Source organism: Celeribacter halophilus (assembly GCF_018860305.1).
Taxonomy (GTDB): Bacteria; Pseudomonadota; Alphaproteobacteria; order Rhodobacterales; family Rhodobacteraceae; genus Celeribacter; species Celeribacter halophilus_A.
The window spans coordinates 54715-110029 of the sequence record NZ_JAHKPE010000028.1; the positions used below are offsets into that span (position 1 = coordinate 54715).

At 60.0% G+C, this 55315-nt stretch carries 57 protein-coding genes (2 of these 57 running past the window's edge); 27 read left to right on the plus strand and 30 right to left on the minus strand.

All coding sequences use genetic code 11. The annotated features are described in order from the left end of the window. A protein-coding gene (locus KO492_RS09855) for a DMT family transporter (protein WP_216044793.1) crosses the window boundary here: on the plus strand, positions 1-386 show its final stretch. Its footprint begins 490 nt before the window's first position; only the last 386 of its 876 coding nucleotides appear in the window; its start codon lies beyond the left edge, outside the window; the stop codon is at positions 384-386. 20 nt (positions 387-406) lie between these two features. Here the strand turns inward: KO492_RS09855 and KO492_RS09860 are convergent, their stop codons facing one another. Then, on the minus strand, positions 407-2344 hold the full coding sequence (locus KO492_RS09860; protein ID WP_216044794.1) for a lytic transglycosylase domain-containing protein: 1938 nt from the start codon (positions 2342-2344) through the stop codon (positions 407-409). Between the two features lie 186 nt (positions 2345-2530). Between KO492_RS09860 and dapA the strand changes: the two genes are divergently transcribed. The 4 genes from dapA (at position 2531) to KO492_RS09880 (ending at position 6164) form a co-directional block, all read left to right on the plus strand. Continuing rightward, positions 2531-3403: a 4-hydroxy-tetrahydrodipicolinate synthase gene (gene dapA, locus KO492_RS09865; protein WP_216044795.1), complete on the plus strand. Its 873-nt coding sequence runs from the start codon at positions 2531-2533 to the stop codon at positions 3401-3403. Between the two features lie 120 nt (positions 3404-3523). Then, entirely contained in the window at positions 3524-4006 is a 483-nt protein-coding gene (smpB, locus tag KO492_RS09870; RefSeq protein WP_216044796.1) for an SsrA-binding protein SmpB, read from the plus strand. A 119-nt stretch (positions 4007-4125) separates the two neighbouring features. Further along, the gene (sseA, locus tag KO492_RS09875; RefSeq protein WP_216044797.1) at positions 4126-4980 is read left to right on the plus strand and encodes a 3-mercaptopyruvate sulfurtransferase; all 855 of its coding nucleotides are present in this window, start codon (positions 4126-4128) and stop codon (positions 4978-4980) included. Next, positions 4980-6164 carry an aromatic amino acid transaminase gene (locus KO492_RS09880; protein WP_216044798.1) on the plus strand — a complete coding sequence of 395 codons (1185 nt, stop codon included), beginning with the start codon at positions 4980-4982 and terminating at the stop codon, positions 6162-6164. The genes sseA and KO492_RS09880 overlap by 1 nt, the downstream gene beginning before the upstream one ends. 51 nt (positions 6165-6215) lie before the next feature. On the opposite strand, the gene KO492_RS09885 is transcribed toward KO492_RS09880, so the two are convergent. The 3 genes from KO492_RS09885 to KO492_RS09895 all read right to left on the minus strand — a co-directional run bounded on the left by KO492_RS09885 (position 6216) and on the right by KO492_RS09895 (position 8813). Beyond that, complete coding sequence (locus tag KO492_RS09885) at positions 6216-6998, minus strand: hypothetical protein (RefSeq protein ID WP_252735472.1); 783 nt, start codon at positions 6996-6998, stop codon at positions 6216-6218. Between the two features lie 104 nt (positions 6999-7102). After that, positions 7103-8440 (minus strand): ammonium transporter, encoded by a 1338-nt coding sequence (locus KO492_RS09890; protein WP_216044799.1) that lies wholly within the window; start codon positions 8438-8440, stop codon positions 7103-7105. 34 nt (positions 8441-8474) lie between these two features. Next, positions 8475-8813 carry a P-II family nitrogen regulator gene (locus tag KO492_RS09895; protein WP_066604500.1) on the minus strand — a complete coding sequence of 113 codons (339 nt, stop codon included), beginning with the start codon at positions 8811-8813 and terminating at the stop codon, positions 8475-8477. A 272-nt stretch (positions 8814-9085) separates the two neighbouring features. Here KO492_RS09895 and KO492_RS09900 point away from each other — a divergent pair, with 272 nt between their 5' ends. Then, entirely contained in the window at positions 9086-11263 is a 2178-nt protein-coding gene (locus tag KO492_RS09900; RefSeq protein ID WP_216044800.1) for a transglycosylase domain-containing protein, read from the plus strand. 151 nt (positions 11264-11414) lie between these two features. On the opposite strand, the gene KO492_RS09905 is transcribed toward KO492_RS09900, so the two are convergent. Both KO492_RS09905 and KO492_RS09910 read right to left on the minus strand, forming a co-directional pair. Further along, positions 11415-11999 (minus strand): MlaC/ttg2D family ABC transporter substrate-binding protein, encoded by a 585-nt coding sequence (locus KO492_RS09905; RefSeq protein WP_216044801.1) that lies wholly within the window; start codon positions 11997-11999, stop codon positions 11415-11417. Beyond that, positions 11992-12765 carry an MlaA family lipoprotein gene (locus KO492_RS09910; protein ID WP_216044802.1) on the minus strand — a complete coding sequence of 258 codons (774 nt, stop codon included), beginning with the start codon at positions 12763-12765 and terminating at the stop codon, positions 11992-11994. The genes KO492_RS09905 and KO492_RS09910 overlap by 8 nt, the downstream gene beginning before the upstream one ends. A gap of 220 nt (positions 12766-12985) precedes the next feature. Between KO492_RS09910 and KO492_RS09915 the strand changes: the two genes are divergently transcribed. From KO492_RS09915 to KO492_RS09945, 7 genes are read left to right on the plus strand one after another with little or no spacing between them, the layout of a single operon-like run. Beyond that, positions 12986-14725, plus strand: coding sequence for a type I secretion system permease/ATPase (locus KO492_RS09915; protein ID WP_216044803.1), 1740 nt, complete (start codon positions 12986-12988; stop codon positions 14723-14725). Beyond that, on the plus strand, positions 14722-16038 hold the full coding sequence (locus KO492_RS09920) for an HlyD family type I secretion periplasmic adaptor subunit (RefSeq protein WP_216044804.1): 1317 nt from the start codon (positions 14722-14724) through the stop codon (positions 16036-16038). Before KO492_RS09915 ends, KO492_RS09920 begins: the two co-directional genes overlap by 4 nt. Positions 16039-16066: 28 nt before the next feature. Next, on the plus strand, positions 16067-16525 hold the full coding sequence (locus KO492_RS09925) for a RidA family protein (protein ID WP_216044805.1): 459 nt from the start codon (positions 16067-16069) through the stop codon (positions 16523-16525). After that, positions 16525-17283 (plus strand): glycerophosphodiester phosphodiesterase family protein, encoded by a 759-nt coding sequence (locus KO492_RS09930; RefSeq protein ID WP_216044806.1) that lies wholly within the window; start codon positions 16525-16527, stop codon positions 17281-17283. The genes KO492_RS09925 and KO492_RS09930 overlap by 1 nt, the downstream gene beginning before the upstream one ends. Before the next feature lie 48 nt (positions 17284-17331). Beyond that, complete coding sequence (locus KO492_RS09935) at positions 17332-18510, plus strand: GNAT family N-acetyltransferase (RefSeq protein ID WP_216044807.1); 1179 nt, start codon at positions 17332-17334, stop codon at positions 18508-18510. Next, the gene (locus KO492_RS09940) at positions 18503-18805 is read left to right on the plus strand and encodes a 4a-hydroxytetrahydrobiopterin dehydratase (protein WP_216044808.1); all 303 of its coding nucleotides are present in this window, start codon (positions 18503-18505) and stop codon (positions 18803-18805) included. The genes KO492_RS09935 and KO492_RS09940 overlap by 8 nt, the downstream gene beginning before the upstream one ends. Next, positions 18798-19646: a mechanosensitive ion channel family protein gene (locus KO492_RS09945; protein WP_216044809.1), complete on the plus strand. Its 849-nt coding sequence runs from the start codon at positions 18798-18800 to the stop codon at positions 19644-19646. Before KO492_RS09940 ends, KO492_RS09945 begins: the two co-directional genes overlap by 8 nt. A 136-nt stretch (positions 19647-19782) precedes the next feature. Here KO492_RS09945 and KO492_RS09950 read toward each other — a convergent pair whose 3' ends face one another. Beyond that, on the minus strand, positions 19783-20271 hold the full coding sequence (locus KO492_RS09950; protein WP_216044810.1) for a peroxiredoxin: 489 nt from the start codon (positions 20269-20271) through the stop codon (positions 19783-19785). A gap of 78 nt (positions 20272-20349) precedes the next feature. Between KO492_RS09950 and KO492_RS09955 the strand changes: the two genes are divergently transcribed. Genes KO492_RS09955 through KO492_RS09965 form a run of 3 tightly spaced genes read left to right on the plus strand, consistent with a single transcriptional unit; the run spans position 20350 to position 22759 of the window. Next, complete coding sequence (locus tag KO492_RS09955; RefSeq protein ID WP_216044811.1) at positions 20350-21555, plus strand: NAD(P)/FAD-dependent oxidoreductase; 1206 nt, start codon at positions 20350-20352, stop codon at positions 21553-21555. Beyond that, positions 21555-22115: a 16S rRNA (guanine(966)-N(2))-methyltransferase RsmD gene (gene rsmD, locus KO492_RS09960; RefSeq protein WP_216044812.1), complete on the plus strand. Its 561-nt coding sequence runs from the start codon at positions 21555-21557 to the stop codon at positions 22113-22115. Before KO492_RS09955 ends, rsmD begins: the two co-directional genes overlap by 1 nt. Next, the gene (locus KO492_RS09965; RefSeq protein ID WP_216044813.1) at positions 22112-22759 is read left to right on the plus strand and encodes an HAD family hydrolase; all 648 of its coding nucleotides are present in this window, start codon (positions 22112-22114) and stop codon (positions 22757-22759) included. The genes rsmD and KO492_RS09965 overlap by 4 nt, the downstream gene beginning before the upstream one ends. A gap of 108 nt (positions 22760-22867) precedes the next feature. On the opposite strand, the gene KO492_RS09970 is transcribed toward KO492_RS09965, so the two are convergent. The 3 genes from KO492_RS09970 to sfsA all read right to left on the minus strand — a co-directional run bounded on the left by KO492_RS09970 (position 22868) and on the right by sfsA (position 25729). Then, positions 22868-23965: a TRAP transporter substrate-binding protein gene (locus tag KO492_RS09970; RefSeq protein WP_216044814.1), complete on the minus strand. Its 1098-nt coding sequence runs from the start codon at positions 23963-23965 to the stop codon at positions 22868-22870. 156 nt (positions 23966-24121) lie between these two features. Then, complete coding sequence (map, locus tag KO492_RS09975; RefSeq protein WP_216044921.1) at positions 24122-24961, minus strand: type I methionyl aminopeptidase; 840 nt, start codon at positions 24959-24961, stop codon at positions 24122-24124. Positions 24962-25036: 75 nt separating this feature from the next. Beyond that, a complete protein-coding gene (sfsA, locus tag KO492_RS09980; RefSeq protein WP_216044815.1) occupies positions 25037-25729 on the minus strand; it encodes a DNA/RNA nuclease SfsA in 693 nt (230 codons plus the stop codon). A gap of 161 nt (positions 25730-25890) precedes the next feature. On the opposite strand from sfsA, the gene KO492_RS09985 reads away from it, so the two are divergent. From KO492_RS09985 to KO492_RS09995, 3 genes are read left to right on the plus strand one after another with little or no spacing between them, the layout of a single operon-like run. Then, a complete protein-coding gene (locus tag KO492_RS09985) occupies positions 25891-26631 on the plus strand; it encodes a competence/damage-inducible protein A (protein WP_216044816.1) in 741 nt (246 codons plus the stop codon). Further along, a complete protein-coding gene (locus tag KO492_RS09990) occupies positions 26618-27325 on the plus strand; it encodes a GNAT family N-acetyltransferase (protein WP_216044817.1) in 708 nt (235 codons plus the stop codon). Before KO492_RS09985 ends, KO492_RS09990 begins: the two co-directional genes overlap by 14 nt. A gap of 11 nt (positions 27326-27336) precedes the next feature. Continuing rightward, positions 27337-28296, plus strand: a complete 960-nt coding sequence (locus tag KO492_RS09995) for an OmpA family protein (protein WP_216044818.1) — start codon at positions 27337-27339, stop codon at positions 28294-28296. 41 nt (positions 28297-28337) lie between these two features. Here KO492_RS09995 and KO492_RS10000 read toward each other — a convergent pair whose 3' ends face one another. The 5 genes from KO492_RS10000 to KO492_RS10020 all read right to left on the minus strand — a co-directional run bounded on the left by KO492_RS10000 (position 28338) and on the right by KO492_RS10020 (position 33516). Then, entirely contained in the window at positions 28338-29243 is a 906-nt protein-coding gene (locus tag KO492_RS10000; RefSeq protein ID WP_066604438.1) for a LysR family transcriptional regulator, read from the minus strand. Positions 29244-29456: 213 nt separating this feature from the next. Beyond that, positions 29457-31475, minus strand: coding sequence for an FAD-dependent oxidoreductase (locus KO492_RS10005; protein WP_216044819.1), 2019 nt, complete (start codon positions 31473-31475; stop codon positions 29457-29459). Between the two features lie 101 nt (positions 31476-31576). Then, on the minus strand, positions 31577-31963 hold the full coding sequence (locus KO492_RS10010; protein ID WP_216044820.1) for a hypothetical protein: 387 nt from the start codon (positions 31961-31963) through the stop codon (positions 31577-31579). Between the two features lie 14 nt (positions 31964-31977). Then, positions 31978-32751: a DUF6478 family protein gene (locus KO492_RS10015; protein ID WP_216044821.1), complete on the minus strand. Its 774-nt coding sequence runs from the start codon at positions 32749-32751 to the stop codon at positions 31978-31980. A gap of 108 nt (positions 32752-32859) precedes the next feature. Beyond that, positions 32860-33516, minus strand: a complete 657-nt coding sequence (locus KO492_RS10020) for a hypothetical protein (RefSeq protein ID WP_216044822.1) — start codon at positions 33514-33516, stop codon at positions 32860-32862. A gap of 190 nt (positions 33517-33706) precedes the next feature. Between KO492_RS10020 and KO492_RS10025 the strand changes: the two genes are divergently transcribed. The 3 genes from KO492_RS10025 (at position 33707) to KO492_RS10035 (ending at position 36945) form a co-directional block, all read left to right on the plus strand. Next, positions 33707-34618, plus strand: a complete 912-nt coding sequence (locus KO492_RS10025; RefSeq protein WP_216044823.1) for a CPBP family intramembrane glutamic endopeptidase — start codon at positions 33707-33709, stop codon at positions 34616-34618. Between the two features lie 78 nt (positions 34619-34696). Further along, entirely contained in the window at positions 34697-35674 is a 978-nt protein-coding gene (gene accD / locus KO492_RS10030) for an acetyl-CoA carboxylase, carboxyltransferase subunit beta (RefSeq protein ID WP_216044824.1), read from the plus strand. 35 nt (positions 35675-35709) lie between these two features. Further along, on the plus strand, positions 35710-36945 hold the full coding sequence (locus KO492_RS10035) for a bifunctional folylpolyglutamate synthase/dihydrofolate synthase (RefSeq protein WP_216044922.1): 1236 nt from the start codon (positions 35710-35712) through the stop codon (positions 36943-36945). Between the two features lie 47 nt (positions 36946-36992). Here KO492_RS10035 and zapE read toward each other — a convergent pair whose 3' ends face one another. From zapE to mbfA, 4 genes are all read right to left on the minus strand, one after another. Next, positions 36993-38078 (minus strand): cell division protein ZapE, encoded by a 1086-nt coding sequence (gene zapE, locus KO492_RS10040; RefSeq protein WP_216044825.1) that lies wholly within the window; start codon positions 38076-38078, stop codon positions 36993-36995. A 104-nt stretch (positions 38079-38182) separates the two neighbouring features. Continuing rightward, complete coding sequence (locus tag KO492_RS10045) at positions 38183-38803, minus strand: HAD family hydrolase (protein WP_216044826.1); 621 nt, start codon at positions 38801-38803, stop codon at positions 38183-38185. Further along, positions 38800-39258 (minus strand): YaiI/YqxD family protein, encoded by a 459-nt coding sequence (locus tag KO492_RS10050; RefSeq protein ID WP_066604400.1) that lies wholly within the window; start codon positions 39256-39258, stop codon positions 38800-38802. The genes KO492_RS10045 and KO492_RS10050 overlap by 4 nt, the downstream gene beginning before the upstream one ends. A 33-nt stretch (positions 39259-39291) precedes the next feature. Next, positions 39292-40269, minus strand: coding sequence for an iron exporter MbfA (gene mbfA / locus KO492_RS10055; protein ID WP_216044827.1), 978 nt, complete (start codon positions 40267-40269; stop codon positions 39292-39294). A 245-nt stretch (positions 40270-40514) separates the two neighbouring features. Here mbfA and KO492_RS10060 point away from each other — a divergent pair, with 245 nt between their 5' ends. Both KO492_RS10060 and KO492_RS10065 read left to right on the plus strand, forming a co-directional pair. Then, positions 40515-41138 carry a TetR/AcrR family transcriptional regulator gene (locus KO492_RS10060; protein WP_216044828.1) on the plus strand — a complete coding sequence of 208 codons (624 nt, stop codon included), beginning with the start codon at positions 40515-40517 and terminating at the stop codon, positions 41136-41138. Between the two features lie 309 nt (positions 41139-41447). Continuing rightward, positions 41448-41801, plus strand: a complete 354-nt coding sequence (locus KO492_RS10065) for a DUF2794 domain-containing protein (protein ID WP_216044829.1) — start codon at positions 41448-41450, stop codon at positions 41799-41801. Between the two features lie 31 nt (positions 41802-41832). Here the strand turns inward: KO492_RS10065 and KO492_RS10070 are convergent, their stop codons facing one another. The 3 genes from KO492_RS10070 to KO492_RS10080 form a co-directional block, all read right to left on the minus strand. Continuing rightward, positions 41833-42660 carry a C40 family peptidase gene (locus tag KO492_RS10070; protein ID WP_216044830.1) on the minus strand — a complete coding sequence of 276 codons (828 nt, stop codon included), beginning with the start codon at positions 42658-42660 and terminating at the stop codon, positions 41833-41835. Next, positions 42657-44039, minus strand: a complete 1383-nt coding sequence (locus KO492_RS10075; protein WP_216044831.1) for a leucyl aminopeptidase family protein — start codon at positions 44037-44039, stop codon at positions 42657-42659. Before KO492_RS10075 ends, KO492_RS10070 begins: the two co-directional genes overlap by 4 nt. A gap of 129 nt (positions 44040-44168) precedes the next feature. Continuing rightward, entirely contained in the window at positions 44169-44546 is a 378-nt protein-coding gene (locus KO492_RS10080; protein WP_252735473.1) for a hypothetical protein, read from the minus strand. A 166-nt stretch (positions 44547-44712) separates the two neighbouring features. Here KO492_RS10080 and KO492_RS10085 point away from each other — a divergent pair, with 166 nt between their 5' ends. After that, entirely contained in the window at positions 44713-45360 is a 648-nt protein-coding gene (locus tag KO492_RS10085) for a carbonic anhydrase (RefSeq protein WP_216044832.1), read from the plus strand. A 2-nt stretch (positions 45361-45362) separates the two neighbouring features. Here KO492_RS10085 and KO492_RS10090 read toward each other — a convergent pair whose 3' ends face one another. The 8 genes from KO492_RS10090 to pncA all read right to left on the minus strand — a co-directional run bounded on the left by KO492_RS10090 (position 45363) and on the right by pncA (position 54302). Beyond that, positions 45363-45638 carry a hypothetical protein gene (locus KO492_RS10090; protein WP_216044833.1) on the minus strand — a complete coding sequence of 92 codons (276 nt, stop codon included), beginning with the start codon at positions 45636-45638 and terminating at the stop codon, positions 45363-45365. A gap of 35 nt (positions 45639-45673) precedes the next feature. Then, positions 45674-45898, minus strand: a complete 225-nt coding sequence (locus tag KO492_RS10095) for a hypothetical protein (protein ID WP_216044834.1) — start codon at positions 45896-45898, stop codon at positions 45674-45676. A gap of 363 nt (positions 45899-46261) precedes the next feature. Beyond that, positions 46262-47914, minus strand: coding sequence for a DUF4139 domain-containing protein (locus tag KO492_RS10100; protein WP_216044835.1), 1653 nt, complete (start codon positions 47912-47914; stop codon positions 46262-46264). 711 nt (positions 47915-48625) lie between these two features. Beyond that, positions 48626-49648 (minus strand): aspartate-semialdehyde dehydrogenase, encoded by a 1023-nt coding sequence (locus KO492_RS10105; protein WP_216044836.1) that lies wholly within the window; start codon positions 49646-49648, stop codon positions 48626-48628. Between the two features lie 69 nt (positions 49649-49717). After that, positions 49718-50812 carry a capsular polysaccharide export protein, LipB/KpsS family gene (locus tag KO492_RS10110; protein WP_252735474.1) on the minus strand — a complete coding sequence of 365 codons (1095 nt, stop codon included), beginning with the start codon at positions 50810-50812 and terminating at the stop codon, positions 49718-49720. A gap of 231 nt (positions 50813-51043) precedes the next feature. Further along, a complete protein-coding gene (gene pncB, locus KO492_RS10115; RefSeq protein ID WP_216044838.1) occupies positions 51044-52336 on the minus strand; it encodes a nicotinate phosphoribosyltransferase in 1293 nt (430 codons plus the stop codon). A 102-nt stretch (positions 52337-52438) separates the two neighbouring features. Further along, on the minus strand, positions 52439-53698 hold the full coding sequence (locus tag KO492_RS10120; RefSeq protein ID WP_216044839.1) for a SulP family inorganic anion transporter: 1260 nt from the start codon (positions 53696-53698) through the stop codon (positions 52439-52441). Between the two features lie 4 nt (positions 53699-53702). Continuing rightward, positions 53703-54302: a bifunctional nicotinamidase/pyrazinamidase gene (gene pncA, locus KO492_RS10125; RefSeq protein WP_216044840.1), complete on the minus strand. Its 600-nt coding sequence runs from the start codon at positions 54300-54302 to the stop codon at positions 53703-53705. 203 nt (positions 54303-54505) lie between these two features. Here pncA and KO492_RS10130 point away from each other — a divergent pair, with 203 nt between their 5' ends. Next, complete coding sequence (locus KO492_RS10130) at positions 54506-55030, plus strand: hypothetical protein (RefSeq protein ID WP_216044841.1); 525 nt, start codon at positions 54506-54508, stop codon at positions 55028-55030. A 219-nt stretch (positions 55031-55249) separates the two neighbouring features. Further along, on the plus strand, positions 55250-55315 hold the beginning of the coding sequence (locus KO492_RS10135; RefSeq protein ID WP_216044842.1) for a DUF2126 domain-containing protein. Its footprint extends 3369 nt past the window's final position; 66 of the gene's 3435 nt are visible here — the first part of the coding sequence; the start codon lies at positions 55250-55252; its stop codon lies beyond the right edge, outside the window.

Consider the following 55315-nt stretch of genomic DNA (forward strand, 5'->3'; position numbering starts at 1 on the left):
TCTACGGATTGCTGAATCGCTACGTCTCCCGCTTCGACCCGTCGCATGTGACCTTTTTCTACACAGGGATCGCAGGCATGATCCTCACCACTCTGGCCGGTGTGTGGTATTGGGAAGCCATGCTGCCCTCGGACTGGCTCTGGATGGGGCTTTTGTGCCTGACCTCCGTGAGCGGCCACTACCTGCTGATCAAGGCCTATGAGGCCGCTGAAGCCTCCGCGATCCAGCCCTTTGCCTATCTGCAACTGCCGGTTTCCGCCGTGATTGGCGTTTTGGTGTTTGGCGATGTAATCCGTGCGAATGTGCTGATCGGGGCGGTGATCGTGGTGGGGGCCGGTGTCTTTACCTTTTTGCGGGCGCGTCAGGTCGCGCAACGCACAGGGTAATGTGCAGGGTGCGGAGCGCCTTAGCGCCCCGTCAACAATTCCATCAGATGCACCGATCCGGCCTCACCTTGCAAACGCGCGCGATAGACCGGAAGGCTTTCGGCGACACGCATCACATAGTTGCGGGTCTCGCGAAACGGCAGGTGTTCGATCCAGTCCACGGGATCAACCTCTCCCGTGCGCGGATCACCATAGCGTTCAATCCAGTCCCGCGCCCGTGACGGTCCGGCGTTATAGCCCACCGCGACAAGCGGAATGTTATAGCCGAACTCTTCGATCAGTTGCGCCAGATAGGCCGAGCCGAGCCGCGCGTTGAGCACCGGATCTTCGAGCTGACGTTCTTCAAACCCCTCGACACCCAGCTTTTCAGCCATAGCCGCCCCTGTGCGCGGCATCAACTGCATCAGCCCCCGCGCCCCGACATGAGAGCGTGCCTTGTCGTAAAACTCGCTTTCACGGCGGGCAATCGCAAGTGCGAGCTCCGGTTTGACCGGCAGATCGGCCTGTGCCAGTTCGTGCAGCGGGTAGTAGGCGCGGTTCAGGACAATCCCCTGATCCGCCGCAAATTTCGCCACAAGCACCGCGAGGTAAGGATCAAGATCAAGTGCCAGATCCCCCAGTTGCCCAAGCTCCTGCGGATTGAGACTTTCGCCCAAATGCCGCAGGAAACGTGCGGCCAAAGGCTTGTCTCCGGCCTCTTCCAAAAGCAGCGCAGCTTTCAAAACCGACGAGTTCATGAACCCCGCCTCTTTGTAATCCGCAAACCGCATCTCTCCCGTCAAAGCGGGATCAAGCGAGCGCCCGATTTTCTCCGCCGACAAAAGCCCGTAGAAAGATGTCTGGAACTGCGCTCCGAACGCATAGGCCGCAGCGGCATCGTCACGCGCCCCCATAGCCTCCAGCGCCCGTCCTTCCCAATAACCCGCACGGCCCAGAGAAATCGGCGTGCCAACAGCCATGCGGAACCGGTTGAAATGATCAAGCGCCAGCCCCGCGTCATCGAGATAGCGCAAGGCAATATAGCCCGCGAGCCATTCGAGATCGGCGTAGTGATCCTCATCGGGAGCCAGCCCGTGACGCGCGGCCACAGCGTAGGCGATCTTGGCCTTGCCATCGCGCATCATCTGACGTGCCAGCGTGCGGCGACGATTGCCCCATGCCTCGGCTTCTCCCAACCCTTCCGCAGTCGAATGTTGCAGCAAAAGCGTGGTCGCATCTTCGTTCCGTCCGCGCTTCACCCGCCATTCAAACCGCGCATGAGCCAGAACAGGATGGTCCGCCAAAGTGGCCGGTACGGCAGAAATCGCGTCATCCACACCCGCCTCGTCGCGCACGAGTTTGCGCGTGGCGGTGATGAGCTTGTCCCACCCCGTGGGTAGGTTGGGCAGCATCCGCTCGGCATCATCAAACCGGCCTGCCCAAAGCAACATCTCCGCACGCGCCACATGATGCCGTTTCAGGATCGACCCGTAACGGCCAAGCAAAATGGCTTCTTCCTCCGCCTTCATCGGCAGGGTGTTCCATATCAGAACCGCTTGCGCCTGTGCATCCGCCGTCTTGCCCAGATCCTCATAGGCCCCGATCAGGCGCAGCGCCCCCTGTCCGGTCTGCGGCGGGTAGGCTGTGAGATAGTCGAGCACCGCCTGCGCACTTGCGTCAGCAGGAATCGACGCCTCGCCTTTTTCGGCCAGAAGCGGCAGGCCCGGCCAATCCGCATTGCGGTTGAGAAAATCGCGATAGGCCTCGAATGTGCCACGTCCGGCGCGCAGGTAATGCCACTCGATAATATCGCGCCCGACGCCCTGCGCCTCGTTGAGCGCCTGCGACCAATCCCCCTGCGCGCGCGCCTCATAGGCCCGCCTGAGCGCATCCGATTCGGAAGACGCCGCGAGAGAAAACGGTAAAAGAAGAACGAAAACAAAAGCATAAACTGCCTTTGTCGAAAACGTGAGGGGCATGATCGATTCTTGGTCTTTTTGGAGCTGCTCTGGTATTTCAGAGCAAACTAACGGGTTCTCGCATTCCGGCAACACAGTTTCTTGTGAACAGACGCGAAGGCGGCTAGTTTCCGCCGGAACTTTTACGGGCGACTCAGGGCACGGATGACCCGGGCGCCTAATCGACAAAGCGAAAAGGAGCGTACAATGTTCAAAGGATCCATTCCTGCACTGGTAACGCCGTTCAAGAACGGCGCTGTGGATGTCGATACGCTCAAACGCTTGGTCGAGTGGCATATCGAACAAGGCTCTTCGGGCATTGTTCCTGTCGGCACCACGGGGGAAAGCCCGACCCTGTCGCACGCCGAGCACCAACAGGTGATCGAAATCGTGGTCGAAGCCGCCGCAGGGCGCGTGCCTGTAATCGCGGGGGCTGGCTCGAACAACACCGCCGAGGGCATCGGCCTCATCCAACACGCCGCCAAAGTCGGCGCGGATGCGGCGCTGGTTGTGACCCCCTATTACAACAAACCGACGCAAAAGGGGCTGATCGCCCATTTCACGGCTATGCACGACGCAGCTGACCTACTGATCGTGATCTATAACATTCCGGGCCGTTCCGTGATCGACATGACCCCCGACACGATGGCGCAGCTTGCAAAACTGCCGCGGATCGTCGGCGTCAAGGATGCCACGGGCGATCTCTCCCGCGTGCCGAAAACCCGCATCGCTTGCGGGCCGGAATTTTGCCAACTCTCCGGCGAAGATGCCACTGCGCTCGGGTTCAACGCCCATGGCGGGGTTGGCTGCATCTCCGTCACCGCCAACGTTGCGCCCAAGCTCTGCGCCGAGATGCAGGCGGCTTGCGCGGCGGGGGACTATGCGAAAGCGCTGGAGATCACCGACAAGCTGATGCCTTTGCACATCGCAATCTTTCTGGAGCCGGGCGTGAGCGGCGCGAAATATGCCATGTCGCTTCTGGACCTGTGCTCGAACGAAGTACGCCTGCCGCTGACCGAGCTGTCTTCTGACACCAAAGCCGAGATCAAATCGGCAATGGAATACGCAGGCCTTCTTTGAGCCGGCACACAGCATAAGACGGAAAAGGGGCCACGCGCCCCTTTTTCTTTGTCTTTTTCTGCGTCTCAACCAGCGCCACCTGTAGACACAGCCGCAGCAAGCCCTTATCTCCACTCCACCATGGCCAAGAAAAAACAGACCCCGGAAGACAAGAACTACAAGGTCATCGCCGAGAACCGGCGGGCCCGTTACGACTATGCCATCGAGGATGACATAGAATGCGGGATCGTGCTCACCGGTTCGGAGGTCAAATCCCTGCGCACCGGCCAGTCCAACATCGCGGAAAGCTACGCGTCGGTGGACAATGGCGAGTTGTGGCTGACGAACTCCTATATCGCGCCCTATGAGCAGGCGATGTTCCCCCATGAAGAGCGGCGCAAGCGCAAACTTCTGGTGTCAAAACGGCAGTTGGCCAAGCTCTGGCAAGCGACCGGACGCGAGGGGATGACCCTTGTGCCGCTGGTGATGTATTTCAACCATAAGGGCCGCGTCAAAATCAAAATCGGCATCGCCAAGGGTAAGAAAACCGTCGACAAACGCCAGACCGAGGCAAAGCGCGACTGGGGCCGCCAGAAACAAAGACTCCTGCGCCACGGCGGCTGATCCGCCCTCCCCGCGCGTTTTCTTGCCCCGCAAACCGCATGTGCGGCTTGCTTTGCTTGCACGCGCCCAGAGAGAACGCTAAGGCAGGGGCCGAAAGCCTTGTCAGCAAAGGTCTCATCATGCCCTATAGCGACCCCAAAACGCTCGTTTCGACCGACTGGCTCGCCGAGCATCTCAAAGCGCCGGAGCTTCGCCTCATCGACGCCAGTTGGTATATGCCGACAGATGAGCGCGATTGTCTGGCCGAATACGAGCGCGAACATATTCCCGGCGCACGTTTTGTCGACATTGACGAAGTGGCCGATCTGCGCTCCGACCTGCCGCATATGTTGCCGCCCGTAGAGAAATTCATGTCCCGCATGCGTGCGCTCGGCATTGGGGACGGGCATCAGGTGGTTGTCTATGACAGCGCCGGTATCTTCTCTGCGCCGCGCGTGTGGTGGATGTTCAAATATTTCGGGCAGGACAATGTCGCCGTTCTAGATGGCGGCTTGCCAAAGTGGAAAGCCGAAGGGCATCCGGTCACGGACCAGCCGCCCACCATTCGCGACCGCCACATGATCACTGACATCCGCCCCGAGCTTGTCCGCGATGTGACACAAGTCGCAGCCTCCGCAAAACTTGGCGATTACACCATCATAGACGCCCGCTCTGCCGCGCGGTTCAAAGGCGAAGTGCCGGAACCCCGTCCCGGCCTCGCGTCCGGCCATATCCCGAATTCCCGCAACGTGCCCTTCACCGAAGTTCTGACTCCCGAAGGCACGCTGAAATCCAATGACGAATTGCACACGGTTTTCGAAAATGCGGGCGTTGATCTGAACAAGCCGGCGATCACCACCTGCGGGTCGGGAGCGACGGCTGCAATTCTGGGCCTCGCGCTCACCCGTCTTGGCGTTCCTTTCTCGCTTTACGACGGATCATGGGCGGAATGGGGCATGTATGGCGATTTGAAGGTCGCAACTGGAGAGGCGTAATGCTGAGCACACTGAAACCGCAACCGGCGGATAAAATCCTCGAACTTATGGCGCTGTATCGTGATGATCCGCGCGACACAAAAATCGATCTGGGCGTCGGCATTTACAAGAATGCCGATGGCGAGACCCCCGTGATGCGCGCGGTCAAGGCCGCTGAAAAGCAGTTGTGGGAGGTCGAGACGACCAAGAAATACACCGCGCTCTCCGGTGATCCGGCCTATGGCGATGCGATGAAGTCTCTGGTTCTGGCCGACAGTGTCGATCATGCCCGCGTGGGCGCGATTGCCACTCCGGGCGGCACGGGCGCGATCCGTCAGGCGTTTGAACTGGCCAAGCTCGCCAATCCCGATGTCACGGTCTGGACCTCCAACCCGACATGGCCGAACCATGTGTCGATCATCAAGTTCATGGGGCTGAAAAACGAGTCTTATGCCTATTTCGACGAAGCCTCCTGCACCGTCGATTTCGATGCGATGATGGAAAGCCTCAAGGGCGTGAAAGCGGGCGATCTGGTGTTGCTGCACGGCTGCTGTCACAACCCGACCGGCGCGAACCTGACGCTGGAGCAATACGGACTTGTCGCGGATCTGATCATCGAGAAAGGCGCAACCGCGCTGGTCGACATTGCCTATCAGGGCTTTGGGGACGGTCTCGAAGAAGACGCCGCCGCCACGCGCCTTCTGGCCTCGAAACTGCCGGAGCTTCTGGTGGCTGCCTCCTGCTCCAAGAATTTCGGGATTTATCGCGAGCGCACCGGTTGCCTCATGGCGATGTCCGAAACCGCAGAGCAAACGCCTGTGACCCAAGGCACGCTGAACTTCCTGAACCGTCAGAACTACTCCTTCCCGCCGGATCACGGCGCGCGTCTGGTGACGATGATCCTGAATGACGACGCTCTGAAAGCGGACTGGATGGCGGAGCTTGAAGACGTGCGTCTCGGCATGTTGGGGCTGCGCCAGCAACTGGCCGACGAGTTGAAACGCCTCACAAATTCGGACCGTTTCGACTTCATCGCCGGTCACCGCGGCATGTTCTCCCGTATCGGGGCAACGCCGGAGGAAGTGATGAAAATCCGTGAGGAGTTCGGCATCTACATGGTGGGCGATTCTCGGATGAACATCGCAGGGCTGAACAGCACGACCGTGCCGCTTCTGGCCGAAGCCGTGGCGAAGACCTGCAAATAAGCCTGACCCATCTGATCTGATGCAATGCGCGCCCTTCGGGGCGCGCTTTTGTTAGCTCGGAAAGGCCCGTGCCATTTCCCGATCAAACTCTGCCCATGTCACAGTGGCCTTATTGCCCGCATAGCCGTGGTAATGGGATTTGCCCGACGAGGTCGGCAGCCCCGCCCAGATCTTTGCCAGATTGTTCATAAACTGATGCCGCGTGATCTGCCCTGCACGCAGCTCGAAAATCCCAGCATCCGCCAAGAGAATATTGGCCAGATCATCCTGCACGGCGGGCGTAAAGATCACCTCCGGCCCGAGATCCAGCTCGGTGACCAACCGCGCCAGTGTCGAAGGGATAAACTGATAGAAACCGATGGCATGTGGCTGCCCCGGGGTGGCGTCGATCCATGCGAATATCTCACCCAATGTCATCTGCGTCGGCCTCTTGTGCGGCCTGCGCTTCGCCCCGTGTTGCACCGCGTCATAGCCGTCACGCGGGCTTTCCGCCCTTCCGATCATCGCGCGGACCAAGGCAATGTCGACGGGCACCCGAGCCATCCCGCGAATTTTCGCGCGCGCCTCGGGGCGTGGGGGCAAAGGCTCGAAAAAGCTGCCTTCGGCACGGCCCGCAAAAAGGCTCGGGCCAAACGCGGAACCGGCAACCGGTGCCTTCCCCACAAGCGGTTGCGGCAGGCTGATGACCAAAGGCTGTCGCTCCAGATCCCAACCCTGCCCGCTGGGACGCAACAGGGACAGAGGGTCCGCCCAAAGCCCCACAGGCCAGAGCAGAACGGCAATCCAGAGCACCCAAATCCGACGCAGCATCCCGACCTCAAGCGTTTCTCGCATCTCATGGACAGGGATAGAGCAACTTGGTTGAGAAAGGGTTTCCGGCAAAAGAAAGACCCGGGCATTTGCATGCCCGGGTCAGGATTTTCAGACTGAGGAAGGGATCAGCCTTTGTAGAACTCCGGATAGGCTTCCATGCCAAGCTCGGCTTTGTCGAGGCCCATCATCTCTTCTTCTTCGGAGACGCGGATGCCCATGACAGCTTTCAGGATGAACCAGACGATACCGGAAGCGATCACAGTTGCGGCGCCGATCACGACGATACCATAGAGCTGTGCACCGAGGGTTGCGTCAGAGTTGGTGAAGACAACCGCGATGGTGCCCCAGATGCCGCAGATCAGGTGGACCGGGATCGCACCGACAACGTCATCGATTTTCAGCTTGTCGAGGAACGGGACAGCGAAGACCACGATCACGCCGCCGACCATACCGATGAGCGTTGCAGCACCCAAAGTCGGGGTGAGCGGCTCAGCAGTGATGGACACGAGGCCAGCCAGAGCACCGTTGAGCACCATGGTGAGGTCGACCTTGCCGTAGACCAGTTGGGTCACAACCAGAGCGGCAATCGCGCCACCGGCAGCAGCGGTGTTGGTGTTGGCGAAGATGCGGGACACGTCCGCCACGTCACCCACAGAACCCATAGCGAGCTGGGATGCGCCGTTGAAGCCGAACCAACCGAGCCACAGGATGAACGTACCCAGAGTAGCAAGCGTCAGGTTGGAACCCGGGAATGCCGTCACTTTGCCGTCTTTGTATTTGCCAAGGCGCGGTCCAAGGATGATCGCACCGGTCAGAGCGGCCCAGCCACCTACGGAGTGCACGATTGTGGAACCCGCAAAGTCGGAGAAGCCAGCTTCGCCCACAAAGCCACCGCCCCAGGTCCAGGAGGCTGTGATCGGGTAGATGATGGCAGTCAGAACGATCGTGAAGATCAGGAACGGCCACAGTTTGATGCGCTCAGCAAGCGTACCGGAGACGATGGACGCGGTTGCGCCACAGAACATCAACTGGAAGAAGAAGTCGGAACCGGTGGACGCATAACCGTAATCGTCAGCAGTTTCCGCCGTGATGCCAACAGCTTCGAGCACACCCGGACCGAAGACGCCGGAAAGCACACCGTCAACCGCCCAAGTTCCCAGCGGATACATCAGGTTGTAGCCGATCAGGTAGTAAAAGATCGACGCGAGACCGAACAGCGCGACGTTCTTGGTGAGCTGCATCGCCACGTTCTTAGAGCGCACGAGACCGGCTTCGAGCATGGCAAAACCAGCGGCCATGAAGAAGACGAGGAAGCCGCCGATCAGGAAGAGCAAGGTGTTGAGGATAAAGACAGTGTCGGTCGGCACAGCAACGGCGACAACCTCTTCAGCGTCTTGAGCAAAGGCCATAAGCGGCATCGCAGTTGCGAGCGCTGTGGCCGGAATAAACTTGGTGAGTTTCATAGGTTTCAGTCCCTTTCGTCTCGGGTAAGCGCGATTAGATCGCGTCGTCGTTGGTCTCGCCGGTACGGACGCGGGTTGCGCCTTCCACGTCGAGGACAAAAATCTTGCCGTCGCCGATCTTGTCGGTCTTGGCGGTGGTTGCGATGGTTTCGACAACTTGCTCGGCCATGGCATCGGCCACGACGATCTCAAGTTTCACCTTCGGCACGAAGTTCACGGCATATTCCGCGCCGCGGTAGATCTCGGTGTGACCGGACTGAGAGCCAAAGCCCTTGATCTCCGTCACCATCATGCCCCGAACGCCGATCCCTGTCAGCGCTTCGCGGACTTCTTCAAGCTTGAATGGCTTGATTGCAGCAATAATAAGTTTCACGTTTTTCCCCTTCCGTTTGAGCGGGTGGTGCACTTTGCAATGCTTGCCACGGCCTCAGCAAAACGATGTTAAGAGTTTCTTCACAAGCGATGGCGCTGATCGTTGTGAGACTTTTTCAAGCACACCTGCACAAAAATTATACATTTTGTGCGCTGAGATTAAAAAATGGGCGAAAAATAAAGATGTGAAGGCGACTCGTTTCCCCTCAACATTCAGACACCAGTTCATTACAGTCTGTCGCAATCAAACCTGGCAGATATCGAGCAAAAGACATGACAGGACCGAACGGGGGCAAGCGCAAGCTGGTGGCCGAGCGCCGCTATCCCAATGCTTCGAAACCGGTGAAAAAGCCGAAAAAGAAGGCCAAAACGCCGACACCGCGGAAGAAACCCGTGCGGCGCAAACCGACGCGCAAGTCGCCGTCGAACCCTGTGGTGCGGCTGGTCAGCGGGCTTTTCCGCTGGATCGGGCGGCTGATCTGGCTCACCGTGTCACGCGGCGCATTGGCGCTTGCGGTGGTGATCGGCATTGCGGTCTTCTATATCTATTCGACCTTGCCGCCCTATTCCGAGCTTCTGGACGGGCGCGCGCGCGGCTCTGTTACGCTTCTGGACCGCAACAGTTCGGTCTTTGCATGGCGTGGTGAACAGTTTGGCGGGCAAATTACGGCAGACACGGTCTCGCCCCACCTCAAGCACGCGATCATCGCAACGGAAGACAAACGGTTCTACCGCCACTTCGGCGTCTCTCCGCGCGGCATCGCCTCCGCCATCCGCATCAACCTGTCGGAGGGTCGCGGCCCTCTTTCCGGGCACGGCGGCTCGACGCTGACCCAGCAAACGGCCAAACTGTTGTGCCTTGGTGTGCCCTATGATCCGAACACCTGGAAAAACCAAACGGAATACGAGGCCGACTGTCGCGAGACGACAATGGCGCGCAAAATCAAGGAAATGGTCTTCGCCATGGCCATGGAAGCGCGCTATTCCAAGGACGAAATCCTGTCGATCTACATGAACCGCGCCTATCTCGGCGCAGGGGCAAACGGATTTGAAGCCGCCGCACAGCGCTATTTCGGCAAATCCGCCGCAGAGGTCAACATTGCCGAAAGCGCCATGCTGGCAGGGCTTTTGCAAGCCCCGACGCGATACGCCCCCACCAACAACCTGCAACGCTCGCAGGAACGCGCGGGGATTGTGTTACTGTTGATGAGCCAGCAGGGCTACATCACCGAAGAAGAACGCGCCTATGCCAAGGCACATCCGGCCGAACTGTCTGAAACCGCAGAAAAACGTGCAGGCGGGTATTTTGCAGACTGGGTTATGGGTTCGGGCCCTGACTTTCTCACCCGCGACACGACCGAAGATGTGGTGATCGAAACCACCTTTGACCAGCGCATCCAGTCTGCCGCAGAAGAGGCGCTGACATGGATCTTCGAGAACAAGGTGCGCGCAGGATCCGAGGCGCAGGCGGCGATTGTGGTGATGTCGGCGGACGGGGCAGTGCGGGCTATGGTCGGCGGGCGCAAGCTCAAGGTCTCCGGCGCTTTCAACCGTGCGACACAGGCCAAACGCCAGCCCGGCTCTTCCTTCAAACCCTTTGTCTACGCCACCGCGCTCGACATGGGCTGGTCCTATGACGATGTCATCATGGACGAACCGATCACGCTGGACATTCCCGGCTCCGGCCCGTGGTCGCCGCAAAACTATGACCGCAAGTTCCACGGCCCCGTCACCGTCACCGACGCGCTCAAACACAGCTACAACATCCCCGCCGTGAAACTGGCGATGGATGCGGGCCTTGAAAACGTGCGCACGGTGGCCGAGATGTTCGGCATCGAAAGCGATCTGGCGCAGGGTCCGGCACTGGCACTCGGGGCCTCGGAAACGACGCTTCTGGAGATGACCGGCGCCTATGCGGGCATTCTCAACGGCGGGTCATCCGTCACCCCTTACGGGCTGAAATCCCTGCGTTTGAAAGGGGATAGCACGCCCCTGATGGGTCAGGAAGGCGGGCTTGGCGAGCGGGTTATCACGCCGGACAGCGCCCAGCAGCTCATCTATATGATGTATAATGCCGTGCAGTCCGGCACGGGGGCGCGCGCACAAATCCCCGGTGTCGAAGTGGCGGGCAAGACCGGCACGACACAGGCCGCGCGGGACGCATGGTTCATGGGTTTCACCGCCGATTACGTCGCAGGCGTCTGGATGGGATATGACGACAACTCGCCGCTCACAGGCGTCACAGGCGGCGGGCTTCCGGCGGAAATCTGGCAACGCACGATGGCGCAGGTCCAGGAGGGGCTTGAGCCCAAACCGCTGCCCATGATCCGCCCTGCCACACCTCCCACGGTCAATGCGGTCGAGCGCAACACCAACACCGGTCGCGGCGGGGACAAGGCCGACAATGTGCTGCTCGACCTCTTGGGGACGATCTTCGGCGGGGGGAATTGAGGCGTCTGCAAACGGTCGGATAGATGTCGGACATGTGTCGGGCATTTTGAAAGGCACCCTGCTCCGTCCCCTAGACAACACGCATCAAAAAAACACATCAAAAAACGCGCCTCACAGGGCGCGTTTTTCACATTCACAGAGATGTCTTCGTTCAGCTCAACGCAGCGGCCAGCTTATCGATATTGCCGCCAGCCTTGTCGAGCATCGCACCGATCTCGGAGCGTTCGGATTTCAGAAGCGAAATCCCCTCGATCTGAAGGTCGATAAATTTTCCCGCCTTGTCATGCACGATGAACGAGATCGCAAAGGGCGGCTCCCCTTTGAGCACCGCCGTGCAACGCACATCATAGATCGAATTGATCTTCTGCGTGCTGTTGACCTCGACCCTGCCGCCAATGAACTCGCGGAAACGCGAGCCGTATTTGCGCGCGACATAAGTCTGGAACGCCTTGGTGAAACTCCGCAACTGCGCCGCAGACGCGCTACGCGCAGGCGGGCCAAGCACCGAACGCGCGATGTTGGGCATATCGGCGTAGCGCACCAGCACCTTCTCGAAATCCACATACATGGCCGATTCGGATTTACCCGAGTTGATGATGGCGTTGATGTCCGCCACAGCCTTGTCGATCAGGGCTTCGGCCTGAGCCGAAGAAAACGCCAAGGCCGATTGGGGCAGGATCAGAGCCGCCCCCAAAGCGCCCAGAACCGTCCGGCGTGTAAACGCGAAATCACTCATAGAAGTCCTCATATATGTCAAAAGCCGCTGCCTCCTGATCCGCTGCTCCGGCACCGGCCACGATCGGGGTTCCCAATTCGTAGCGGCGGTTGTCGAGATAGGTCAGGCGCATCTGGGCATAGCTGTCCGCGCTGTCATAAATCACGGATTCATAGAGATCGGAATAACGATAGCGTGTGTCCGCCAAATCGGCGACTTTCAGCCCTGTCTTGTAACCTTTTTCGGGATTGCCAAGCAGGTTGCCCACAGGATCAAGCGCGATATCGACCAGAAGACCCAAAGAGTCGCGCTCCGTCGACGGGCCATAGAGCGGCAGGACAACATAAGCCCCCTCGCCCATGCCCCAAGTATAAAGCGTCTCGCCGAAATCCGCGTCGCGCTCCTCAAGCCCCATGCCGGTCGCCGGATCGAACAACCCGCCGATCCCGATGGTGGCATTCACGGCAAACCGCGCGGTGTTGTGCAGCGCGTCACCGAAACGCAACTGCAAGACATCATTGACCACACTGCCCGGAATACCCAGCGTGTCGGAGACATTCGACAGCCCCTTGCGCAACGGATCAGGCACCACTGTGCCATAGGCCGTGGACACGGGTTTGATCACCGCCTTGTCCAGCGCGATGTTGGTGTCATGCCAGCCGCGGTTCACCTCTTCGTAAGGGTCGGCGATCCCGTCGGGACCGGGTGTCGCACAGCCGGCCAACACAATGACCCCGGCAAAAAGCGAAGTCTTGGCGAGTAACGGCCTTAGGGGAGATCGGGTCATTATGGCGAACCTTCGGACTAACAGATTGGACAAGACACGGGCGTCACAACACAGCCCGTCCCAGTGGGTATAAGCCACATAGTATTCCTGAAACAGAAGCCCAATATTAACACACCTCCTGTTAGAAATCCTGTGACATTGTTTCAACAGATCACCTCCGGCCAGTGCCGGACCACAGGCAGCGATGCCATATCAGACAAGACCGCGCTAAGACACCGCCATGACACAGGAAGAGATCCGCCTCGGCCAAGAAGAACTCGCCACTGTCCGGCGCAGCTCTCGCGGGCTGTTTTGGGCCTGTGGCGTATTTTCCATATGTATCAATCTGTTGATGCTTACCGGCCCGTTGTTCATGCTTCAGGTCTATGACCGTGTTCTGGGCTCCGGCTCGGAGGCGACTCTGGTGGCGCTGTTTTCCATCGTCGCCTTTCTCTATATGATGATGGGGCTGCTCGACGGCACGCGGGCGCGGATTTTGTCGCGAATCTCTGCGCGTTTCCAGACGCGGCTCGAAAACCGCGTGTTCCATGCGGCGATGGCGCAAGCCGCCCGAAACCCGCGCGACATCCGCAAAATTCGCGGCATGGACGATCTGACCGCCATTCGCCGGTTTCTCGCCTCTCCGGCCCTGTCGGCACTCTATGACCTGCCGTTCACCCCCGTTTTTCTCTGTGGCATTGCGCTGTTCCACCCCTATCTCGGCCTTCTGGCGGTGGGCGGCGGGGGGATGCTTGTGGCGGTTGCGCTGTTGCACCGTGCGGCGGCGAAACCGAAGCAGGACGCACTCATCCGCGCCGAAAACGAGGCGCAGCAGACCGCGAGTCGCATGACCACGGCGGCGGAGGCGCTGGCCGCGCTCGGTATGAAAGAGGCCGCATTCCGGCGCTGGCTCAAGGCCCGCGAGACCGCTTTGCGTCAAGGGGTGTCCAGCGAGGACACGACCCACGGCTTTACCGCCGCCTCCAGAGCGCTGCGCCTGTTCCTGCAATCCGCCATGCTGGCGCTTGGTGCGTGGCTGGTGCTTGAGCGCCAGTTGAGCGCAGGGGCGATGGTGGCCAGTTCGATCCTCTTGGGGCGTGCCTTGCAGCCGGTTGATATGCTGATCGGACAGTGGGGGCTGGTGCAACATGGTCTGCGCGGCTGGCGTGATCTGGCCGAATTGCTCGGACGCACCCCTGCCGAGACCCCGCGCACGGCCCTGCCCCGCCCGAAAGCCGCGCTGTCGGTTCAGCAACTCACCGTCACGCCGCCGGGACAAGTGCAGGCCGCTCTGCGGATGGTGGGATTCGATCTTGCCCCCGGCGAGGCTCTGGGCGTCATCGGGCCATCGGGGGCCGGAAAATCCACGCTGGCGCGGGCGCTGACGGGGGTTTGGTCGCCTGCGGGTGGCACAATCCGCCTCGATGGTGCGAAACTCTCGCATTATGACAGCGAGACGCTTGGCCGTTACATCGGCTACCTGCCGCAGCAGGTGCAGCTTTTCGACGGCACGATTGCCGAAAACATCGCCAAGCTCGCGCTCGCCCCTCAGGCCGAGGCCGTGATTGCCGCAGCGAAGAAAGCCGATGCCCATGACCTGATCCTGTCGCTGCCGGAGGGCTACGACACGCCGGTCTCTGCGGCGGGCGGGCTGTTGTCCGGCGGGCAGTTGCAGCGGATCGGTCTCGCGCGGGCGTTTTACGGCGATCCGGTGATCGTTATTCTCGACGAGCCCAATTCCAACCTCGACAATGCCGGCTCCCTCGCGCTCAACGCCGCGATTCGCCGCCATAAGGACGAAGGTGGAGCCGTGCTGATTATGGCGCACCGGCCCTCAGCAATTCAGGAATGTGAAAAGCTTCTGGTGCTGGAAGGCGGTTTGCGCCGTGCGTTCGGGCCGCGCGATCAGGTGCTGGGCGAGATGGTCAGGAACTCCAAAGACATTCTGCGCACCGCCACGGCGCAAGGAGGCATCCGATGAGCGCGCCGCCCCCCGCACAACAGGACTGGTCCGCACGCAGCCTCGTCTGGTTCGGGCTGGCCTGTCTACTGATCCTGCTTGTCGGCTTTGGCGGCTGGGCGATCTTTGCGCGAATCGACGGGGCCGTTGTTGCCCACGGGCAGGTGCAGGTCGAACAGAACCGGCAGGCCGTGGCCCATCGTGACGGCGGCGAAGTGGCGGCGGTTCATGTGCGCGAGGGTGCAGAGGTCGAAAAGGGGGCACTTTTGATCGAACTGGCCGCCGAGGACGATCTCAACGACATCGCAGTGCTGGAGCGCCAGTTGTTCGAACTGCTGGCCCGCGCAGCAAGGCTTGAGGCCGAACGCGACGGGGCCGCCGAGATCGCCCTGCCGCCGGAACTGGTCGCGCGTATGGCCGACGACCCGCAGGTGGCGCGATCCGTGGCCGGACAGATCGACCTGTTCCACGCCCGTCAGGAAACAGCCCGCGCGGAAATCGAACAGTTGAACAAACAGCGCAGCCAGATCGACGTGCAGATCAAAGGGATCGCAACTCAGAAAGCCGCCCTCACGGAACAGCTTGCGCTGCTCGAAGACGACCTTGCGGCGCAAACCGAATTGCTCGAACGTGGCCTCACCCAGCAAAGCCGCGTGACCGGCCTGCGCCGTGATGCGGTGCAATATACCGCCGAAATCGGGCGCCTGGACACGTCCGAGGCACAGGCACAGGTGCAGATCACCGAGATCGAGTTGAACATCCTCAAGACCCGAAGCGACCGCCGTGAAACCGCCATCACCGAGTTGCGTGATATTCAGGCAGAGATCGGAGGACTGCGCGAACAGCTCTCCGGCCTCACCGCACGACTGGAGCGCCTCGACATCCGCGCCCCTGTGGCGGGCGTCGTCTACGGCCTGTCCGTCTTCGGCCCCGGCGCGGTGATCCCGCCCGCGCAACCCGCGCTCTATATTGTGCCGCAGGACCGCCCGCTCATCATCACGGCGAGGATCAGCCCGACCCATGTCGATCAGGTCTACCCCGGCCAGCCGGTGCGTTTGCGCTTTTCCACATTCGACCGCCGCACCACACCGGAACTCGAAGCACAGGTCATGCGCGTTTCTCCCGATGCTTTTGTCGATGACGTCACCGGAGAAAATTATTACCGTGCGGACATCCATATTTCCGAGGCCCAGCGCGCCCGCCTCCCCGACGGGGCTGTGCTGATCCCCGGAATGCCCGTAGAAACCTATATGTCCACCGGCGAACGCTCGCCTCTTGCCTATCTGACCAAACCTCTGACAGATTATTTCATCCGCGCCTTCCGCGAGAACTGACGCGCAGCTAACACAAAGGACCCTCCCCATGGATCTTTCCGCCAAACTGGTCGACCTCGGCCTCACCCTTCCCGCCGCTCCGGCCCCTGCCGCCAATTATGTGCCCTTTGTCCGCAGCGGGACGCAGCTTTTTATCTCCGGCCAGATCTCCAACGGGCCTGACGGACTCATCTGTGGCAAGCTCGGAGCCGATATGACCACCGAAGAAGGGGCCAAAGCCGCCGAGACCTGTGCGCTGGCGCTTCTGGCTCAGGCCAATGCCGCCGTGGATGGCGACTTCTCCAAGGTGAAGCGACTGGTCAAACTCGTCGGTTTCGTCAATTCGACCGCAGATTTCACCGAACAACCCAAAGTCATCAACGGCGCCTCCAACCTGATGGTCAAGGTGCTGGGCGATGCGGGCCGCCATGCGCGCTCTGCGGTTTCCGCCGCCAGCCTGCCTCTGGGTGTTGCCGTGGAAATTGAAGCGGTGTTCGAGCTCGTCTGATGCCCCAATTACCAGAGATCTTTCTGAAGACGCCGATCGCGCACCGTGCCTTGCATGATGGCAATGTCACCCGTGCCGAAAACAACTTTGCCGCGCTGGATGCGGCCATCGCAAAAGGGTTCGGCATTGAAATCGACCTGCAAATGTCCTCGGACGGGGAGGCGATGGTCTTTCACGACTATGCGCTCAACCGCCTGACCGAAGGGCACGGGGCCTTTGCGCTCAACACGGCGGAGGAACTCGCGCAGTTGCGGTTCAAGACCGGCGAGGTCGGGGTGCCGACGCTGAAACAGGTTCTCGACCATGTGGACGGGCGTGCGCCGCTTCTGATCGAGGTCAAGGATCAGGACGGAGCGATGGGGCCGAGTGTCGGACGGCTGGAAGTGGCTGCGACCAAGGTGCTCGAAAGCTATCAGGGGCCGGTGGCCATGATGTCGTTCAACCCCCATTCCGTCGCGGTTCTGGCCGAGCTTTGTCCGCATCTGCCGCGCGGTCTCACCACCGCAAGCTGGGAAGATGACGCGGCCAAGCTCATTCCGGCCTCCCGCCGTGCGCCACTGCGCGACATTGTCGATTACGAGCGGGTGGGAGCGAGTTTCATCAGCCATCAATGGTCCGATCTGGAGCGTCCGCGTGTGGCGGAGTTGAAGGCGTCGGGTGCGCATATTCTGTGCTGGACGATCAAAAGCGCCGAAGAACAGGCCGAAGCCAGCAAGGTTGCAGAGAACATCACATTCGAGAACTATCTTCCGACTTGACGCGACGGTCCGGCGCGCCAGTTACAGGAAGACCACGGTGCACGGGATATGACGGAACAGATTGAGATAAGCCTGATCGACAGCCTCGACGCGATAGACGCCGGGGACTGGGATGCTTGTGCCACCCGTGGGGAGGGCGCGCCGGAAGATCCGTTTGTGACCCATCGTTTCCTGCTGGCGCTGGAGCGTTCCGGCTCGGTCGGTGCGGGCACGGGTTGGCAGCCGAGCTATCTTGTGGCGCGGCTTGGCGGCGAGGTGATCGCCGTTGCGCCGATGTATGCCAAGGGGCACAGTCAGGGCGAATATATTTTCGATCACAACTGGGCCCATGCCTATGAACAGGCGGGCGGGCGCTATTATCCGAAGCTGCAAATCGCGGTGCCGTTTACCCCTGTGACGGGGCGGCGTCTTCTGACCCGTCCGGGATTCGAGGAGACCGGCATGGCGGCCTTGGTGCAAGGCGCGGTCGAGGTCGCCTCGCAAAATGCGCTGTCCTCGCTGCACCTGACCTTTTGCGCCGAAGAGGAAGTCACGGCGGGCGAGGCAATGGGTCTGATGCATCGCACGGGGCAGCAGTTTCACTGGGACAATGCCGGATATGGCAGTTTCGACGATTTCCTACAGGCGCTGTCTTCACGCAAGCGCAAGAACATCCGCAAGGAACGTGCGCAGGCACAGGGGTTTGGCGGAGAGATCGTACAACTGACCGGAGAGGCGATCCGGCCGGAGCATTGGGACGCCTTCTGGCAGTTCTATCAGGACACAGGCAGCCGCAAATGGGGCACGCCTTACCTGACCCGCGCTTTTTTCGACGAGATACACGACACGATGCGCGACGATGTGCTTTTGGTGCTGGCGCTCAAAGACGGGCGGGCCATTGCGGGGGCGTTGAATTTCATCGGGCGGACGCGGCTTTTCGGGCGATATTGGGGCTGCACCGAATATCACCCGAGCCTGCATTTCGAGCTGTGCTATTATCAGGCCATCGATTACGCCATTGCCCACGGTCTCGACCGTGTCGAGGCCGGCGCGCAGGGCGAACACAAGCTGGCGCGCGGCTATTTGCCCAACACGGTGCATTCGCTGCACTGGATCAGGGATCCGGGGTTTGCGCGGGCCGTGGGTGATTATCTTGATGCCGAACGCGCCGCCGTGGCCGAGGAGGTCGAAGTGCTGACCTCTTACGGCCCGTTCAAATCCACCGGACAGGAGCAAGACCATGACTGAACTGTTGCAAGGAACTGCCCGCGACGAGGCGCTGGCCCCGCTTCTGGCGCAAGGCTGGACAGAAACCGCCAACGGAAACGCGATCCGGAAACGTTTTACATTCCGGAACTTTAACGAGGCTTTCGGGTTTATGACACGGGTTGCGCTTTTTGCGGAAAAAAGAGATCACCACCCCGACTGGCGCAATGTCTACCGGACGGTCGAGGTGGAGCTTTCCACCCATGACGCCGGCGGATTGACCGCGAAAGACGTCGAACTGGCAAGAAAAATGGACGAGGCAGCCGCATATGTTTGAAAATCTCATGAGTTACGAAATCTACGAAGGCCATCCGCTGGGCGACTATCTCTCGATCGAATTTCTGGCCGGAATTGCAGGGTCCATCGTCGGCGCTCTGGTTCTGCTGCTGATCGGGATGATCATTTCCGGCTGGGTCGGTCGCCGCATCCGCGCCATCGGGCTGAGATATGAGAGCCTCGACGACACGCTGTTCAATTTCCTCGCCAATATCGCGCGTTATGCGGTTCTGGCCTTTACCCTTCTGATCGTTCTCAACACCTTCGGCATCCAGACCACCTCGATCGTCGCGGTGATCGGTGCCGCCGGTCTGGCCATCGGTCTGGCGCTACAAGGCACCCTGTCGAACATCGCGGCGGGGGTGATGATTATCCTGTTCCGCCCCTTCAAAATCGGGGATTTCGTCGAAGTCTCCGGCAAGATGGGCACCGTCAAGGATATTTCCCTGAACTATACCGAGCTTGCCGATCTGTCGAATGTGCAGGTGATCGTGCCGAACTCGCAGGTCTGGGGCAATATCATCACCAACTACTCCACCAATGATACACGCCGTGCCGAGTGGACCTTTGGCGTGAGCTATGGCGCGAACCTGAAAATCGCGGAAGACGTGATCCGCAAGACGATCCTGTCCGATCCGCGTGCCCTGACCGATCCGGAGCCATTTATTCAGGTCAACAATCTGGGCGATTTCTCGGTCGATTTCCTTGTGCGTGTCTGGGTCAAATCCTCGGATTTCTTCGCCTTCTCGACCGATATGAAACGCGCGGTCAAAGAAGCACTGGACGAGGCGGGTGTGGAAATTCCCTTCCCGACCCGCACGGTCATCAACGCCGCCGAATAAGGCCGGACAACCAAAACCAACACACGAACGCCCGAGGTCATCCCTCGGGCGTTTGTCATTTCAGGCCCCGCGTCAGGGCGTTGTCCGAAGCGTTCCCCGCAAACCTGTCACATAGGTTTTCGCGAAACACGTACGATCAGATTTTTTCCAACAGGGACTCGCCCGCGGAAATCGTACATTCGCCGGGGCTGGCCTCGACTTCGAGCACCTTCACCACACCGTCTTCGGCATAGAGCGCGAAGCGTTTGGAGCGGTTGATCAGCCCCGCAGGCGGTGCGCTGAAATCCAGACCCAGCGCCTTGATAAACGCGCCTTCCGCATCGCCCAACATGGTGAGCCCCGCCTCATCTGCGCCGGTGTCTTTCGCCCATGCGCCCATCACGAAAGGATCGTTGACGGCGACGCAGATCACCTCGTCCACACCTTTTTCCTCGAATTTCGGCTTGGTGCGGATAAAGCTGGGCACATGCGCCGTTGTGCAAACGCCGGTATAGGCGCCGGGCAAACCGAACAGCACAACCTTGCGCCCCTTGAACTTGTCCGAAAGCTCGACGGCGGCAGGCCCCTCTGCTGTCATTTCAAGCACGCTGCCACCCGGCAGACTGTCTCCCACGCGAATTGTCATGATTCTGTTCCTCTGTGCGTTGTCATTCTGTCTCTCCACGATATAGGGTCAGCGCGTTTCACGACCAGAGGAAAGATCATGAGCCACTTCATCGTCATCGGGGCCGGACAGGCCGGTCAAAGCATTGTCACCACTCTGCGCGGCCAAGGGTTCGACGGCCGGATCACTCTGATCGGGGATGAACCAGTTCCGCCCTACCAGCGCCCGCCCCTGTCGAAAGCCTATCTTCTGGGAGAGATGGAACTGGAGCGCCTGTTCTTGCGGCCCGAAAGCTATTACGCGGACGAGAACATCACCCTGCGCACCAATGCCAAGGTCACCGGCATCGACCCGACGGCCAAAACCGTGTCCATCGGGGATGAGGTCTTGAGCTATGACAAGCTCGCACTGGCCACCGGCTCCGCCCCGCGCCTTCTGCCCGCCGCCATTGGCGGAAATCTTGAGGGGGTCTACACCATGCGGACGCTGGCCGATGCCGATGCGATCGAGCCAGAGTTCCGCGAAGGGGCCTCTGTGCTGATCGTCGGCGGCGGATATATCGGGCTGGAAGCGGCGGCTGTGGCCTCGAAAAAGGGGCTCAAGGTCACGCTCGTGGAAATGGCCGACCGGATTTTGCAGCGCGTTGCCTCGAAAGAAACCTCGGACTATTTCCGCGCCTTGCACAGCGCCCACGGCGTTGATCTGCGCGAGGATGTGGGGCTTGTCAAACTGAGCGGAGACGGTCGCGTGAAGTCCGCAGACCTGACCGATGGCACCACGCTGGACGTGGATTTCGTCATTGTCGGCGTCGGGATCATCCCCGGCACGGAGCTGGCCGAACTGGCCGGACTGGCGCTTGAGAACGGAATCAAAACCGATCTGCATGGCGCGACTTCTGATCCCGATATTTTCGCGGCGGGTGATTGTGCCTCTTTCCCGCATGAGGGCGTGCAGATGCGTCTTGAAAGCGTTGGCAATGCCATTGACCAAGGGGCCGTGGTGGCCAAGAACATGCTCGGTCAGGATGTGATCTACACGCCGAAACCGTGGTTCTGGTCCGATCAATATGATGTCAAACTCCAGATCGCGGGGCTCTCCGCCGGTCACGATCAGGTTGTGATCCGCGAGGGCGACGGGACGCGTTCGCATTGGTATTACAAAGACGGGCAGTTGATCGCCATCGACGCCATCAACGATCCGCGCGGCTATATGGTCGCCAAACGTCTGATTGAAAGCGGCAAGACCGCCGATCCGGACAAGGTGGCCGACCCCTCAACCGATCTCAAACAGTTGATGCGCGGCTGATGCGGATCATCGCGGGAGAGTTTCGCGGGCTGGCGCTGGCCTCTGTCGGCAAGGGCGACTCGGGGGCGCATTTGCGTCCGACCACGGATCGCGTGCGCGAGAGCCTGTTCTCTGTTCTGACCGCTGGCAAATATGGTGATGCGGTGACGGAGGCCCGCGTGCTGGACCTGTTCGCTGGCACCGGCGCGCTGGGGCTGGAGGCGCTCTCGCGCGGGGCGGAATGTGTCACCTTTGTCGATGACGGGCGCAAGGCGCAGGGGTTGATTGCCGAGAACATCAGGAAATGCCGTGCCGAGACGCGTTGCACCCTGATGCGCGCCGATGCCACGCGCCTGCCAGCCAATCCGTCCGCACCCTATGATCTGGTCTTTCTTGATCCGCCCTATGCCAAGGGGCTTGGCGAAGTCGCCATCGCTGCGGCTCTGGCGGGAAACTGGCTGACGCCCCGCGCCCTTGTGGTCTGGGAAGACAGCGCCCCCATCACCCCGCCTGATGCGCTCACCCTTCTGGACACGCGCAAATATGGCGACACGAAAATCAACTTTCTGGAGCCAGCATGACTGTAAAAGCCGTAATTTTCGATTGCGACGGGGTGATTGTGGACAGTGAGCCGCCTTTGCTGGAGTTCCTACAAAAGGACTTCGCGCGGTTCGGTCTCGACATCTCGATCCATGAGCTTGAAACCAAATATGTCGGGGGCACAATGGCGCGGGTCGGAGAGCGCGCCCGCGAAGCCGGAGCGGCCCTGCCGGACAACTGGATTGACGAGGTCTACCCTCGCGTTTTCGAGATGCTCGGCGCCGGTGTGCCGCTGATCGACGGGGTTGAAGCCGCCTTTGATGCGCTGGACGCGGCGGGCATTCCCTATGCGGTCGGTTCGAACGGACCGATGGAGAAGATGGATGTGACGCTTGGTGCCCATCCTGCGGTCTTTGCCCGTCTCAAAGGCCGTATCCATTCGGCCCACACTTATGGCACGGCCAAGCCGGACCCCGATCTGTTTCTGATCGCCGCAAAGCATCTCGGCGTTGCACCAGAGGACTGTGCAGTGATTGACGACAGCACCTCCGGCTGTATCGCCGCGCGGCGGGCGGGCATGAAATGTTTCGGGTTCGATCCTCACGGCGATGGCGCACGTCTCATTGCCGAAGGAGCCGAGCATCTTGCGGATATGCACGATCTGCCCGCACGTCTCGGGCTGTAACCGCAGGCTCTAGCCCTGCACGATACGCACACTCAATATGCAAAAGGGCCACCCGAAGGCGGCCCTTTTTCACATCTCATAACGCGATTCACACCGCAGTCCGGTCTGTTACCGGATGCGATCTTCCGACAGGTGCGCGGCAGAGGCCCCGCGCGTGTCGATCCACGGCTGGCGCTCCATCGCCTCGGCCACCATCGCTTTCACATCCGCCACAAGGGCGGCACCGTCATAGCCTTTGGCCGTCATCTCGGCGCTCCAGTCGTTTACGACCTCATCACCCACGGCTTTGACCCGTGCGGTCTCCTCCGCGCTCAACACGGCAATGGCATTGTCCGTCTGCGCAATCACCCGCAGCCCGTCTTCATCGCCCAGATCATAGGCCGCGCCCGACCATTGCGAGGCCAGAAGGCCGGAGTTCCGGTCGATCACCGCCTTGAGATCATCGGGGAGACTGTCGTATTTCGCCTTGTTCATCGCCCAGATGAAATAGAGGTTGTAAAACGCCGTATCCCCCGCGATATCCGTATGGCTGTCGGTCAACTCGTCGAGCTTCAGGGAGGGGGCCATCTCATAGGTGATCATGCCGCCATCCAGAACGCCCTTGGCCAGAGCTTCGGGAAAGGCGGGCACAGGCATCCCCACGGGCACCGCGCCCAGCTTGTCGAGCAACAGGGTCGAGGTCCGCGTCGGAGCGCGCAGTTTGAGGCCTTGGAAATCCTCCATGACCTCCAGTGGCGCGCCTTTTTTATGCACCAGCCCTTCGCCATGCATATGCGCGGCCAGAAGATGCACGTCCTTGAAATCATCCAGCAGATATTTCTGGGTAAAATTCCAAGCGGCCACAGAGGCCAGTTCGCCCGATTTGGGCATCATGAACGGCAGTTCCAGCGCCTCGGTTTCGGGAAAACGCCCCGGTTGATAGCCCGGAACCACCCAACCACCATCAATCGCGCCATCGCGGATCATGTCATATTGGTCGGAGGCTTTGCCGCCCAGCTGCATGAGCGGATACATTTCAATCTTGATCCGCCCGCCGCTGTCTTCCTCGATCTTCCTGACCCAAGGCTCCATGAAATAGATCGGAGCCCCGGAGTTGGGCGAAACGAAATGTTGGAAACGAAGTGTCACATCCTGCGCGAAAGCAGAGGTGGCAACACAGAGAATGGCAGCACCCGAAAGCGCCGCCCGCAAAAGGGTCGATGTCATTGGTGTCCCCCTTGGGGCCCGCCAAGGTCCGGCGCTCGGACGGGCCTGCGTGAGTGCCGTTGGACAGGGGCAAGCGTGCCGCAAGTCAGCCGAAACGGCAAACTGCCCTTGTTCTAGTGGGGGAGATCACGGCTGGCAAGACAACTTGCGCGCCGCTCAGGCCTTCACAGTGGGATAGTAGATGTCACCCGGCGAAAGCGTAAATATCTCGCAACCGGTAGCCGTCACGCCAATGGAATGCTCGAATTGTGCCGAGAGTTTCTTGTCCTTGGTGATCGCGGTCCATTCGTCGCGCAGCACTTTGGTCTCTGCACGGCCCAGATTGATCATCGGCTCGATGGTGAAGAACATGCCCTCTTCCAGAACCGGTGCTTCATCCCCCGGACGGCGATGCGGGACATAGTGCAGCACATTTGGCGGCGCGTGGAACACACGGCCCAGCCCGTGACCGCAGAAGTCGCGCACGACAGACATCCGGTTCTTGTGGGCATGTTCCTGAATCGCACGGGCGATGTCGTCGAACGTATTGCCCGGCTTGACCTGTTCAATGCCGAACATCAGGCAGTCATAGGTGACCTGCACCAGACGTTCCGCGAATTTCTTGGGCTGGCCGACGAAATACATCCGGCTCGTGTCCCCGAACCAGCCATCTTTGATGACCGTCACGTCGATGTTGATGATGTCACCGTCGAGCAGCGTGTCATCCTTGTGACCCGGAATTTTCGCACCGGGGATGCCGTGGCAAACCACATGATTGGTGGAAATGCAGGAGGCGTGTTTGTAGCCCTTGTAGCCGATGGTCGCGGACGTGGTGCCAAGTTCGGTCACGCGGCGCTCGATAAAGGCGTCAATCTCGCCCGTGGTCGCGCCCGGCACGACAAGAGGGCCGACCTCGTCAAGGATCTGTGCCGCAACAGCCCCTGCCGCGTGCATGCCGGCGAAATCGGCATCCTCGTAAATTCGAATTCCGTCTTTGGTAATGCGGCCGCGATGCATATCGTCCAAGGGTCCACTCCGTTCTCTTTGGCCCCGATATAAGGGGTTCGTCGCAAAAGGGCCAGTGCCGCGGTGTCACATCTGTTGCAAAGGTCTGGGCACAAAAACGACCTGCTTCGGCGTAATCTCGACCCCGAAGACCATGATCTCGACACCGGCGGCACGGGCGTCGGCCTCGGCTTGCGCATAGGTCGGGTCGATGTCGGCGGCGGGTTTGAAACCTGTGCAATCATCGCGCGAGACCAGATAGAGCATCACGGCGCGCTCCCCTGCGGCAACCCGATCGGCCAGAACAGACAGGTGCTTGGCCCCGCGTGCGGTTTTCGCATCCGGAAATTCGGCCAGCCCCGCAGAGCGCGAAAGCGTCACGGATTTCACCTCAACCCAGACCGGCTGTCCATCTTGCGTCACCAGAAAATCCGCCCGCGAATTTTCCCCGTATTTGACCTCCGCACGCACATCACCCGCCAGCCCCGGCACAGCGCCAGACAGCAGGGCCTCTTTCACCACGCGATTGGCGACACCGGTATCGACCACCACATTTGCATGTTCCAGTTCGACAATCCGCAGCCCGTATTTCAGCTTCTTTTTCGGGTCGTCATTGGGTTCGACCCAGACCTTCGTGCCTTCTTCGGCCAGCCCCATCATCGAGCCGGGGTTCGGGCAATGCGCCGTCACCTCCCGCCCGTCTTCAAGGCGAATATCCGCGAGGAAGCGTTTGTAGCGACGTAAAAGCGTGGCGGGGATCAGGTCGGTTTGAAAGCGCATGGCCCGAGGAGTAAAGCCTTTCGCGCGAAACGTGAAGCGCCGTCGGGGTGGCACATGGCACAAGATCGGCCCTTTTCGACAAGGTTTTTCACCAAACCGGATTCAGCTTTCACAAAAAAAGCATTATATCCGAAGGGACAGCCGCTCAAGGAGGGCGCGAGATGACCAGTAAAAACCCAACAGCCGCAATTCTCATTATCGGGGACGAAATCCTCTCCGGCCGCACCCGCGACGCGAATATGTATCACCTCGCAGGCGAATTGACCCGTGCCGGGATTGATCTCAAGGAAGCGCGTGTGGTCTCCGATGATCGTGCCGCGATTGTGGAGGCGGTCCGTGCACTGTCTGCAAAATACACCCATGTGTTCACCTCCGGCGGGATCGGGCCGACCCATGACGACATCACCGCCGATTGTATTGCGGAGGCCTTCGGGCGCACCATTGACGTGCGCGACGATGCCAAGGCGCTTCTGAGCGCGCATTACGAAGGGCGCGGCGTGGAGTTCAATGAGGCACGGATGCGCATGGCGCGGATTCCCGAAGGGGCGGTCCTGATCGAAAATCCGGTGTCCATCGCGCCGGGGTTCTCGGTCGAGAATGTGCATGTCATGGCGGGCGTGCCGAATATCTTTTCCGCCATGGTTGCGGGGCTTTTGCCAACGCTGACCGGTGGCAAGCCCCTGCTGTCACAGACCTACCGCATCAATCGTCCCGAAAGCGCGGTCGCGCAACCTCTGGGAACATTGGCGGAGAAATATCCGGCGCTGTCGATGGGGTCTTATCCTTTCGTTCAGAACGGGGCCTATGGCACCAATATCGTGATCCGTGGACAGGACGGGGCCTTGGTCGAGGCCGCGATGATGGAACTGGCCAAACTGTTCCCTGCCGATGAACAGGGCTGAGCTTTTCCGCGCCTTCGAAGCGACATGGCCGCCTGCGCGTTGTGAGCGCATCGGCCCTTTCACCTATCGCGAAGGCGCGGAGGGCGGCAGTCGCGTGTCCGCTGCGACTTTGGAGGGGGCGCTCTTTGATGCGGCTCTGGACGACATTGAAGCGCGGTTTGCCCGAGATGCCCGCCCTGCCCTGTTCCAGATTCGCAGCGGGGAAGACGCCTTTGACGCCATACTCGAACAGCGCGGCTACCGCATGTTCGATCCAGTCGCCTGTCTCACCGCCCCCGTGGAACGGTTTGCCGCCCCGAAGCCCGAAGACGGCTATGTCGGCTGGCCACCCACCGCGATCCAGTGCGAAATCTGGGCCGAGGGCGGCATCACGGCGGCGCGGGTCGATGTGATGCGCCGAGCGCCGGAGCCGAAATGCAGCCTGCTCGGGCGGTTGGGCGACATGCCTGCGGGCACGGCCTTCGTTGGGCTGCACGGTGAAATCGCGGTGCTGCACGCGCTAGAGATTGCACGCCCCGCCAGACGCCAAGGGCTTGCCCGTGCGATGATGGGGCTGGCGGCAGATTGGGCACGCCGGAACGGTGCCACGCAGCTCGCCCTGCAAGTGACCCGCGACAATACGGCGGCGCTTGCGCTCTATTCTTCGCTTGGAATGGAAGAGGCGGGGCACTACCACTACAGAACCAATACTTAGACCGGACCCTCATGACCTTTTCGCTTCGCCTTGCCCTGTGCCTGCCCACGATATTTTGCGGCCTTCTCTGCGCCGGTCACGCACAGGCGCGCGATCTGTTCGGGCTGGAGCTTCCCGGTGCGGCGAGCGAAACCGGACGGCATAGCGAGGCGGCCTCTGCCGAGCCCTTTCCGGTTCGGGCCTATCAGGGCGTTGATACCCCCCGTATCATGGCCGAAGGCGATATAGAGCGCGTGGCCTATCGCCTCACGGGCACCTCTCTGACCAGCCATCAGATGATCTCTGCGCTACGCGAACAGTTGGAAGCACAAGGATTCGATATTCTGTTTAGCTGCGCCGATACGGTCTGTGGCGGGTTTGATTTCCGCTATCTTCTGGACCTGTTGCCGGAACCTGCGATGCATGTGGACCTCGGGGATTATCAATATCTTGTCGCGCAGGACGACAGCGAACGGGTGGTCTCCGTGCTGACCAGCCGTGCGCCGACTTCGGGCTTTGTGCAGATCACCACGGTGGTCCCTTCCGACGCGCCACCCGTCGAGTTGACGCAGCCGGACAGTACCGAAGTTTTGCCACAGCTTGCACAGCCGACAGGCGCTCTGGCCACGCAACTGGAAAGCCGCGGGCGTGTGGTGCTTGGAGATCTTGCCTTTGACACAGGGGCGGCCACGCTCGGCGCCGGTCCCTTTGCCTCGCTGCAAAGACTCGCCTCCTATCTCATGACCCATCCCGAGGTGCGGATTGTTCTGGTCGGGCATACGGACAATGTCGGCGCGCTCGACAGCAACACCGCCCTGTCGCGCAAACGCGCCCAATCGGTGCGACAACGCCTGATCTCCCGCTACGGCGTGTCCTCCGCCCAGATCAGCGCCGAAGGCATCGGCTATCTCGCGCCGCTTGTGTCCAATGGCACCGAAGACGGGCGTGAACAAAACAGAAGGGTCGAAGCGGTGATCGCCTCGACCCAGTAAGGCTTGCGCCCTCTCTTCCACGAGAATTCAACAGCGGTGGTTCACCACTTGTCCGGCCCTTTGTCGGCAAAGGAATGGACCAGAAAATCAATAAACGCGCGCACTTTCGGCTGGGTAAACCGCCCCGGCGGATAGACGGCATAAATGCCTTGGGTCTCCGCCGGAAGCTCCGGAATGGCCTCGACAACCAGCCCTTGATCCATCGCATCGGCGTAGAGGAAGGACGGTAGATAGGCGATGCCAAGGCCGGAGATACAGGCATTGAGCAGGGATTGCCCGTCATTCACGGTGAGCCAGCCAGCGGTGCGGACCTGACGCTTTTCGCCGGACGGGGCCGTGAGTTTCCAAACCGCGCCGTTCGACTGGTTGGAATAATGCAGCAGCTTGTGCTCGTTCAGATCGTCAATCTTTTGCGGGCGACCGAATTTTTCAAAATAGGCGGGCGCGCCGACCATGCGTTTGGTGGTCTCGGTCAACTTGCGGGCGCGCAGGGTGCTGTCTTCCAGCTCGCCAATGCGCACCGCCATGTCGAACCCTTCGGAAATCAGTTCCACATACCGGTTGTTGAGCACCATATTCACGGTGATGTCGGGAAATTCGGAGAGGAATTCCCCCAACACCGGCGAGAGGTGGTTCACGCCGAAATCCGTGGCCACAGAAATGCGCAACAGGCCGGACGGCGCGGATTGCATTGAGGTCACAAGCGCGTCGGCCTCGCCCGCGTCATTGAGCACACGGCGGGCGCGGTCGTAATAGGCCAGTCCGATCTCCGTCGGTGACACGCGGCGCGTGGTGCGGTTGAGCAGACGTGCGCCAAGACGTGCCTCAAGCGCGGAAACATGTTTGGAAACGGCGGATTTGGAAATCCCCATCTTCTTGGCTGCATCCGTGAAACCGCCCTGATCCACAACCGTGGCGAAGGCTTCCATTTCAGTCAGTCGATCCATTTAATCTTACCTACCATCTTGGCCCCAGTGCCGACGGGTATGTCACGCAATTCAGGCAAGAATGGGGAGGACGGGAGACAATAGCGTGGTCTTTCGCGAATAGTGTTGTTTCGGGAAACGCGGCAACCGGCGCAACACTGGCGGAAACACGGGCGAAAATGCCCGCCGGATCATGCCTCCGGCGGGAGTATTTTATGCAACAAAGGAAACGGCTTAGAGCGAAGCCGCGAGGCGCGCGCCCTGATCTATGGCACGTTTGGCGTCAAGTTCGGCGGCCACATCCGCCCCGCCGATGACGTGACAGGGCTTGCCTGCCACCTCCAACGCATCAACAAGGCTGCGCTCGGAAAGCTGGCCCGTGCACAGAACGATGGTGTCCGCTTCGATCAGTTGTGGCGTGTTGTCTTTGGTGATCCACAGCCCTTCGGGCACAATGCGGTCATAGGAGACGCCGCTCATCATCTTGACCGCTTTCATCTGGAGCGTTGCGCGGTGGATCCAGCCGGTCGTCTTGCCCAGACGTTTGCCGGGTTTCTCGGCCTTGCGCTGCAACAGGGTGACTTGGCGGGCGGGCGGTTCGGGATGCGGACCCTCGGGAGACAGGCCACCGCGATGTTGGACGGGGTCGGTGATGCCCCATTCCTCTTTCCACTCTGACAGGTTGAGCGTCGGGCTTTCGGTGGTGGTCAGATATTCCGCCACATCGAAACCGATGCCCCCCGCCCCGATCACGACGACACGCGGGCCTGCCTCGCATCTGCCGCGCAGCACGTCGATATAGGTGACGACATTGTCGTGATCCTTCTGGCCCGGAATCTCCGGATCGCGCGGGATCACGCCTGTGGCGAGGATCACCTCATCGAACGGGGCCAGAAGATCGGCGGTTGCTTCTGTGTTCAGACGCAGGTCGATGGCAGAGCGCTCGACCATTGTGTTGAACCAGTCAACGAGGCCGATGAATTCCTCCTTGCCCGGCACTTTTTTGGCCATGTTGAGCTGGCCGCCAAGCTCGCCGGACTTATCGAACAGCGTCACCTTATGGCCGCGCTGGCTTGCGACCAGACCGGCCATGAGACCGGCGGGCCCTGCGCCGACGACAGCGACGGTTTTCGGCTGGTCGGTTTGCGTGTAGCTCAGTTCGGTTTCGTGGCAGGCGCGCGGGTTCACCAGACAGGAGGTGAGCTTGCCCGAAAACGTGTGGTCAAGGCAGGCCTGATTGCAGGCGATACAGGGCGCGATTTCGTCGGCCTTGTCGGCCATCGCTTTCGCCACGAAATCGGGATCGGCCAGAAAGGGGCGCGCCATAGAGACCATGTCGGCACAGCCATCGGCCAGCACATCCTCGGCCACTTGCGGATGGTTGATGCGGTTCGAGGTGATAACGGGGATCGCCACCTCGCCCATCATGCGTTTCGTCACCTCCGTAAAGGCCGCACGCGGCACAGAGGTGGCAATCGTGGGCACGCGGGCTTCGTGCCAGCCGATGCCGGTGTTGAGAATCGTCGCGCCGGCTTTCTCGATCTCTTTGGCAAGCTGCACGACTTCGTCCCATGTCGAACCGTTCGGGATCAGGTCGATCATGGAGATACGGTAGATAATGATAAACTCGGGACCGACCGCAGCACGGCAGCGATTGACCGCCTCAATGGCGAAGCGCATCCGGTTTTCATAAGAGCCGCCCCACGCGTCTTCGCGGCGGTTTGTGTGGGTCACGAGGAACTGGTTGATCAGGTAACCTTCGGAACCCATGACCTCGACACCGTCATATCCGGCCTCTTTGGCGCGGACGGCGGCGGTGGCAAAATCCGCGATCTGTTTCTCGATGCCAGCCTCGTCAAGCTCTGTCGGCTTGAACGGCGAGATCGGAGATTTGATCGCCGAGGGGGCCACGCATTGGGGACCATAGGCATAGCGGCCCGCGTTCAGGATTTGCATTGCGATCTTGCCGCCTTCGCGATGTACCCGATCTGTGACCGTGCGATGGTTGGCGATGTCCTGATCCGTGAAGAGACCGGCCGCGCCCGGATAGACACCGCCTTCGACATTGGGGGCCATGCCGCCGGTGACAATCAGCCCGGCGCCACCCTTGGCGCGTGCGGCGTAAAAGGCGGCGACGGCCTCCCAGTCCCCGCGCTCTTCGAGGCCGGTGTGCATCGACCCCATCAGGGTCCGGTTGCGCAATGTGGTGAATCCCAGATCGAGCGGTGCCAGCAGATGCGGATAGTGGGTCATGTCGTGTGCCTCCCTTTGCTGCATCAAAATGCGCAGTCGCGGGGAGGATGTCACCCGAAACGCGGCGTCAGATCAGAACAAGGATGCGGGCGTGACAGGCGCTAGTGGCTGCCGGTCTCGGCACAATGCCGCCGGAAGGCGCGTTTGAGCAGGTCCAGTTCCTGACGCAGCAAGTCCATTTCCGCGCGAATATCCTCCGACAAACCTTCGCCCGCGATCATCGACAGTGAATTGAGGACACGACCGGTCTCGCGATCCGTCATCAAAAAGGTCTGCACCCCGTCGTTGATCATCTCGGAGGGCACGACGAAGCGGAAGAACCAGACACCATCGCGTTCGGGGTCTTCGGTCAGCGAGTGGCCCTGCACCGGCTGGTCGAGATAGGTCACTTCGATCTCCGGCAAGTCGGTCACCGAGGCGGGCACATAAAGCTCGCCCTCCCAGATCCCCGCCTGAAGCCGTGTCTTAACCAGCGTTACCTCATCCATCGCATCAGTCTCCCTCAAAGTTCCGCGCGCGGACGGCGCGACAGGGTCAGGTCCCGAATGAACACCTGATTCATTTCGGGGCCTTCAAAAATCAGATCAATCCAGATTTTCTCAACACGTTTCTCGTTGAGCTTCGTATAGGCCAGATCAAATTCGACATAGCCTTCATCCGTGTGCAGTGGCAGCTCGCGCACCACCTGCTCCATATTCGGGCCGTGTTTCACATTGAACCGCGCGAAAATCTCAAGCTCTTTCTCAAGGTCCACCGTATAATCCAACCGCACCAGATGGCGACGGCTCAACCCCTCGCAGGCATCCTCGGGCAGTTCGATCGACAGCGACAGGAAAGAGCCGTCGAAACGGAACACCTCAAGGCGCAGACCGAAGGGGGCGAGGTCTTCCTCGGAGGTGTTGCGGACCTGCCGGTAGGTCAGTTCGGAAATCTGGCAATCGTGATAGAGCGTGGCCTCGGAGCCGATCTCCGTCTTGGACGACACGGCAGAGGCCCCCTGTCGCGTGATCGGCCCCCGCCACAGTTCGGGCCGATAGGACCAATCCGTATACAGCGGCAGTTGCATCGCATTCGAACCGATCAGGGGCAAGGCGAGGCGACCGTCAGCCACGAAAAGGAACCGGTCGATTTCCCAGCGCAGCGCCCGCGCCTGTCCACGCAACCGTCGCAGCGCACGCAGAGACAAAGACTCGGCCATATTCGCACGCCGCGCCCAGCGCCGGATCGAGAGGGTATTGAACCGTTTTTCAATCTGATTTCTGAGGCGACGCAGCATTTCGCAACCTTTTCTTACTCTTCAGGGTCTTACTTATGGCGAACACAGGTTTCTACTCAACAAACACTCGAAGAATCCAGAGTTTGGTTCCTTTTGAGCAACAGTATCTCAAGTTTGCCTGCGATTGCGGCGCTCAAGGTCGGATACGAACCGTTCAAGCAAGCTATGCAACCGATCCGAGGACATGGGGGCTTCTGCAAAAGGTGTCGCGGTGACGGTGACAAGACGCCCGTTGAGGACAAAGAGCGCACGCCAGTATTCATCCCCCTGCCCCGCAAGCATGGTCGGTGCCGTGTCGCGGGCATGGAGCCAGAGGTGGGTCGCGTCCACGCCGCTCTCGATCAAGGTCACGGTGTTGGCAGAACCACTGCGCGATAGGGCCTTGCGTCCGGTTTCGGAATTAAAAAATGCCTCCACGCTCGGCAGGTCCAGCGCCTCTCCTTCGGCCAGAAGGCCGGAAACCGACAGGGTGAGAACCGCAGTTTTGCCCTTGAGCGCGGGATTGTGACCGCCGCTCAACCCTGTGCAATTTCCCAGAAGCGCAAAGCCGCCCTCCGCACTGTCGCGCACCGAGTCGGGATCGACGCAAAAACCGGACGGTCCGGCCACGGTGATGCCTGTTGCGGGCAAGGTGACGGTGCGCGGCGCGCGCGAGACGCTGCCGGTGCCTCCGGTCAAACCCGCCGTGTCCAGCGTGCAGGCCGAGAGCATGAGGAGAATCACGGGAATCCATACCGCCCGAAACACCGTTTTCATCATGACCATGACCTCTCCGAACACTTGTCACACGCCTGACCGGCGCACCATTTGGCAGGGCATACAGGGCTTGCCCGCGGCTTCCAAGACACCAGTTGGCGGCGGATTGTCCCCATCGGCAAAATCCCGCGCTTTCGCCCTCCGCTTTCCCTTCGGTCATGGTCATGCTATCGCTCGAAAAACGCTGTCCGAGGGCCCCATGAGCCGCAATTCCACGCCTGTGCCGCAACACCCTTATGCGCCGATCATCGCCTCCGCCATGCGCAAGCCCGAGCTTTGGCGTGTCGGCGTGATGATTCTCGGCGGCATTGTGATCGCCACCATCCTGACCCCTTTGTTCCTTGCCGTGATCGGTGTGATCGCCCCCAATCTGCTACCGTTCCAGAACGGTCCGCGCGGGGTCATGGTGGGCGCAACGCCGGGTGGGATGTTCACCATCCTTTCCAGCTTTGCCGTGCTGGCCTTTGGCACGATCTTTCTGGCGAAACGGCTCCACAACAGAGGGCTGCGCGATCTGACCGGCCCCGCCGCCCTGATGCGCGCACAATTCCTCGTCACGCTGAAATGGATTGCGGGGTTTACGGTTCTGACCTTTTTCCTGCCGTGGGATGGGAGTGCGGAGCCCGTGGCGAACCTGTCGTCTGCGACGTGGCTGTTCTGGCTGCCCTTCGCGCTTCTCGGGCTGATGGTGCAGGTCACAGCGGAAGAACTGTTTTTTCGCGGCTATATGCAAAGCCAGATCGCCGCTGCCACAGGGTCCTATCCGTTAGGGATCGCCGCCTCCGCCGTGTTCTTCGGGCTGGCCCATATGAACGGCTCCTATGAAGGGATGGCGGCGGTGTTTCCGGTGATCTGGGCGATGGGGTTCGGCCTTCTGGCGGGGGATCTGACCATGCGCTCCGGCACGATCGGCCCCGCCGTGGCGCTTCATTTCATCAACAACCTGCCTCCGATCCTGCTGTCTCCGCAACAGGACATGATGTCGGGGTTCGGCCTTTTCGTGCAGACCGAAGACCCCAGCGCACTTCTGTCCGACCCGAAGGTGATGGTCTTCCAGACGCTTCTTTTGTTCACAAGCTGGCTTGTCGCCCGTCTTGCGATCAGGCGTTGATTGCAATTCACCGGCAAGAGGCTTATCTGAAGCCTGAATTAACGCAACGTCCGCAACGTAATGTCCAAAGGCCCGCGCATGAACTGGATCTCGAACTACGTCCGCCCGAAGATCAATTCGCTCTTCTCCAAACATGACACGCCAGACAATCTTTGGACCAAGTGCCCAGAATGCGGCACCATGCTGTTCCATCGCGAATTGACGGAAAACATGAACGTCTGCACCAACTGCGACCATCACATGCATATCACCCCGCGCGCGCGGTTCTCCGCGATGTTCGACGGGGGGATTTTCTCCGAGGTCAAGGTGCCGGAACCCATCGAAGACCCGCTGAAATTCCGCGATCAGAAGAAATATCCCGACCGGATGAAAGCCGCGCAGAAGGCCACGGGCGAAAAAGAAGCCATGCTGGTCGCCGAGGGCGAGATCGGTCGCACCCCCGTTGTGGCCGCCGCGCAGGACTTTTCCTTTATGGGCGGGTCTATGGGCATGTATGTGGGCAATGCCTTCATTGCAGGTGTCGAGCGTGCAATCGAGCTGAAACGCCCGTTCATCATGTTCTCCGCCGCAGGTGGCGCACGGATGCAGGAGGGGATTCTCTCCCTGATGCAGATGCCGCGCACCACGGTTGCCATCGAGATGCTCAAAGAGGCCGGTCTGCCCTATATCGTGGTGCTCACGCATCCGACCACGGGCGGGGTGACGGCTTCCTACGCGATGCTGGGCGACATCCACATTGCAGAGCCCAACGCGCTTATCTGTTTTGCCGGTCCGCGCGTGATTGAGCAGACGATTCGCGAAAAACTGCCCGAGGGCTTCCAACGCGCCGAATACCTGCTCGACCACGGGATGCTCGACCGCGTGACCGACCGCCGGAAGCTGAAAGACGAGCTGGTTACCATTCTGCGCATGTTGGGCGGTATGTCTCCGGCTGTGGCTGGCGACCTGCCCGCCCCCGAAGCCACCCCCGAACCTGTTCCGGAAACGGCCTCTAACGACACCACAGTTTCCCCGGCTGCGGGTGACACACCTCCAGCCGAGGACGCGAAGAAGTGACAGACCAAAGTTCCGACATCATCCTCGACCGGTTGATGTCCCTGCACCCCAAGATCATCGATCTTGTTCTGGATCGGGTTTGGCGTCTTCTGGACGCTCTGGATCACCCCGAACGCAAACTGCCGCCCGTGATCCATCTCGCGGGCACCAATGGCAAAGGCTCCACACAGGCGATGATCCGTGCGGGGCTTGAGGCGGCGGGCAAACGTGTGCACGCCTATACCTCCCCCCATCTGGCACGGTTTCACGAGCGTATCCGTCTTGCCGGCGCGTTGATCTCCGAAGACGCGCTGATGGAGGTTCTCGAAGAATGCGAACGCGCCAATGGCGGCGCGCCCATCACCTATTTCGAGATCACCACCGTGGCCGGACTTCTGGCGATGGCACGCACTCCGGCGGACTACACCTTGCTCGAAGTCGGGCTTGGCGGGCGTCTGGATGCCACCAATGTGGTGGAAAAGCCGGAACTGACCATCATCACGCCGATCTCCATCGACCACACGCAATTCCTTGGCGAGACGCTGGCGGAGATTGCCGCCGAGAAGGCCGGTATCATCAAGCGCGGCGTGCCCTGTGTTGTCGGCCCGCAACCGGACGAAGCCCTTGAGGTGATCGAAGCCACCGCCGCCCGTCTCGGTGCGCCCCTGTTGCGCTACGGGCAGGAATGGCATGTGTGGGAAGAACGCGGGCGGCTGATCTTTCAGGACGAGCACGGGCTGCGCGATCTGCCCCTGCCACGGCTCATCGGCCATCACCAGACCCTTAACGCAGGCGCAGCCATCGCGGCGCTGCGTCATCTGGGCTATGACGATGCCGCTTTCGAGGCGGCGCTAACCGATGCCTATTGGCCCGCGCGGATGCAGACGCTCAAGACCGGCCCGCTTGTCGAGGCCGCCCCCGATGCGGATTTGTGGCTTGATGGCGGGCACAACCCCGCCGCAGGGGAAGCTCTGGCCGAAGCACTGGACCGTCTTCCGTCCCGTCCGACCTATATGGTTTGCGGTATGCTCAACACGAAAGACGTAAGCGGCTATCTGCGCCCGCTCGGGCGGCATACGGAGCGGTTGATTGCCGTGTCGATCCCTGATTCACAGGCCACGCTCTCTGCACAGCAAACCGCTGACTTTGCCCGTGGAGAAGGGTTCAACGCCATTGAAGCCGACAGTGTGCTCACCGCCGTGCGGACCATCGTGGCCGACAACCCGCAGGCGCGTATCCTGATCTGTGGCTCGCTCTATCTGGCGGGTCATGTGCTTCAGACCAACGGCTGACGGCACTTAAGGCGCATGACAACGCCCTCCGGCGAAAGGCTGAACACTCAGCTTTTCGCCTCAGCCCCCCAATCCTTGTCCTGCATTTCGCGCAGACGGGACGCGGTGCGTTCGAATTCAAAAGCTCCTGCGCCCTCGTTATAAAGCCGCTCCGGCTCGTCAACAGCGGTGCAAACCGTGCGCACCTTGGCCTCATACAGCGCGTCGATCAGGGTGACAAAGCGCTTCGCCTCGTTGAAATTGCCGCGTGTGAGGCGCGGAATGTCTTCGAGGATCAAAAGCTTCACAGCCTCCGCAATCACAAGGTAATCCCCCGGACCGAACATCTGGCCGCACAAGTCCCAGAAGGTCGCCCGCGCGATGCCATTGTGGAACTTCGGCAAGACAACATCGCGGCCCTTGACCTTGAGCGTCAGCTTTTCCGACGCCCCGCCGGTCAGGTCATTCCAGATATCGTCGACCGTCGCCCGCACATCGGCGGTCACCGGATGGAAATAGACCGGCGTTCCGGTCAAGCGCCCCTGCCGGTAATCGACGGGCGAATGGAGGTGATGCACCTCCAGCTTTTCCTTGATCAACTCGATGAAGGGCAGAAACAACTGCCGGTTCAGACCGTCTTTATAGAGATCGTCCGGCACACGGTTCGACGTGGTGACAACCGTCACGCCATTGGCAAACAGCCCCTCGAACAAACGCCCCACAATCATCGCATCCGCAATGTCCGTGATCTGCATCTCGTCAAAGCACAGGAGTTTGATCTCATGAGAGATTTTATCGACAATCGGCGCAATGGAATCGGCAACACCGGCTTTGCGGGCCGCGTTGATCCCCTCCTGCACCTCCTGCATGAAGGCATGGAAATGCACCCGCCGCGATGGCACGGGCGAGTGATCGTGGAACAGGTCCATCAGCATGGATTTGCCACGCCCGACGCCGCCCCACAAATACAGCCCCCGCACGGCTTCGGGCTTTTTGCGCCCGCCAATAAGCGACAACAGCCCTTTTTTCGTCGGCTGCTGGGCAAGTTCGGAGCGCACGCGCTCCAGCATGGGCAAAACCGTCTCTTGCGCCGGATCGGCGCGGAGCGTGCCGTCGGCCACACGGGCCGCATAGATATCCATCAACGTTGTCATAAACCGTTCCTACTGCGCCAGCGCGCATAAGGAAAGATGGCGTGAAACATCTTCATCATTCGATTGACCGAAAGCGCCAGAAAGGCCGAAGCCTCGGCGCTATCCTAGGCGAGGTCTTCGACGGTCAGCAGTCCCTCTGCGACCAGACGTTTGCCCCAGTCCTCCGGCCCGTCGAACAGATGGGTCTGCCAGCCACGCAATGCCGCCATGTCGAGATTTTCCTGCCGGTCATCGGCAAACAGCAACCTCTGCGGTGGGATTTTGCAATCGGCTTCGACCATCTCATAGATCAGCGCATGGGGTTTGACGCAGCCCATCCGCCCCGAGACATAGCGCCGGTCAAATTCCGTCAAAAACGGATAGCGGGTTTCGGCAAACTCGAAACTCTCGATCCCGAAATTTGTGAGCGCGAAGACAGGCACGCCCTTGGACCTCAGTGCGCGCAGGAGCTTGATGGAACCGGAAATCGCCGGTTGGGCCATCTTGATCCAGTCGAAATACCACATCAGGATTTCATCTTTGAACTCCGGATATTGCGCGGCGCAGGCCTCGATCGTGGCGCGGAAATCATGGCCCTGATCGACCAGATCATTCATGGCGTGCAGATCAACCGTCTCGAACATGGCCTTGCGGCGGGCCTCGCCAATGACGGCATCGTAATGCCGTTCAGGCTGCCATTCGATCAGCACGTTGCCAATGTCGAAAATCACCGCATCAATCGTCATGTCGCATCCCTTTTTGCCGCCTGCACGGCGCGTTCCAGAGCATCAAGAAAACGCGAACGATCCGCCTTTGAAAAGGGCTTTCCGCCGCCTTGGCGGAACGGATCGGCGGCGCGCAGATCATACATCAGATCACGGGTCGCCAGAGCATTGCCGATGTTGGACGGCGTGAAAGCTTCCCCGTCATGCTTGAGCGTCCGTGCCCCTGCCTCGACAGTTTTCGCCGCCAGTGGAATGTCACCAGTGACCACCACATCGCCGCGCCCCGCATGATCCGCGATCCACATATCGGCCACGTCCGGCCCGTCCGGCACAAACACCAGTTCGACATAGGGATTGGGAGAAGGTCGCAGCCCGCCATTACAAACCAGCAAGCACTGAATTTTATGCCGCGTGGCGACTTTTTCCACCTCCGCCTTCACAGGGCAGGCATCGGCATCGACATAGATCTTGGTCACGGCATCCGTCTTTTTCTTGGCAAAACCACGTCATCAGCCACCGCCGATGAGCACCCCCGCAGCGAACACCAGAGCGCCGCCGAACACAACCTGAAATGCCGCGCGCATAAAGGGCGTGTTCATGTATTTCTTTTGAATCCACGCAATCGTCCACAGTTCGACAAACACGACAACCATCGCGATGATGGTCGCGGTCCAGAAATGCGGGATCAGGTAGGGCAGCGCATGGCCCAACCCGCCCAGCGTTGTCATCACGCCAGAGGCAATGCCGCGCTTGAACGGAGAGCCACGCCCCGACAGTTCACCGTCATCGGAGGCCGCCTCGGTAAAGCCCATGGAAATCCCCGCACCGACAGAGGCCGCAAGACCGACCAGGAATGTCGTATGGGTGTTTTGCGTTGCAAAGGCGGTGGCGAAAATCGGCGCCAGAGTGGAGACCGACCCATCCATCAGCCCCGCCAGCCCCGGCTGGACCCAAGTCAGAACAAACTGGCGGTGGGCGGTCTTTTCTTCCTCGCTGCGGGTCTCGTCATCAAGATGCTCTCCTTCCAGCTCGGAAGCCCGCCGGTCATGTCCGGCCTCGGCTGCGGCCAGTCGCCCGAGAAGCGCGCGCGTGTCAGCGTCCTGCGTGCGTTCGGCGGCTTTGAGATAGAAGGACTCCGCCCCCTTTTCCATCGCATGGGTTTCTTCGCGAATACGCTCAAGCCCGAGGTTTTCCACCAGCCAGACGGGATTGCGCGCATAATAGCCGGAAACATGCTCGCGCCGGATGAGCGGGATCACATCCCCGAACCGGCGCTTGTGCAGGGAGATCAGGGCTTCGCGGTGACCGTCTTCTTCCTCGGCCATACCGTCAAAGATTTTCGCACTGTCCGGAAAGTCCGCCCGAAGATGCTCTGCATATTGACGATAGATACGCGCATCGTCCTCTTCAGAAGAAATCGCCAGCGCGATGATTTCCTGTTCGCTCAAATCCTTGAAGCGTTTTCGATTTGCAATGACCGGGAGCATGTCTGCCTCTGAATTAGAATGGTTCTAAACTAGTAAAGCCCGTTGATTTTCGCAAGTATCAAATCACCTTCACAGGTCCAGTCAATCAATCCTTGCACAGCTAAACCGTTTGGTTTAGTTGTCTCGCGACCCTCGCGGTCAAAATCGACATCCCTGTCGAGCACTGGGCGGGCCTTATGGGCCTGCCTTTTTTCTGGCATCAAGGATTGCGAAGGCACTAAGGTCACACCAGAGGATCGTCAGGTATGATACAGAACACGTCCCGCATCAAAAAAGGCCGGAAATTCGATCAGGTGATCGCAGGGGCCCGCACCGTTTTCCTTCGGGACGGGTTCGAAGGAGCCTCGGTTGACGACATTGCCCGCGAAGCCGCGGTATCGAAGGCCACGCTCTACAGCTACTTCCCCGACAAACGCGTGTTGTTTCTGGAAATCGCCGCACTGGAAACACGGCGACAGGCCGATGCCTTTGAAGAGCGAATCGATGACACCCACCCGCCCGAAGTGGTTCTGCCGACCGCAGGACGAAAAATCCTCGATTTCCTCCTCTCGGATTTTGGCATCGCGGTTTTTCGCATCGCCGTGGCCGAAGGTGAGCGCTTCCCTGAAATCGGTCATAAATTCTACGACAGCGGGCCAAGGCTCGTCAAAGACCGGCTTTCGCAATATCTCGCCAGTTGGGTCGCACAGGGGGCGCTGACGATTGATGATGTGGAACTGGCCGCAGAGCAGTTTGTCGAACTGTGCAAAGTGCGTCTGATCCCCAAACGTCTCTTTCAGGGGCCCAGCGCACCCGATAGCGCAGAACGCGACAGGATTGTGGAAAGCGCCGTCGCACTGTTTCTCGCCTGCTACGAAACCCGCCCCTAAAATCCCGCGCTCCATTCCGGACATACACTCTATGCCAAACAAAGGAAAAGCCGAGACAGTCATCCTGTCCCGGCCTTACAAGTTGGTTTCGAGCGAGATCCCCGGCGTCGCGAACTGGGTGGGGGCTGTTAAACCGCGACACCGGGGCAAAGCGTTCTCGCTCTGACACCTGTTTTGCCCTTTGATCCGGGCTAAATGAGGAAGCAATAAAGAAATAAGTCGGACCATATTGTGCCCAAACCAAGGCAGCGCTCTCCCTCAGGTGGAGTTTTCTTGATTTGTCCGCCCGTTCCCGCCAAGCTGGCTCACATGACGATACAAACGCCAACGCCCTTTCCGGGCCCGCCAAACACCTCCCAGCCTGACAAGGTTGCCTTCAACCGGCTGGAACTGGGCGCCATCATGGGGCTTTACGGACGGATGGTCGCCGCGGGCGAATGGCGTGACTACGGCATGTCCTTTCTCAAGGATGTCGCCGTGTTCTCCGTCTTCCGCCGCACCGCCGAACACCCGCTTTACCGCATCGAAAAACGCCCCAAGCTGCGCGGAAAACAGGGCATGTATGCGGTGATTGGTATGGACGGGCAAATCCTGAAACGCGGCAGCGACCTGCGGGTCGTGTTGCGAATCCTTGAGCGCAAACTGATCCGCGCCGTCGAGTGACACGTTTCCAAGAGACTCGGATTGAACCTCATTACAGCCTGCGATGCGCGATCACGGGACCGTCGCCCTGCGCTTCGATCCGTGAAATCGCCCGCTCTATCGGCTCGTAAGACACCGCCATATGATGGGCATTGGCATGGATCAGAACCTCATGATCCACGCAAAGCGCCACATGGCCTTTCCAGAACAACAGATCGCCGCGCTGATAGCCGCCGGTTGCCGCAACGCCCAGTTCCGTCTGCATATCGCTGTCCCCCGGACAGGCGAGACCACAGGCCAGAAATCCCGCCTGCGCCAGACCGGAGCAATCAATGCCAAAGGCGGAATTACCGCCCCAAAGGTAAGGCGTTCCGAAAAACAACTGCGCAATGGTCACAGGGTCGGAAAACGGACGCTCGATCGGACGAACATGCGCTTTCGGGACAAACCCCGTCTCCGCGCCATCGCCGGTCGCGATCTCCAAAAATTTGTGCCGCTCATCCACGACACGCACACGGGACCCGAAGGAGAGGCTTGTCACCTCTTCGGCCTTGAACGACTCCGTCGGATAGAGATGAGTGGCGCGCACGGAGATCAGATGGGTCGCGGTTTGCACCGGCGCCAGCGCGGTCTCTTCGACATAACCGACATAGCCATCACGCTGCGCCACACCAAAGGCCCAGCCGTCGCGGCGCTCCAGCACGTCAAAACCTTCGCCCCAAAGAAGCTGGCGATCACGTTTGCCCGCCGGCTGCGCCCGAAGATTGGCCACGGGAACGGCAACACTGGCGGGCGTCGGGGTCACAATGTCCTGCCCGTCAGAGGCAAAGCCCTTTATGGCAACACGCGCATTGGCGGGGGTCAGGCGGCGATCACTCATAGGCCCAACAACTCCGGCAAAGCAGCCAGAATCGCGCGCGCGCCTTGCCCGACACCGCCTTTCGGACGTGCGGGCTTGGCGGAGGGGTTCCAGCCGTAAATGTCAAAATGCATGTAGCGCGGGGTTTCCGTCACGAACCGGCGCAGGAATAGCGCCGCTGTGATCGAACCTGCCATACCGCCCGAAGGCGCATTGTCGAGATCGGCAATTCCCGGTTCGATCATGGTCTCGTATGGCTCCCAATACGGCAGTTGCCAAACCGGATCGGCAACACGCGCACCGGCCTTGGCCACAGTGGCGGCGTCGGAAGCATCGCTGGCAAAATAGGGCGCAATATCCGGCCCCACCGCAACCCGCGCGGCCCCTGTCAGCGTCGCCATAGAGATCACCAGATCACTCGGCGTCTCATCGGCCAGCGCCAGTGCATCGGCCAGAACCAGCCGCCCTTCGGCATCCGTGTTATTGATTTCGACGGTCAGCCCCTTGCGCGAGGTCAGAATGTCCTGAGGGCGGAAGGCCGAGCCATCGACCGCATTCTCCACCGCAGGGATCAACACGCGCAGCTGCAACGGCAAGCCGAGCGCCATGATCATCTTTGCCAGCCCCAGAACCGTGGCGGCCCCGCCCATGTCCTTTTTCATAAGGCCCATCGAAGCACCGGGTTTGAGGTTCAGCCCACCGGTGTCGAAACAGACCCCTTTGCCCACCAGCGTCAGAACCGGCCCCGTGTCGCCCCAGCGCATATCAATCAAACGCGGTGCGCGGGGGGAGGCCCGCCCGACCGCATGGATCATCGGAAATCCTTGCGCCAGCAACGCATCACCGGTGGTCACACTGATTTTGGCGGAATGGCTGTCGGCCAAGTCCCGCGCGGCGGCTTCCAGTTCCGCCGGTCCCATGTCATTGGCCGGCGTGTTGATCAGATCCCGCGTCAGCGCCTCTCCTGCGGCAATGACTTCAAGCCGCGCTGAATCAACCCCTTCCGGCGCAACAAGCTCCGCCTCGGAAGGAGATCTCTTGGCATATTTGTCAAAGACATAGCCGGACAACAGCCAGCCCAGAAGCTGTTCTTCCAGAGCCTCTCCGGTCACATCGGTCTCAAGGTGATACACCCCCTTGGGCAAGGCCGCACGCACTGTTCCCAAGGTAAAGCGCGTCCGCTTGCGTTCTTTCTCCGAACCCAATCCGGCCACAGCGCCCGCAATGCCGCTTGCGCCGGGAAAGGTGCAGAGACTTCCCGCTCCGGCAGAAAACCCTTGGGCACGCACCCATTGCGCTTGAGCCTCGTCAAGGTTTGACAGCGTAGATTCAAGCTGCTCGGGCGTGATCAGATAAAGCGGCAGGGACGCAGGGTCAGCGGCGGCAAAGGAAAGTGGCATAAGTTCAGGCCTTTCTTGACTGTTGCGCCAAGAGTAGCGCAACTGATGCCACCTGCAAGCCGGTTCGGTCACGCGGTCACTTCACCGTGACATCGCTTACCGTGACACCGGCCCGACTCCCGAATCAGGCTAGACCGACTCGCCCTGAAAATCCCACACGGCGAGAAGCGAATTTTCCCCGATCCGCATCAGCCGCGCGACACAGGCGGCCAGAGCGGCACTGTCCTGCGTCATAGCCAGAGATTTCACATCTTCGGCCACCTGCGCAAAGGTGACCATGCCGATCTGTTCGGAAATGGCGATCATGGAACGCGCTGCACGCTGCATCTCCTCAAGCTCGCCCCTTTTGTAACAGCTCTCGACCTTGGCGAGCCGGATCGCAAGTTCCTCCATCGCACGGGAAACAACGCCATCCGCGCCGGATTGCCCCAACTGTTCGTAAAGCTGTTCCAAGCGGTCCTGTTCGACTTTCACGGCACTATCCGGCCGCAACTTTGCCACCACCATATCAATATCCCAAATTTTGATGCGCCCCACACGCTACCGGCCCACTTTGCCCGACCACCCTCAAGAAAAGGTTTCCTGCGGGGAAGTTTTCCACTCGAATTCTACGAAAAATATCATTACATTCTGCGAGATTATCCCTGACCTCCACAAAGTGAGTTCCGCAGCGATGAAATACGCAAAGCCCCTCCCGAGCTATCTGGTGCAACGCTATCAAGGCTGGAAAGCCACCATCTTTTCGGAAAACAAGGCTTGGTATCGCCGCCTTGCGGATGAGGGGCAGCGCCCACGGGCCTTTATCATTTCCTGCTGCGACTCGCGTGTGCATGTGACCTCTATCTTCGGCGCGGATCAGGGGGAGTTCTTCATCCACCGCAATATCGCCAACCTTGTGCCGCCATTTACCGACGACAGCGACCATCACGGGACCTCTGCGGCCGTCGAATATGCCGTGAGCGCTTTGAAAGTCGCCCATATCGTCGTGCTGGGACATTCGAATTGCGGCGGTGTTCAGGGCTGTTACGACATGTGTTCGGGCCATGCGCCTGAACTGGAAGAGAAATCTTCCTTCGTTGGCCGCTGGATGGACATTCTCCGCCCCGGATACGAACGCGTTCTGGATGTGCCCGAAGAGCAGCGCAAAGACGCTCTGGAAAAGGAAGCGGTCCTCGTCTCGCTTGAGAACCTGATGACCTTTCCCTTTGTCCGCGACGCTGTCGAGAAGGGCGATCTGACCCTTCACGGCCTGTGGACGGATATTGGCGAGGGCGATTTGCATCAATACGATCCCGAAACAAAGTCCTTCAAACTGGTCTGAGATCAGGCCACCAGACGCAGGACGTTTGCAACAGCGTCCGCGTCATGGGCCACGCGCCCTTCTGTCGGCACGCAAGGCACATTGGCGGCCTCGGCCTGAGTGGCATCCGAGCGCACGAACATCGCCTTGCTCCTCTGTGTCATGATCTGCTCGGCGTCAGGCCGTGCGCTCGCAACAGGCTCCTCCATCTCTTCAGGGAAAAACATCACGGCACCGCTTTGATGCAGGTTAAGTGCGATGATGCGGCCTTGGCGTGCTTTGGCGAAATAGTCGGTCATGGATATGTCCTTTCCAAAATGGTGTTCCGGTGGAATCAGGCGGCGATGGCCAGTGACGAGACGCGGGCGCCGAGATCCGGTCGGAAATCCGGCTCTGTGTAATGCCCGCCCAAAAGGATCACATTGGTGCGCCGCGCTGCTTGGGTCAGATTATGATTGGCCGGACGGCCTGCGGCCTCTGCAACCGGCACGTCCCAGTTGAAAAGAAGCGCGCCTTTGGAGACGACAGACTGGCCTGTGGTTCTCATCAGCTTGATCATGTTTCCGTCCTTTCATCCCAGACCCCCGAACCCTTGAAATGATGGGAGCATGAGTTCCGGAACGGCGGAAACGGTGCATGAATACAATTTGAAACATCTGCGTCGAAATCTTGCTTGATCTAAAAATTACACATTAAAAATCAAAAGGATGCCGGCTCGAAAAGAAGCGACATCCGAAAGCTAAAATTCGATTTATCTCGGGAATAATGGTTAATTCCCTTTGATCCCGATGGCACCGGTCGGGCCATACTGCGGCGACTTTATGACAGGCTTAACACAGGCCTAAATTGACCGAATCGCACCAGCCGCCGCTCCCGCAATCCCTCCGCGCATTACACGCAAAAGGTGATTGCGGGATTCTCTTTATTGCAGGAACTTGCCGTCCGGCCAGCGCAGGCTCTCGCTCAAAACGATCTCTTGGCTCTCGCCAGCCGCCAGATCGACATGCCACGCCAAGACCCCACGCTTGTCATCCACATCCTCCACATCAGGCATGGGAGAGGCCGTCCAGTCGATTTTCAGGTCTTCCTGCTCGGACACAGACACCCGATCCAGAATCTCGACGGGCCAGTCCCGCGCGGTCAGGTTCGTCACGGTGATCTGCCATTCCGTCTCATGCTCGCTGGACTTGGAGATCACGCCGCGATCCCCCTCGTTGCGGGTCAGGACAACGCGATCAAGCTGGATACCGTCCATTGCGCCAAAGGCCAGTTCGGCCTCCGCCCCGTCGACCAAGGCTTCCATCTCCGTCTCGCCAAGGCTCACCCCGTCGCGCAAAAGACGCACCGGCCCCGGCACCAACATCTCGCCACTGTCATTTGTGAAGGACGCCATCAGATAGCCCACATCCTCATAAAGCGGCACGGCCCGCACTGTAATCTCCGGCGTCAGGTCGAGCGTAGAGAGCGCAAATTCCACCGCATCATCGCCGGAAGAGAGGCGGGCTGGCGTCGGAAAGTGATAGGTCTGGCTGAGCCCCGACAGATTGGTTTGCATCGCGACCTGCGCCATCTCCACCTTCGGAACGGGCGCGTTCGCCATATCGAGGCTCATGGCCTCAGACCGCATCACCGGCTCAACCGGACGTGGCTCATACACCCGCCGGATATTCTCATAGAGCTCAGAGGGAAAGCTGCGGCGGGTCGGGTTGTCTGTGGCGAAACTCAGGTCGACATCGGCCCACACTTCGCCCGTTTGCTGCGAGGCAAGCACGGAGCGCGTGAGACTGAGCGTTTCCGCCTCCGTATCCAGCCGCGCGGTGTAAAGCGGCTGCCAAGACGCGCTCGGGGTCATGTAGGTCATGGAGACATGGACCTCCCCCGCCGCATCCGCTGTGACGGGCAAGGTCAGGGCCAATCGCTCCGCATCAGAGGGAACAAGCCGCGACAGGTCAGCTTCGGCCTGACGAATGTCTTCGCGCAATGCGTCCAGCGCCTGTTCCGCCTCTTGCGCGCGCATGGTGGCATCCTGCGCGGCGAGACGTGCGGCCAGAGATTCCTCACGGATCATACGAGCCGTCGCCGCAAGAGCCTCGCTTGTCGCGCCCTCGCCAGCGGTAAGCCGTCCGAGATAGGCCAGGCTGTCCTCCGCCGCGCTGGCCTCAAGCCGGATGGCGGCGATCTCCCGCTCTTTGATCCGCAATTCATCCCGCAAAGCATCAAGTGCTGCCTTGGCCGCCTGCGCTTCGTCGCTCTGATACAGCGCCGCCTCCCCCAGCGTTGCCGTGCCGTAGCGCACCGGCCCGATCCTTGCGCCATCGACCGCGATTTGCAGACTGTCGCGGATCATCGCGGACTGCGCATCCAAAGGAATATCGGCCAGAGCAATCTCATGCGCCCCTTGCGGAACCGTGAGGCGAAGCTCGCGTGTGACCATCGCGCCTTGGGGATAGAGCGTCGCGGCCGTCACAGTGCTTGTCGCCTCGAACCGATCCGCCAGCGCGGGACTGCCCATCAAGACAGAACCCACGAGGCAGGTCGCGGTGAAATGGCTGATACTGACTGACTTTGAAAACATGGTTTCCTCCTATGCGAACAACAGGAAGGTCCAATGCCTCACATCCGGGCGCAAGCGGTATCGTGTCGCGTCTCCCCTCTCCGGCGCAACATGGCGGAACCCCGCCGATCTGTTGAACGTCTCATCGGAAGATGATCAGGCTATGTCTTTGTCTCTTGTGTCGCTCTCGGCCAGAAATTTGTCATGAAAGGTCCGACACAAATCTTCCTTGGTGAGTTGCTGCGGGACGGGCGTGCGCAATTCCTGCGCCCAATCTCCCAATCGCGCGTCCAAGTACGACTGAACCGCAGTTCGCCTAAGGCCGCTTTCGCAGGGCGTCTCATGCCGCTGCGCATCATGCTTGAGAGCCCCGAAGTCAATCTTCACACGAAACATCACCCTACCCTCCCGGTTCTGTTGTCTCGGTAAGTGGATCATAGCATCGACAAAATTACGCCATGGGAATGAATAAAGTTTAAAGTTAACGCCTCAGTCGACCCGAAATCCTGAAAATAACTTGAGTTTCAATGAGATAAGCGGCCCTACCTTCTGCCAAAAATAGCATCACGCCCACACCAATAACGCGGTGCAACGTCAGAAAACTCCGAATCCTGACCAAAACAGGCCGCCCGCGGCGAATCGCACGTCTGCACGCCAACAAAAAAGGGCGCCCGCAAGCGCCCTTTTGTTAAGACTTTAGTAACCTTACAGGCCCGACTCGACAGACGAGTCTCAGCCCTTTTTGAGCACCCGACGACCGAGAAGCTCGGCAATCTGGACCGCGTTCAGAGCCGCGCCTTTGCGCAGGTTGTCGGAGACGCACCAGAGGTTCAGGCCGTTCTCGATGGTTACGTCCTGACGGATGCGCGAGATAAAGGTCGCGAAATCGCCAACACATTCGACCGGCGTCACATAGCCGCCATCCTCGCGCTTATCGACCACGAGGATACCCGGTGCCGTGCGCAGAATCTCACGCGCTTCGTCTTCGTCGAGGAAGTCTTCAAATTCGATGTTGATCGACTCGGAGTGGCCCACGAACACCGGCACACGCACACAGGTCGCGGTGACCTTGATCGACGGATCGACGATTTTCTTCGTCTCCGCGATCATTTTCCACTCTTCCTTGGTGTCGCCGCTGTCCATGAACACATCGATATGCGGGATCACGTTGAAAGCGATCTGCTTCGGATAAACGCTCGGCGCGACTTCCTGACCCGGCACATACATGCCTTTGGTCTGGTTCCAAAGCTCGTCAATCGCGTCCTTGCCGGAGCCGGACACGGATTGGTAGGTGGAGACCACAACCCGCTTGATCTTCGCACGATCATGCAGCGGCTTGAGCGCCACAACCATCTGCGCGGTGGAACAGTTCGGGTTGGCGATGATATTCTTGTTGGAATACATCTCGATAGCGTCGGGGTTCACCTCCGGCACGATCAACGGAATCTCCGGATCGTAGCGGTAAAGCGACGAGTTATCGATCACCACACAGCCTGCCTCGGCCGCTTTCGGTGCGTATTTTTTCGTGGCTTCGGAGCCCACAGCGAAAAGGGCCATGTCCCAGCCGGTGAAATCGAACGTGTCGAGATCCTTGGTGGTCAGGGTCTTGTCGCCAAAGCTCACTTCGGTGCCGAGAGACTTGCGCGATGCCAGCGCCACGATCTCGTCCACAGGAAACTCGCGTTCAGCGAGGATGTTCAGCATTTCGCGGCCCACGTTGCCCGTGGCGCCTACGACGACGACTTTATAGCCCATTTGGGTCTCCTCTTAGTCCACATGACTGGCGCGGACCCTTACTAGAAAGGGGCTTTGGAGGAAAGAGGCTTAATGGCGGATTGCGGCACGGGCGGCATGAATGCACGTCTTTGCGGCAGTTTCGTCGATTGTCAGGCCGCCATCCGCGTCCTTGGATACTTTCGGGAAATGGACCACATCAAGATAATTCATGAAAGCCGCGCGCAGCATCGGGTCGAATCCGAGTGATTCCACATGGGCCATCACGTCGTTCAGGGCGTCACTCCCCTCCACGGGATGCACCAGTCCGGGCAGGGCGAAAAAGGCCTCGCCAAGGGTGATGACCGGCTTGTCATAGAAAAAAGCCTGAAGCCCGACAGAAGAATTGATCGTCAGAACCGCCTGACTGGCGCGCACCTGCTCAAAGGTGTCGGTGTCATTATCGACGACGAGCCGGTGACCGGAGGCCTCAACCGCATGCGACAACGCCTCTGCCAGAGAGGTTTTCGCGGAGGGGTGTTCCTTGATCCGGATATGCCATCCTTCGGGCAAGGCCGGAGCAACCTTTGCCAAAAGCGCGATCATATTCTCGACCGAGCCGATCCAGCCTGAAAACAGGGTGATCTGGCTGTCATTGGGCACTTGCAGCGGAACAAAGAGAAATTTCTCCCCCGCCAGCGCGGCCCCGTTTTCCTGACGCACATCCGCCCGTCTGGAGGCCCGCGATGTCAGATTTTCGCCAAGGGCGCGCCAGCCCTCCCCCTGCCGCTCCGCCACACCGGCGGCCCATGACATATAGAACCGCGAGTCGCGCGGCAAAGAGCCCAAAGCATTGACCCCAGTGTGATCCAGCTGCATCCGGTCCGGAAAAGGCGCAAGTTCGGCATAGAGCGTCGGCACGCCCGCATCGGCAGCGCCCTCCATAAAAACCCGACGCGATCCCGTAACCCCGTTCCAACACAGGGCCACCGTCTCGGGATGACGCATGAAATAGCGACGCGCGCCGTTGTATTGCAGCCTCAGCAAAAGCCGTTTGAAAAACCGGCCCATTGCCCCTTTCGGCTGGCGCTTGGCCACGGCCAGAGCCGCCGCCACCCGTTCAGAAGTCTCTGGGAAATCGCGCCGTGACAACGGAATCGTCCACAAGACACGCGCCCCGCCATCGGCTGCGGCGACGGAGGACATGAACGAGTCCTTTTTCTTTGAAAAACCTTTGAGATAGGTGATCATCGCAGCCCGTCTTTCGTCATTTTCCCACGCCAAATGCCACGCGGAACCCGTGATCAGTTTACGTCAAACGCGCAGGGGTCGGAAGAGAGCACGATGCCGCAACATCGGGCTGGCGCTCAAGGCTGCCCCGCGGCGCGTGCGACAGCGCCCTTCCATCAATGCGGCGTTGGCGGGTCACGACAGGTCTTAGACCACCACGTCAATCGCCTCTTGCTCGCCAACCCCGAACACCCGCTTGTAACGCTCGATCTCGTCTGCCGGACCCATCGCCTTTTTCGGGTTGTCGGATAGTTTCACGGTCGGTTTGCCGTTGGCTTCCACGGCCTTACACACCAGCGAGAACGGTGCGAGCGCATCGTCCGGTGTCAGCCCGCGGAAATCATTGGTGAGCAAAGTGCCCCAGCCGAAAGAGGTGCGGACGCGGCCTTTGAATTTCTTATGCAGCTCGATGATCTTGCTCGTATCCAGCCCGTCGGAGAAGATGATGAGCTTTTTTGTCGGGTCTTCGCCGCGCTCTTCCCACCACTTGATCGCCTTTTCCGCGCCGGTTGCCGGATCGCCGGAATCAATACGGATACCGGTCCAACCGGCGAGCCAGTCGGGGGCATGTTCGAGAAAGCCCTTGGTGCCGTAAGTGTCCGGCAGGATGATGCGCAGATTGCCTTCGTGCTCCTCCTGCCAGTCGCGCAACACGTCATAGGGCGCTTGCGCTAGGGCGGCATCACTCTCCGCCAAGGCGGAATAGATCATCGGCAATTCATGGGCATTGGTGCCGACAGCTTCCAGATCGCGCTTCATCGCGATGAGACAGTTCGAGGTGCCGGTAAACTTGCTGCCCAAACCTTCGATCATCGCCTGCACGCACCAGTCCTGCCAAAGGTAGGAATGCCGCCGCCGCGTGCCGAAATCCGCGATTTTCAACCCTTCAAGCGGCTGCAACTGTTTGATCTTTTCCCAGAGCTTGGTCATGCCGCGCGCATAGAGCACCTGAAGCTCGAACTTCTTCATCGGGCCAAGCACAGCTCGCGAGCGCAATTCCATAAGGATCGCCAAGGCGGGAATTTCCCAGAGCATAACCTCGGGCCACGACCCTTCGAAGGTCAACTCGTATTGCCCGTCGCGTTTTTCAAGCTGGTAGGCCGGCAGGCGCAGGTTCTCGAACCATTCCATGAAATCGGAGCGGAACATCTGGCGCTTGCCGTAGAACATATTGCCGCGCATCCATGTGCTTTCCCCGCGCGTGAGCGAAAGCGAGCGGACATGGTCCAATTGTTCGCGCAATTCGCCCTCGTCGATCATATCGGCAAGGCGGATGTCTTTCGAACGGTTGATCAGCGAAAAGGTGACATGGGTGTCGCGCTTGTTGCGGAACACCGACTGACACATCAGCAGCTTGTAAAAGTCCGTATCAATGAGGGACCGGACGATCGGATCGATCTTCCATTTGTGATTATAGACGCGAGTTGCGATATCGACCATTTGGCGGCCCCTTCTCCTGTATCGGCGCTGTTAAAGCAGGACACACGCCGGTTTGGCAAGGAAAAGGCCGCGAAACGGGCTTTGTGGCGGCAGACTGCCCGCCTATTTGTCGCGTGGCGTCCACTCCGGATCATCGACACCGCGCCGCGACAGGCGCATGGCGAGGCCAAGCGCGATGCCCGTCCCGATGGCAACCGTCAGGTCGGTGACAACCGTCAGGATCAGAGTGACCAGCAAAAGCACAAGATCAGAGCGCCGACCGCGTGCATATTCGCCCCAGCGATGCGGCTCCGACATGTTCCATGCGGTAAGAAGCAACAGCCCCGACAGCGCCGGAAGCGCCAGATAGCCCGCCAGAGGGGCCGCCAGCATCATGATCGCCAGAAGTGTCAGCGCGTGGACAATCCCCGCCACAGGCGTTTTCCCGCCCGCGCGCACGTTGGTGGCTGTCCGCGCAATCGCGCCGGTGGCCGGCAGGCCGCCAAAGAGGGACGATCCGATATTGGCCCAGCCTTGCGCCATAAGCTCGGCGTTGGAGCGGTGTTTGCCGCCGATCATCCGGTCCGCCACCATCGCGGACAACAAGGATTCCACACCCGCCAGAAACGCAATCACCAAGGCGGAGGGCAAAAGCTCCCGCAAGGTTGCAAAGCTCATTTCCGGCAAATGCGGCGCAGGCAAGCTGCGCGGCAACTCGCCAAAGCGCGAGCGGATGGTTTCCACCGGCAGATCAAAAAACGCAACAATCGCCGAGGTCAAAGCCACAGCCACGATCAGCCCCGGCAGACGCGGAAAGGCGCGCCGCAGCAGGATGATCAGCACCACGGTCACAACACCCGTCATGAGAGAGGCGGGGTTGAGTTGTGGCAAGGCGGCAAACAAGGCCGGAATTTTCTCAAGAAAATCAGCGGGGAAAGCGCCGGTAAATCCGAAAAAATCGGGAAGCTGGCTGGTCCCGATGATAACCCCAATCCCGATTGTGAAGCCGTTGATCACCGCTTCGGGCACATGGCGCACCAATTGCCCTGCGCGCAACAGTCCCGCGATGATCAGGACAATCCCCGCCAGAAAGGTCGCCGTGACCAGCCCGCCATAGCCGTGAGTTGTGATAACGCCCGCGACAACGACAATGAACGCACCGGTCGGCCCGCCGATCTGGACACGGCTCCCGCCCAGAGCGGAAATCAGGAAGCCTGCGACAATCGCGGTCACGAAGCCCACGGCGGGGACCGCACCGGATGCGATGGCGATGGCGATGGACAGGGGCAAGGCGACAAGCGCGACGGTCACACCCGCGAAAAGGTCGGCGCTGAATTCGTCCCGCGTATAGGTTTTCAGTGTTGTAATAATTTTAGGTGTCATAGCCTTATAGAACCTCAACTCCGGCCTGCTTCATGCCGTCCATCGCGGCGGCAAGCGAGCCATCCATATCAATCGCCCGACACAGATCGGTGCGCACCGTGACAGCAAAGCCGAGCTTTGCGGCATCTACGGCAGAGAAATTCACGCAGAAGTCTGTCGCCAGACCGACCATGGTCAACCTGTCGACCCCCCGTGTGCGCAGATACCCTTCAAGCCCCGTGGGCGTTGTGTGGTCATTCTCGAAAAAGGCGGAATAGCTGTCGATCTCGGGATTGAAGCCCTTACGGATGATCAGATCCCCATCGACGCGCAGATCCTTATGAAAAGCAGCACCCTCGGTGCCCTGAATACAATGATCGGGCCAAAGCACCTGTGTGCCATAGGGCATCTGCGTGGTGGTAAACGGCTCCGCCTTGTGGCTGCTGGCAAATGAACTGTGCCCTGCGGGGTGCCAGTCCTGCGTCAGGATCACTGTGGCGAAATCGTCCATGAGCTGATTTACCCCCGGCACAATCTCGTCACCCCCCGTCACCGCCAAAGCCCCGCCGGGGCAAAAATCGTTTTGAATGTCTATGACGAGAAGGGCTTCGTTGGGCGCTGGCATGGGAAATCTCCTTTGTCACAGAGGTAACCCCATGAACGGACACGGGCAAGATGACAAAGTCGCCACATGCGATGCTGATGTCCAGATGGGGCCGGACGCAGGCGTAAGAGTTTCTTAGGCTTTCTCTGCTCTACTCCCGTGTGAGCCGATTGGGGTCGGCGTGCCGAGGCTAGAAAGCCTCTGAAATCACGTGGGGTGATATCATGACAAAATTCAATCTTCTGCGCATGCGTCCGGCATGCGCACCGGCGGCCTATGCCTTGCGCCGTCCGGTTCTCTCACTCTGTCTGGCTGCGGCCCTTGCCGTTTCCATGCAGTCCGCAGCCCATGCTGCAAAACCCGGATCACAAAAGCTCGGTGCCATCATCGTCATTCCAAACGACTATGGCGGCAGCGTCCGCAAGCGCACGGAAGAGATCCGGCAAATCAACCGCCTCGGACAGGCCGTGGAAATCCGCGGGCGGGTCTGTATGTCGAGCTGCACAATGTTTCTGGGGGCCAACACCGTGTGCGTCCTGCCGGAGACGTCTTTTGCCTTTCACGGGCCATACCGGTTTTTCTCGAAACTGACATCTCTGGAGTTTGACCGGTGGTCACGCGTGATCGCGGCGCACTACCCGTCTTTTCTGCGCTCATGGTATATGCAAACCGCGCGTTTCCGCATTCACAACCCGATGAAAATCAAAGGGCGCGAATTGATCCGGCTGGGCGTTCCGAGGTGTCCCTGACGCGGCAATCCTCACACATCCTTCCCGTCTGCGCCACGCCCGAGACGACCAACATCTCGCGTGGCGCAGGCAGATATACCGTGCACATTGATTAAAAAGAAGGCGTTCCGCCTGAATATAGGACGCATTTCCGACAATGCGGGCTTTTGGCCGTGTAGCTTTACCAGCGGCCTTATAGCCTGTTCGGGCAGGATCAGAGAAAAGGGCGCAGTCTGACACATGGCGATTTACGCATCCATTCACCACGTCACTCATTACACATACGATCGCAATATCGAACTCGGG

What these genes read in the sequence shown, in the direction of transcription:
- KO492_RS09860 (WP_216044794.1), bottom strand. Translation starts at nt 2,344, where the DNA reads ATGCCCCTCACGTTTTCGACAAAGGCAGTTTATGCTTTTGTTTTCGTT.
- dapA (WP_216044795.1), top strand. Translation starts at nt 2,531, where the DNA reads ATGTTCAAAGGATCCATTCCTGCACTGGTAACGCCGTTCAAGAACGGC.
- smpB (WP_216044796.1), top strand. Translation starts at nt 3,524, where the DNA reads ATGGCCAAGAAAAAACAGACCCCGGAAGACAAGAACTACAAGGTCATC.
- sseA (WP_216044797.1), top strand. Translation starts at nt 4,126, where the DNA reads ATGCCCTATAGCGACCCCAAAACGCTCGTTTCGACCGACTGGCTCGCC.
- KO492_RS09880 (WP_216044798.1), top strand. Translation starts at nt 4,980, where the DNA reads ATGCTGAGCACACTGAAACCGCAACCGGCGGATAAAATCCTCGAACTT.
- KO492_RS09885 (WP_252735472.1), bottom strand. Translation starts at nt 6,998, where the DNA reads ATGCGAGAAACGCTTGAGGTCGGGATGCTGCGTCGGATTTGGGTGCTC.
- KO492_RS09890 (WP_216044799.1), bottom strand. Translation starts at nt 8,440, where the DNA reads ATGAAACTCACCAAGTTTATTCCGGCCACAGCGCTCGCAACTGCGATG.
- KO492_RS09900 (WP_216044800.1), top strand. Translation starts at nt 9,086, where the DNA reads ATGACAGGACCGAACGGGGGCAAGCGCAAGCTGGTGGCCGAGCGCCGC.
- KO492_RS09905 (WP_216044801.1), bottom strand. Translation starts at nt 11,999, where the DNA reads ATGAGTGATTTCGCGTTTACACGCCGGACGGTTCTGGGCGCTTTGGGG.
- KO492_RS09910 (WP_216044802.1), bottom strand. Translation starts at nt 12,765, where the DNA reads ATGACCCGATCTCCCCTAAGGCCGTTACTCGCCAAGACTTCGCTTTTT.
- KO492_RS09915 (WP_216044803.1), top strand. Translation starts at nt 12,986, where the DNA reads ATGACACAGGAAGAGATCCGCCTCGGCCAAGAAGAACTCGCCACTGTC.
- KO492_RS09920 (WP_216044804.1), top strand. Translation starts at nt 14,722, where the DNA reads ATGAGCGCGCCGCCCCCCGCACAACAGGACTGGTCCGCACGCAGCCTC.
- KO492_RS09925 (WP_216044805.1), top strand. Translation starts at nt 16,067, where the DNA reads ATGGATCTTTCCGCCAAACTGGTCGACCTCGGCCTCACCCTTCCCGCC.
- KO492_RS09930 (WP_216044806.1), top strand. Translation starts at nt 16,525, where the DNA reads ATGCCCCAATTACCAGAGATCTTTCTGAAGACGCCGATCGCGCACCGT.
- KO492_RS09935 (WP_216044807.1), top strand. Translation starts at nt 17,332, where the DNA reads ATGACGGAACAGATTGAGATAAGCCTGATCGACAGCCTCGACGCGATA.
- KO492_RS09940 (WP_216044808.1), top strand. Translation starts at nt 18,503, where the DNA reads ATGACTGAACTGTTGCAAGGAACTGCCCGCGACGAGGCGCTGGCCCCG.
- KO492_RS09945 (WP_216044809.1), top strand. Translation starts at nt 18,798, where the DNA reads ATGTTTGAAAATCTCATGAGTTACGAAATCTACGAAGGCCATCCGCTG.
- KO492_RS09950 (WP_216044810.1), bottom strand. Translation starts at nt 20,271, where the DNA reads ATGACAATTCGCGTGGGAGACAGTCTGCCGGGTGGCAGCGTGCTTGAA.
- KO492_RS09955 (WP_216044811.1), top strand. Translation starts at nt 20,350, where the DNA reads ATGAGCCACTTCATCGTCATCGGGGCCGGACAGGCCGGTCAAAGCATT.
- rsmD (WP_216044812.1), top strand. Translation starts at nt 21,555, where the DNA reads ATGCGGATCATCGCGGGAGAGTTTCGCGGGCTGGCGCTGGCCTCTGTC.
- KO492_RS09965 (WP_216044813.1), top strand. Translation starts at nt 22,112, where the DNA reads ATGACTGTAAAAGCCGTAATTTTCGATTGCGACGGGGTGATTGTGGAC.
- KO492_RS09970 (WP_216044814.1), bottom strand. Translation starts at nt 23,965, where the DNA reads ATGACATCGACCCTTTTGCGGGCGGCGCTTTCGGGTGCTGCCATTCTC.
- map (WP_216044921.1), bottom strand. Translation starts at nt 24,961, where the DNA reads ATGCATCGCGGCCGCATTACCAAAGACGGAATTCGAATTTACGAGGAT.
- sfsA (WP_216044815.1), bottom strand. Translation starts at nt 25,729, where the DNA reads ATGCGCTTTCAAACCGACCTGATCCCCGCCACGCTTTTACGTCGCTAC.
- KO492_RS09985 (WP_216044816.1), top strand. Translation starts at nt 25,891, where the DNA reads ATGACCAGTAAAAACCCAACAGCCGCAATTCTCATTATCGGGGACGAA.
- KO492_RS09990 (WP_216044817.1), top strand. Translation starts at nt 26,618, where the DNA reads ATGAACAGGGCTGAGCTTTTCCGCGCCTTCGAAGCGACATGGCCGCCT.
- KO492_RS09995 (WP_216044818.1), top strand. Translation starts at nt 27,337, where the DNA reads ATGACCTTTTCGCTTCGCCTTGCCCTGTGCCTGCCCACGATATTTTGC.
- KO492_RS10000 (WP_066604438.1), bottom strand. Translation starts at nt 29,243, where the DNA reads ATGGATCGACTGACTGAAATGGAAGCCTTCGCCACGGTTGTGGATCAG.
- KO492_RS10005 (WP_216044819.1), bottom strand. Translation starts at nt 31,475, where the DNA reads ATGACCCACTATCCGCATCTGCTGGCACCGCTCGATCTGGGATTCACC.
- KO492_RS10010 (WP_216044820.1), bottom strand. Translation starts at nt 31,963, where the DNA reads ATGGATGAGGTAACGCTGGTTAAGACACGGCTTCAGGCGGGGATCTGG.
- KO492_RS10015 (WP_216044821.1), bottom strand. Translation starts at nt 32,751, where the DNA reads ATGCTGCGTCGCCTCAGAAATCAGATTGAAAAACGGTTCAATACCCTC.
- KO492_RS10020 (WP_216044822.1), bottom strand. Translation starts at nt 33,516, where the DNA reads ATGGTCATGATGAAAACGGTGTTTCGGGCGGTATGGATTCCCGTGATT.
- KO492_RS10025 (WP_216044823.1), top strand. Translation starts at nt 33,707, where the DNA reads ATGAGCCGCAATTCCACGCCTGTGCCGCAACACCCTTATGCGCCGATC.
- accD (WP_216044824.1), top strand. Translation starts at nt 34,697, where the DNA reads ATGAACTGGATCTCGAACTACGTCCGCCCGAAGATCAATTCGCTCTTC.
- KO492_RS10035 (WP_216044922.1), top strand. Translation starts at nt 35,710, where the DNA reads ATGTCCCTGCACCCCAAGATCATCGATCTTGTTCTGGATCGGGTTTGG.
- zapE (WP_216044825.1), bottom strand. Translation starts at nt 38,078, where the DNA reads ATGACAACGTTGATGGATATCTATGCGGCCCGTGTGGCCGACGGCACG.
- KO492_RS10045 (WP_216044826.1), bottom strand. Translation starts at nt 38,803, where the DNA reads ATGACGATTGATGCGGTGATTTTCGACATTGGCAACGTGCTGATCGAA.
- mbfA (WP_216044827.1), bottom strand. Translation starts at nt 40,269, where the DNA reads ATGCTCCCGGTCATTGCAAATCGAAAACGCTTCAAGGATTTGAGCGAA.
- KO492_RS10060 (WP_216044828.1), top strand. Translation starts at nt 40,515, where the DNA reads ATGATACAGAACACGTCCCGCATCAAAAAAGGCCGGAAATTCGATCAG.
- KO492_RS10065 (WP_216044829.1), top strand. Translation starts at nt 41,448, where the DNA reads ATGACGATACAAACGCCAACGCCCTTTCCGGGCCCGCCAAACACCTCC.
- KO492_RS10070 (WP_216044830.1), bottom strand. Translation starts at nt 42,660, where the DNA reads ATGAGTGATCGCCGCCTGACCCCCGCCAATGCGCGTGTTGCCATAAAG.
- KO492_RS10075 (WP_216044831.1), bottom strand. Translation starts at nt 44,039, where the DNA reads ATGCCACTTTCCTTTGCCGCCGCTGACCCTGCGTCCCTGCCGCTTTAT.
- KO492_RS10080 (WP_252735473.1), bottom strand. Translation starts at nt 44,546, where the DNA reads ATGGTGGTGGCAAAGTTGCGGCCGGATAGTGCCGTGAAAGTCGAACAG.
- KO492_RS10085 (WP_216044832.1), top strand. Translation starts at nt 44,713, where the DNA reads ATGAAATACGCAAAGCCCCTCCCGAGCTATCTGGTGCAACGCTATCAA.
- KO492_RS10090 (WP_216044833.1), bottom strand. Translation starts at nt 45,638, where the DNA reads ATGACCGACTATTTCGCCAAAGCACGCCAAGGCCGCATCATCGCACTT.
- KO492_RS10095 (WP_216044834.1), bottom strand. Translation starts at nt 45,898, where the DNA reads ATGATCAAGCTGATGAGAACCACAGGCCAGTCTGTCGTCTCCAAAGGC.
- KO492_RS10100 (WP_216044835.1), bottom strand. Translation starts at nt 47,914, where the DNA reads ATGTTTTCAAAGTCAGTCAGTATCAGCCATTTCACCGCGACCTGCCTC.
- KO492_RS10105 (WP_216044836.1), bottom strand. Translation starts at nt 49,648, where the DNA reads ATGGGCTATAAAGTCGTCGTCGTAGGCGCCACGGGCAACGTGGGCCGC.
- KO492_RS10110 (WP_252735474.1), bottom strand. Translation starts at nt 50,812, where the DNA reads ATGTCCTCCGTCGCCGCAGCCGATGGCGGGGCGCGTGTCTTGTGGACG.
- pncB (WP_216044838.1), bottom strand. Translation starts at nt 52,336, where the DNA reads ATGGTCGATATCGCAACTCGCGTCTATAATCACAAATGGAAGATCGAT.
- KO492_RS10120 (WP_216044839.1), bottom strand. Translation starts at nt 53,698, where the DNA reads ATGACACCTAAAATTATTACAACACTGAAAACCTATACGCGGGACGAA.
- pncA (WP_216044840.1), bottom strand. Translation starts at nt 54,302, where the DNA reads ATGCCAGCGCCCAACGAAGCCCTTCTCGTCATAGACATTCAAAACGAT.
- KO492_RS10130 (WP_216044841.1), top strand. Translation starts at nt 54,506, where the DNA reads ATGACAAAATTCAATCTTCTGCGCATGCGTCCGGCATGCGCACCGGCG.